We start from the raw sequence: 56,076 nt of genomic DNA on the forward strand, positions 1-56,076 counted from the left end.
GGTCGCTGAGGACAAGAGCGCCGCCGCCACCGCGAGGTCGGCTGCGGGTTCCCCGATCCGCAGGCCGCCGGCGACGTTCAGGTAGACGTCGTGGCTGCCGAGGCCGACGCCGCAACGCGCGTCGAGCACCGCGAGGATCATGGCGAGCCGCCCGCCGTCCCAGCCCACCACGGTGCGCCGCGGCGTGCCGAGCGGCGAGGCTGCGACCAGCGCCTGGATTTCCACCAGCACGGGCCGCGTACCCTCGATGCCCGCGAAGACGGCTGCGCCAGAGGCGCGCGCCTCCCGGTCGCCGACGAACAGGGCAGAGGGGTTCAGCACCTCCGTCAGCCCCGCGCCCGTCATCTCGAACACGCCGATCTCGTCGGCCGGGCCAAAGCGGTTCTTCACCGCGCGCAGCACCCGGAACTGGTGGCCGCGCTCGCCCTCGAAATAGAGCACCGTATCGACCATGTGCTCCATGACGCGGGGGCCCGCAAGCTGGCCATCCTTGGTGACGTGGCCGACGATCAGGACCGCGGTGCCGCGCGACTTGGCCATGCGCACAAGCTCCTGCGCGCAGGCGCGCACCTGCGTCACCGTTCCGGGCGCGCTGTCGAGCGTGTCGGACCACAGCGTCTGCACCGAATCGATCACGACCACGTCGGGCGGCGTTCCGGCCTCAAGCGTGCCGAGGATCGCCGCGAGGTTCGTTTCCGCCGCAAGCTCCACGTTCGCATTCGCAAGACCCAGCCGCCGCGCGCGCATCTTGATCTGGCCGATGGCCTCCTCGCCGGAGACATAGACCGCGCGCCCGCCGCCATTGGCGACCGCCGCCATGGCCTGCAGCAGCAGCGTTGACTTGCCGATGCCCGGATCGCCACCGATCAGGATGGCCGAGGCCGGCACCAGCCCGCCGCCCAGCACGCGGTCGAGTTCTCCGATGCCGGTCTTGCGGCGCGGGGCGTCCGGCGCATCGCCCTTGAGGTCGACAAGCTCCATCCGCGCCTTGCCCTTCGAGCGCGGCAGCGGGCGGGCGGAGGCGGGCGGGGGCGCCTTCTCCTCGACGATGGAATTCCATTCCCCGCAGGCGTCGCACTTGCCCTGCCAGCGCGGATGGACCGCGCCGCACGCCTGGCAGACGAAGGTTTCGCGGGTGCGGGCCACCGGCTCTATTTCCGGCCCATGTCGACGCGGATCGGGCCTTCGGAGCGTCCGTGAATGAATTGCTCGACGTAAGGATTGCCGGAGTTTTCCAACTCCGCCACGGGACCTTCCCACAGGATCTTGCCGCCGTGGATCATCGCCACGCGGTCGGCGATCTTGCGCACCGAGCCCATGTCGTGGGTGATCGACAGAGCCGTCGCGCCAAGCTCCTTCACGCGCTCCACGATCAGGTGATTGATGACGTCTGCCATGATCGGGTCGAGGCCCGTCGTCGGCTCGTCGAAGAAGATGATCTCGGGATCGGTCGCGATGGCGCGGGCCAGCCCCACGCGCTTCTGCATCCCTCCCGAAAGCTCCGCCGGGTAGAGGTTGCCGACATCCGGCGACAGGCCGACCTTGGTCAGCTTGTCGATGGCGATCTCGTGCGCGTCCGCGCGCTTCGTGCCCCGGCCCTGGATCAGGCCGAACGCCACGTTCTCCCAGACCCGCAGGCTGTCGAAGAGCGCCGCACCCTGAAAGAGCATCCCGAACTTCGCCCGGATCTCGTCGAGCGCGCGGCCCCGCGTTCCCACGACTTCCGCCCCGTCGACCGTGATGGAGCCGCTGTCGGCGCGCAGCAGGCCCAGGATGCATTTCAGCATGACCGACTTGCCGGTGCCCGACCCGCCGATCACGACGAGCGACTGGCCGCGCGGCACACTCAGGTCCACGCCGTTCAGCACCTTCTTCGGGCCGAACGCCTTGTTGACGCCGGTCAGCTTCAGCATCGGGCTCTCGTCGGTGGCGCTCATGTGGAGAAGAACAGTTCGGTCAGGATGTAGTTGGCCGCGAGGATCAGGACCGAGGCCGACACCACCGCGCTCGTCGTGGCCGCACCCACGCCTTGCGCGCCGCCGCGGCTGTTGTAGCCCTGGTAGCAGCCCATCAGCGCGATGATGAAACCGAAGACGGCGGCCTTCACGAGGCCGGAAATCACGTCGTCGGCCTCGAGGAAATCCCAGGTGTTCTTGATGTAGACGCCGGCGTTGAAGCCCAGCCGCTCCGTCCCTACCAGGAAGCCGCCCATGACGCCGATGATGTCGGCGACCAACACCAGCAGCGGCATGGTCAGCGTCGCCGCCACGATCCGCGGCACGACGAGGTACTTGATCGGGTTGGTGGCGAGGGTTGCGAGCGCGTCGATCTGCTCGGTCACGCGCATGGTGCCGATTTCCGCCGCAATGGCCGCCGAGACGCGCCCCGCCACCATCAGGCCGCCCAGCACCGGTCCCAGTTCGCGCGTGATGCCCAGCACCACGATGGAGGCGACGATGTTCTCCGCGTTGAAACGCGACCCGCCGATGTAGATCTGCAGCGCCAGCACCGCGCCGGTGAAGAGCGCCGTCAGCCCGACCACCGGCAGCGAGAAATAGCCGATCCGCATCATCTGCTGCATCACGATGCCCAGGAAGAACGGCGGGCGCACGCAATGGCCGAGCGCGCTGCCCGTGAACATGGCGAGCCGCCCGGTCTCCCGGCAGAGGCCGAGGACGGTCGCCCCGATGGCGGCCAGCGGGTTGAAACTCATGGCCGCGCGTCTCCCGTGCCGCCGTGCCCGCCGGAATAGATCCGCTCGAACCGGTCACCGAGGCGCGTCAGGAATTCGTAGGCAATCGTTCCGGCCGCGTCCGCCGCGCGGTCGATGCGCACGCCGGGGCCGAACATCTCGATCAGCGCGCCGGGATGGGCTGTCTGTGCCGGCACGTCCGTCACGTCGAAGGTGATGAGATCCATGGAGACCCGTCCGACCATTGGCACGTCAACCCCGGCAAGACGCCCGTGCGCCCGATTGCCGGCGGCCCGTATATACCCGTCCGCGTAGCCGCAGGCCACCGTTGCGATCCGCGAGGGGCGCGCGGCGGTCCAGGTGGCGCCATAGCCGACGGTTTCGCCCGCGTCGATCTCCCGCACCTGCAGGATGCGCGCGCCCAGCGTGACGACGGGTTCGGCCGCGACGAACGGTTCGCCGCCATAGAGCCCGATCCCCGGGCGCATCAGATCCTGCTGGTAGGCGGGACCCAGCAGCACGCCGCCCGTGTTGGCGAGGCTGCCCGCCACGCCCGGGAGGACGGCGCGCACCGCCTCGAACCGGGCAAGCTGTGCCGCGTTCATCGGGTCGCCGGCGTCCTCCGCGCGGGCGAGGTGGCTCATCACCGTCGTGACGTGCGCCGCCCGCGCGATGTCCGGCGCGTCGATCAGGCGTGCAGCCTCCCGGCGGTCGAGGCCGAGGCGGCTCATGCCGGTGTCCACGTGCAGGGTCGCGGGCAGCACTTCCTCGCGCGTTCGTGCGAGCGCCGCCCAGGCGTCGAGATCCTCCAGAGTGTTGAGGACCGGGCGCAGCCGGTGCAGCACGAACTCCGTATCCGTTCCCGACCGGCGCCCGTTGAAGACGTGGATGGTCGCTTCCGGCAGGATTGCCCGCAGCGCGATCCCCTCGTCGAGATGCGCGACGAAGAAGGTGCGGCACCCCACCGCCCACAGCGCAGGCGCCACGCGCGCGATGCCGAGGCCATAGGCGTCCGCCTTGACGGTCGCCCCACACTCTGCCTTCGGTGTCTTTGCCGCGAGCGCCCGCCAGTTGGCCGTCAGCGCGTCGAGGTCGATGGTCAGGACACTGTCGGCCACGGCGCTGCCGGCCCCCGCGGTCAATAGGTCCGTTCCGGCAGGCGGCCTGCGTCCACCAGATTGCCGAAGCGCGTGAACTCGCCCTGGAACTGCAACGCGACCGTGCCGATGGGGCCGTGGCGCTGTTTTCCGATGATGACCTCCGCCTTGCCGTAGACTTCCGACATCTTCTCCTGCCAGTCCGCGTGTTCGGGCGTGCCCTCGCGCGGCTCGGCACGGCCGAGATAGTATTCCTCCCGGAACACGAAGGTCACGACGTCGGCGTCCTGCTCGATCGAGCCCGATTCCCGCAGGTCCGAAAGCTGCGGCCGCTTGTCCTCGCGCGATTCGACGGCGCGCGACAGCTGCGACAGTGCGATCACCGGCACCGACAGCTCCTTCGCCATGGCCTTGAGGCCCTGCGTGATCTCCGAAAGCTCCTGCACGCGGTTGTCGGCACGCGATGCGCCGCCGGGGCGCAGAAGCTGCAGATAGTCAACCACCACGAGGTCGAGCCCGTGCTGCCGCTTCAGCCGCCGCGCGCGGGCGAGCAGCGTGGAAATAGGAAGCGCCGGGGTATCGTCGATGAAGAGCGGCGCGGCCTCGACCCGTTGTGCCGCGATGGCGAGGCGCTGGAACTCCTCCTCGGTCACCTGGCCGCGGCGGATCTTCTCAGACGAGATCTCCGACTCCTGCGACAACAGGCGCGATGCGAGCTGTTCGGCCGACATTTCCAGCGAGAAGAAGCCCACACGCCCGCCGCTCGCCGCCTTCACCGTGCCGTCGGTGTCGACCTCGGGAACGAAGTCCTTGGCGATGTTGAAGGCGATCTGGGTCGCAAGCGCGGTCTTCCCCATCGACGGGCGGCCCGCGAGAATGATCAGGTCGGACGGGTGCAGGCCGCCCAGCTTTTGGTCGAGGTCCGTCAGCCCCGTCGAGAGGCCCGAAAGCCCGCCGTCGCGCTCATAGGCCGCTGCCGCGACCTCGATCGCCTCGGCGAGCGCGGTGGAGAAGGCCTTGAACCCGCCCTCGTAGCGGCCGCGCTCGGCCAGGCTGAAGAGGTGCGATTCCGCCTGCACGATCTGCTGCGCAGGCGTCAGGTCGATCGGGCTGTCGAAGGCCGTTTCCATGACCTCCTCGCCGATGCGGATCAGCTCCCGCCGGACCGCGAGGTCGTGGATCGTGTGCGCGAAGTCGACCGCGTTCGTCGTGTTGACGGCCGCCGCCGCAAGCCGCGCGAGATAGCGTGCGCCGTCAAGCTCGGCCAGCGCCGGGTCGTTGTCGAAGAAGGTCTTGAGCGTGACGGGCGTTGCCGACTGCCCGCCGGTGATTCGCCGCCCGGCGATCTCGTAGATGCGGGCGTGCACGCCCTCGTAGAAATGATGCGGCTCGAGGAAGCTCGAAACCCGGTCCCAGACCTCGTTGTTGACCAGCAACGCGCCGATCAGCGCCTGTTCCGCCTCGATGTTGTGCGGCACGAGGCGGTATGCAGGTTCCTCCTCCCGCTGGGCGGCGAAGGGGGTAGCGGTGTTTGCGTGGATGGCCATGCCTCATGTCTACGACGGGTGGCGGGCATGGAAAAGGGGCTAGGAGGGGGAGGTGGGAGATGCGGCGGGCGGAGCAGGGGATTCCGCCGCACAGCCCCTTGATCCCAAAGGGGCCATGCGCCGCCGCGCCGCACAGTTCCCGGGTGTGGATCATTGTGGAAAACGGGGACAGCCGGCCCGGCCTGCCTCACGCCACGGTCCGCGCCTTCACCGGTTCCGTCCGGGCGCCGATCGCGCGCTCGGTATCCGTGATGTAGTCGCGCGTCAGCGGCACCGCGTCCTGTCGGCGTGCAAGCTGCACCTGGAACACCATCATGCCGCCGTGCCGGAAGCTCATTTCCGAGCCCGCGAGGTAGAATTCCCACATGCGGCAGAACCGCTCGTCATAGATGCGCGCCGCCTCCTCGCGCCGCGCCATGAAGCGGTCGTACCAGGCCTTCAGCGTCTCGGCATAGTGCAGCCGCAGGATCTCGACATCCGTGACCCAGAGGCCCGAGCGCTCGATATAGGGCAACACCTCGCTCAAGGCCGGGATATAGCCGCCGGGGAAGATGTATTTGGCGATCCACGGGTTGGTGACGCCCGGCCCGTCCGACCGCCCGATGGAGTGGACGAGCGCGACCCCGTCGTCCGTCAGCAACTCGGCGATGCGGTCGAAATACTCCCGGTAGTGGTTCACGCCGACGTGCTCGAACATGCCGACCGACACGATCCGGTCGAAGCGGCCCTGCAGATGGCGGTAGTCGATCAGGTCGAAGCGCACCCGGCTGGCAAGGCCTGCAGCCTCGGCCCGCGCGTTCGACAGCTTGTGCTGCTCCTCCGACAGGGTGACGCCCTGCACGTGCACGTCCTCGAGCCCCGCGACATGCAGTCCAAGCCCGCCCCAGCCCGACCCGATGTCGAGCACGCGCTGGCCCGGCTGCAGCAGCAGCTTGGCCGCGATGTGATCCTTCTTCTGGTGCTGGGCTGCCTCGATCGTGTCGTCGGGCGCCAGGTAATAGGCGCAGGAATACTGCCGGTCGGCGTCGAGGAAGAGGTCGTAGAGCGCGCCCGACAGGTCGTAGTGGTGGGCCACGTTGCGCCGCGCGCGGTGGGCGGGGTTGTATTGCATGATTCGGCGCTTCAGCATCCGCAGCTGGTGCAGAAGGAACGCCAGGCCATGGCCGTAGCCGCGCCCGATGTTTTCCCCGACCAGGTCGAGGAAGCCCGGCAGCGTCGTGCCATCCTCGCAGGTGAGCGTGCCCTCCATGTACGCTTCGCCGAGCGCCATGTGCGGGTTGAGCAGGAGCCGGCGCTCCGTCGCGGTGTCATGGATCCGGATCGTTGCCGCGCCCGGATTGCCAGAGCCGTCGCCGAACACCATCCGGCTGCCGTCCGGAGAAATGACGGTCAGACTTCCCCGGGTAATGACCCTTCTGAACAAAGGCGCTGCCAGCATGGCACCCCCTTCCAGAGTTTCTGCGAACCCTTTTGGAAGGATGCTAGCGTGATGGCGCGCGAACGGCAAACATGCGGAATTCCGAAACAGAAAAGCCGGGCGCGCGAGGCACCCGGCTTTCCCGATATTCGATGCTGCAGACGAAAAGGGCTCAGTATTCGCCCTCTTCCTCCTGCGCTGCGGCCTGCTCTTCGAGGATCTCGGCGGTTGCCGCGTCCTCCTCGGCCCGCTCCAGCGCGCGGTCGCGGGCAATCACGTCCTCGCCCATCGCCTGAAGCTCGGCCTCGTCCCGCGTCCGGGCGACGTTCACCTGCACGGTGACGGTCACTTCCGGATGCAGGCGCACGCGCACGTCGTGCATGCCGATCGCCTTGATCGGGCGGTCGAGAATGATCTGGCCGCGGTCCACGGAGAACCCGCCTTCGGTCGCCGCCTCGGAGACGTCGCGTGCCGAAACGGAGCCGTAGAGCTGGCCCGAGTCGCCCGCCTGGCGGATCACGATGAAGGCCTGGCCGTCGAGCTTCCCGGCGACCGCTTCGGCTTCCTTGCGCAGTTCGAGGTTGCGCGCCTCGAGTTGGGCCCGCTCCCGCTCGAAGCGGGCCGTGTTGTCCTTCGTGGCGCGCAGCGCCTTGCCCTGGGGCAGAAGGAAGTTGCGCGCGAAGCCCGGCTTCACGGTGACCACGTCACCCATCTGGCCGAGTTTCTCGACACGTTCGAGAAGGATTACCTGCATGTCACCCTCCTCACTTGATCACGTAGGGAATGAGCCCGAGGAAACGCGCGCGCTTGATGGCGCGGGCGAGCTCGCGCTGCTTCTTCGCCGACACCGCGGTGATGCGGCTCGGCACGATCTTGCCGCGCTCGGAGATGAAGCGCTGCAGCAGCTTGACGTCCTTGTAGTCGATCTTCGGCGCGTTGGCGCCGGAGAACGGGCAGGACTTGCGGCGCCGGAAAAACGGGCGGCGCTGGGGCATGGCCATGGGTCTGTCCTCCCGGGTCAGGCGTTGGAGTGGCTGGGACGGTCGTCGTCGCGGCGACGGCGGCCGCGATCGCCGCGGTCACCACGGTCACCACGGTCGCCACGGTCACCGCGATCGCCCCGGTCTCCGCGCTCGCGGTCGCCGCCACGGTTCTGCAGAACCGCCGACGGGCCTTCCTCGTGCTCGGCGACGCGGACCGTCAGGTGACGGATCACGTCGTCGTGGAGGCGCATCTGGCGCTCCATCTCCGCCACCGCTTCCGGTGCGCTGTCGATGTTGAAGAAGACGTAGTGGCCCTTCCGGTTCTTCTTGATCCGGTAGGCGAGGTTCCTGAGACCCCAGTACTCCGTCTTCGCGATCTTGCCGCCGCCGGCTTCGATGATCCCGGCGAACTGCTGGGTCAGGCCGTCGACCTGGCTCGCGCTCACGTCCTGACGCGCGATGAAAATATGCTCGTAAAGTGGCATGGTCCTCTCACTCGGTTCACGCCTGGCTGTGTGAGAGACAGGCGACCCGCACCGACCGTCGGCACGAGTTTGGTTGACCGGAAGCGCGCACTTATAGCCATGATGCAGGTGATTGCAAGGGCGCGGGGCGCGATTCTGCGCGGCTTTTCGCGCTTTCTTGACAGAAGCGGGCGCGGCGACCATCACTCCCGCCCGCTGGCTGGCCGCAGATGCCCGCCGCAGATACGGGACCGACGGCGACAAGGCAGGGGAACTGGACGGCATGACACGGGCGATCACCTTTCCGGGGCAGGGCAGCCAGGCGGTCGGCATGGGCCGCGCGCTGGCGGACGCGAGCGCGATCGCGCGCGAGGTGTTCGAGGAGGTCGACGAGGTCCTCGGCCAGAAGCTGACCCGCCTGATGTGGGAGGGACCGGAGGAGGAACTGACCCTGACCGAGAACGCCCAGCCCGCCCTGATGGCGGTGAGCGTTGCGGCGGTCCGCGTGCTGGAGAAGGAGGGCGGGATCAAGCTCGCCGACAAATTCGCCTTCGCGGCCGGCCATTCGCTGGGCGAGTATTCGGCGCTTTGTGCCGTCGGCACGCTGAGCCTCGCCGACACGGCGCGCCTGCTCAAGACCCGCGGCCAGGCGATGCAAAAGGCGGTTCCTGCGGGCGTCGGCGCGATGGCGGCGCTGCTCGGGCTCGAACTCGATGCCGCCGTCGAGATCGCGCGGGAAGCGACGACGGGCCCCGACAGCCTGTGCGCGGCCGCGAACGATAACGCGCCCGGCCAGATCGTGATCAGCGGTCACAAGGACGCGGTGGAGCGCGCGTGCGAACTGGCCAAGACGCGCGGCGCCAAGCGGGCCATGCTGCTTCCCGTGAGCGCGCCCTTCCATTGCCCGCTGATGCAGCCCGCCGCCGACGTGATGGGGGACGCGCTGGGCAAGACCGATTTCGCGGTGCCCGCGATCCAGGTCGTGACCAATGTCGTGGCCTCGGCGGTCGAGGAGCCTGCGCAGCTTCGCGAGATGTTGGTCGCCCAGGTCACCGGCATGGTCCGCTGGCGCGAAAGCGTGGGCTGGATGGCGGGGGAGGGCGTCGACACCTTCGTCGAGCTGGGCTCCGGCAAGGTGCTGACGGGCCTTGCCAAGCGCATCGCGCGGGACGCCACCGCGGTGTCGGCGGGCACACCGGACGAGATCGAGGCGCTGCTGAAGCTGCTCTGAAGCAGCCGGCGCGCCGGCAATAAGGACTGAACCGGGGGAGATGACGATGTTCGATCTGACGGGCAAATGCGCACTGGTGACCGGCGCGACCGGGGGGCTCGGCGCCTCCATCGCTCGGGCGCTCCATGCGCGCGGCGCGACGGTGGGCCTCTCCGGCACGCGCGAGGGGGTGCTGGCGGAGCTTGCGGGCGACCTGGGCGAGCGCGCGCACGTGCTGCCCTGCCGTCTCGACGACCGCGACGCGGTGGAGGCGCTGCCGGGCCAGGCGGAGGCCGCGATGGGTCAGGTGGACATCCTCGTCAACAATGCCGGGATCACGCGCGATGGCCTCGCCATGCGCATGAAGAACGCCGACTGGGACGACGTGATCGCGGTCAATCTGACGGCGGCCTTCACGCTGGCGCGCGGGTGCCTCAAGGGCATGATGAAGCGCCGCCATGGGCGCATCGTCTCGATCACCTCCATCGTTGGGGTGACCGGCAACCCGGGGCAGGCGAACTACGCCGCCGCCAAGGCGGGGCTGATCGGCATGACGAAGTCCCTGGCGCAGGAGGTCGCGAGCCGGGGAATCACCGTCAACTGCCTCGCGCCCGGCTTCATCGCCACGCCTATGACGGACGCACTGAACGAGGATCAGAAGACGCGCCTGCTGGGTGGAATTCCGGCCGGCCGGCTCGGGCAGCCGGACGACATTTCCGCCGGCGTCGTCTATCTCGCGAGCGACGAGGCAAGCTATGTCACGGGCCAGACCCTGCACGTCAACGGCGGCATGGCGATGATCTGATCGGGCATGCCGCGCCGGGGCGCGGGGGCGGTTTTCGGATTGCCAGCCGGGGCGGCTTGCCTGTAAAGGGGCTTTCGAACGGGGGGCGCGCCACGTATCGTCTGGGTGACGCCCGCCGGGCCGAAGGGCCTCGGGAACAACATAACCGGCCGACGCGCGGGTGCGTGCGTCACAACGAAGAAAGGAAGGACTCGCATGAGCGATGTGGCTGAGCGGGTGAAGAAGATTGTGGTCGAGCATCTCGGCGTCGACGCGGACAAGGTGACGGAGCAGGCGAGCTTCATCGACGACCTGGGCGCGGACAGCCTCGACACCGTCGAGCTGGTGATGGCGTTCGAGGAAGAGTTCGGCGTCGAGATTCCGGACGATGCCGCCGAATCCATCGTCACCGTCGGTGACGCGGTGAAGTTCCTTTCGGAAAACACCTGATCGGCCTGCCGGCCGCGAGACCCACTTTCTGGACCGGGTGATCGCTTCCGATGAGACGTGTTGTCATAACCGGACTTGGCCTTGTCACGCCGCTGGCGTGCGGGGTGGAGGAAACCTGGTCCCGGCTGCTGGCCGGCAAATCGGGCGCCGGGCAGATCTCGGGCTTCGACGCCTCGGACCTGCCCGCGCGCGTCGCGTGCGAGGTGCCCCGCGGCGACGGGGCCGAGGGCACCTTCAATCCCGATCAATGGGTGGAGCCGCGCGAGCAGCGCAGGCTCGACCCGTTCATCGTCTTCGCGCTGGCCGCTGCCCAGCAGGCCGTGACCGACTCCGGCTGGGTTGCCGACACGGACGAGAAGGCGTGGCGCACCGGCGTGATGATCGGTTCGGGCATCGGCGGTCTGACGACCATCGCGGACGCCTCGATCACGCTGCACGAGAAGGGGCCGCGCCGTGTCAGCCCGTTCTTCATCCCCAGCGCGCTGATCAACCTCGCCTCCGGGCAGGTGTCGATCCGTTACGGCTTCAAGGGTCCGAATCATTCTGTCGTGACAGCGTGCTCGACCGGCGCACACGCCATCGGCGACGCCGCGCGTCTCGTGGCGCTGGGCGACGCCGACGTGATGGTTGCGGGTGGAGCGGAGGCGGCGATCTGCCGTCTCGGCATTGCAGGCTTCGCGGCCTGCAAGGCGCTCTCGACCGGCTTCAACGACACGCCCGAAAAGGCATCGCGTCCCTATGACAAGGACCGCGACGGCTTCGTGATGGGCGAAGGCGCCGGTGTCGTCGTGCTCGAGGAATACGAGCAGGCGAAGAAACGCGGCGCGAAGATCTATGCTGAGGTGACGGGGTACGGCCTCTCGGGCGACGCGTATCACGTCACGGCGCCCTCGCCGGACGGCGACGGCGGCTATCGGTCGATGAAGATGGCGCTGGCGCACGCGGGCCTCGACCCGTCAGAGATCGACTATGTGAACGCGCACGGCACGTCGACGCCGCTCGGCGACGAGATCGAACTGAAGGCGGTCGAGCGTCTGTTCGGGGCCGCTGCGAAGGGGCTCACCATGACGTCGACCAAGTCGGCCGTGGGGCACCTCCTGGGTGCGGCCGGCGCGGTGGAGGCGATCTTCTGCACGCTCGCGATCCGCGACGGGGTGGCGCCTGCGACGCTCAACCTCGACAATCCCTCCGTGGACACGCCCATCGATCTCTCGCCGCATCGGCCGCGCGAGAAGAAGATCCGCGCCGCGCTGTCGAACTCCTTCGGCTTCGGCGGCACGAACGCGAGCCTTGTGCTGCGCGCGGTGGAGGACTGAGGCGGCTGAGCGTCATCCGTCTCGCGCCGGAGCGGAGGTGATCCCTTGCGGGTTCTGAGCACGCTGCTGAGTGGCCTGCTGCTGATCGTCCTGATTGCCGGGGGCGTGGCGCTTTACGGCGCGCATCTCTTTCAGGCGCCCGGCACGACGGACGAACCCGTTGTCGTGCAGATCCCGCGCGGGACGGGGCTCGGCGGTACGGCGGCCATTCTCGACGAGGCGGGCGTGATCTCCGACCGCACGGTCTTCGTGACGGCGACCCGCGTGCGCCGCCAGGCGGGCGCGATCAAGGCGGGCGAGTACGAGATTCCGGCCGGCGCCTCCATGGCCTCCATCCTCGATCTTCTGATCGCGGGCAAGACCGTGCAGCATCGCCTCACGATCCCCGAGGGCCTCACCGTGGCGGAGGCGCTCGACCTCGTCCGCGCGCACGTGGTGCTGACGGGCGACCTGACCGTCGCCCCGTCCGAAGGCATGATGAAGCCCGACACCTACCTCTTCGGCCGCGGGGAGACGCGGGATGGCCTTGTCACCCGCATGGTGGAGGCGCAGCGCGAGACGCTGGCCCGCCTGTGGGAGGGGCGGCAGGAGGGGCTGCCCATCGCGACGCCAGAGGAGGCGTTGACGCTCGCCTCCATCGTCGAGAAGGAGACGGGGCTTGCCGAGGAACGCCCCCGCGTCGCGGCCGTGTTCGTCAACCGGCTGCGCAAGGGCATGCTGCTGCAGTCCGACCCCACGGTGATCTATGGCGTGACGATGGGGTCGGGGCCTCTCGGCCGCCCGATCCGCCGCTCGGACCTGCGCAACGACAATCCCTACAACACCTATGTGCGCGCCGGCCTGCCGCCGGGACCCATCGCGCTGCCGGGAGAGGCTGCAATCGCTGCCGTGCTGGATCCGCCGGAGACGACGGACCTCTTCTTCGTGGCCGACGGCACGGGCGGTCATGCCTTTGCCGAGACGCTGGCCGAGCACAACCGCAACGTCGCCCGCTGGCGCAGGATCGAGCGGGAGCGGAACGGCAACAACTGAGCCCGCGCGGGTTCAGGCACCGTCGGGTGCGCGCCGCGCCCTGCCCACCAGCCGGTCGAACAGCGGATAGGGCAGCAGCGCGGAAAGCCGCACGCCCGCGATCATCGGCCCCGGAAAGGCGATGCGCGCCTTGTCGCGGGCAAGCCCCTTCACGATCACGTCGGCCGCCTCGTCCACCTCCATCAGGAAAGGCATGCGGAAGCGGTTGCGGTCTGTCAGGGGCGTGCGGATGAAGCCGGGGCATATGGAGGTCACGCCGACGCCGGTTCCCGCCAGCGTCATGCGCAGCGATTCCGCGTAGGCGCGCACGCACGCCTTCGACGCCGAATAGGCGGGCGCGTGCGGCAGGTTGATGAGCCCCGCAAGCGATGCCATCACCGCGATCTGCCCCCGATCGCGCTCCAGCATCCGCGGCAGCAGCGGCAGCACGGTGTTCAGGACGCCCGTGATGTTCGTCTCGAACACCTCCCGCGTGCGCGCGCCGATCTCGCCGAAGTCCGAGACATGGCGGCTGATCCCGGCGTTGGCGATCAGCAGGTCGATGGGCGCGTCGGAATCGCGCTCCTCGAGCCAGCGGGCGAGCGCTTCCTCCTCCGTCACGTCCAAGGCCGCGACTTCCGTCCGGGCGCCGCGGCTGCGCACCTCCTGCGCCACGGTGTGCAGCCGCTCCATGTCCCGCCCCGTGAGCGACAACGTGCGCCCCGGTGCGGCATAGGCCTGGGCCAGCGCCTTGCCGATGCCGCTCGATGCGCCGGTGATGACAATGTGGCGCGGGTCGTCGAAGCGTCGTCTCATGGGGGGCCTCCCAGCCTTTTCACGCGCAGGAAGATCGCACAGGTGGCCCTTGCCGAAGGGCTTGGGCTAATGTGCCACGGCTGGCGAGGTGCCGCGACCGATTCACCGTCGGGAACGGTAGAAGGGTGTGCGGTGCCAGCCGGAGCGGAGCAGGGAGAGAGGCGCGTGGCAGAAGGTGGCGCGGGTGTGCGCAGCATGACCGGTTTCGGCCATGCAGATGGCGAAACCGGGGGCGTTTCCTGGCGGTGGGAGCTGAAGTCGGTCAATGGCCGGGGGCTCGACATCCGCTGCCGTCTCGGATCCCGCTTCGACCGGCTGGAGCCGGACGCCAAGGCTTGTATTGCAGCCCGTCTGCGCCGCGGGAATGTAAACGTCACGCTGGAGGTTGCGCAGGCCGTGCCCGAGGCGGCGGTTCGGGTCAATGCGGTCGCGCTCCAGACGATCCTCGGCGCGATTGCCGACATCCAGGTGCGCATCGAGACCGCGCCGCCGCGGCCCGAGGCGATCTTGGCGCTGCGCGGCGTGCTCGAGGCGGGGGAGGACCCTTCCGCGGCAGAGCCGGACGAGGCACTGACAGCCGCAGTGCTGGCCGGTCTCGACACGGCCGTGGCGGATCTCGACGCCGCCCGCGCGCGCGAGGGGGCCGCGCTCGACGCGGTGATTGCCGGGCTCATCGACGAGATCGAGGGTTTGGCCAGCGCCGCGGCCACCGCTGCCGCCGCGCAGGCGGATGCGCAGCGCACGCGCTTCCTCGCGCAGGTGCGCGACCTGCTTGCTCAGGCTCCCGACTTGTCAGAGGAGCGGCTTCACCAGGAGGTGACGCTTCTGCTCGTAAAGGCCGATGTGCGCGAGGAAATCGATCGTCTCTTGAGCCACGTTGCCGAGGCGCGTGCCCTGATGAGGCAGGCTGGCGCGATCGGGCGCAAGCTCGATTTCCTTACCCAGGAGTTCAATCGGGAGGCCAACACGCTCTGCTCCAAGGCGGCAAGCACGGACCTCACCCGCATCGGCCTCGACCTGAAGGCCGCCATCGACCGCCTGCGCGAGCAGGCGCAGAACGTGGAGTAAGCGCCGATGCACTTCACCACGATTGCCCGGCGCGGCCTGATGCTGGTGCTCTCATCGCCGTCGGGCGCGGGCAAGACGACCTTGTCGCGCCGCCTGCTGGCGGAGGACGAGGGGCTTGTCATGTCCGTCTCGGCCACAACGCGCAAGCCGCGGCCGGGCGAGATCGACGGGCGCGACTATCTCTTCGTCGACGAACCGCGCTTCGTCCAGATGATCGGGGAGGGGGCCTTCCTCGAGCATGCCAAGGTCTTCGGCAATTACTATGGCACGCCACGGTCGTTCGTGGAGAGCGAACTGTCCATCGGGCGGGACGTGCTCTTCGACATCGACTGGCAGGGCACCCAGCAGCTTGCCCAGGCGATGGGTGAGGACCTGGTGCGCGTGTTCATCCTGCCGCCGTCGATGCAGGAGCTGGCAGAGCGTCTGAGGAAACGCGCGCAAGACTCTGCCGCCGTTGTGCAAATGCGCATGTCGAAGGCCGCCGACGAGCTAAGCCACTGGGCCGAGTACGACTATGTCTTCGTCAATGACGACGTGGAGGTGTCGCTCGCGCGGCTGAAGGCGATCCTCCTGGCGGAGCGGCTGAAGCGCTTCCGCCAGCACGGCCTCACCCAGTTCGTGCGCCATCTCCTCGAAGGGCACTGAACGCGCGCGCCAGCCGCAGGTAGCCGTCGAGGTCGAGCGCATCGGCGCGCAGCGTGTCGGGCACCCCCGCCTCCAGAAGGAGCGCAGGCACATCCACGGGAAGCCCCTTCAGGCTCTGCCGCAGCATCTTGCGCCGCCCGGCGAACGCGCGTGCCGTGATCGTTTCGAGATCGCCGAGCGCGACACCCTCGGGCGCCGCGGTCGGCACGATCTGCACGACCGCTGAGGTGACCTTCGGGGCGGGCACGAAGGCCTGGGGCGGCACCTCGAACAGGATGTGCGGCTTGCTGCGCCATTGGGCGAGCACGCTCAGCCGCCCCCAGTCGGGTGTGGAGGGGCGGGCTGCGATCCGTTCCGCCACCTCCTTCTGGAACATGAGGGTCAGACTCTCCCAGAAAGGCGGCCACTCCATGGTGCTGAGCCAGCCCGTGAGCAGCCGCGTTCCCACATTGTAGGGCAGGTTCGCGACGATCCGTGCAGGCTCGTGGCCCACAAGCGCGCGGTAATCGACGTCGAGCGCGTCGGCCTCCACGATGTCGAGGCGGCCCGGATAGGCGGCCGCGATCTCCTGCAGTGCGGGCAGGCAGCGCGAGTCCCGCTCAATCGCGATGACGCGGCCTGCGCCCTCCATCAGAAGCCCGCGCGTCAACCCGCCGGGCCCCGGGCCTACCTCGACCACGGTGGCCCCCTCCAGCGGTCCAGAGGCACGGGCGATCTTGCGCGTCAGGTTCAGATCCAGCAGGAAGTTCTGGCCGAGGCTCTTGCGCGCGCCGAGGTCGTGGCGGCGGATCACCTCCCGCAAGGGCGGCAGGGGGTCGGTGCTCATTGCGCGCCCTCCCGCCGGGATGCGAGCAGGTCGGCAAGCAGGATCGCCGCGATCAGGCTGTCGGGGCGCGCAACGCCCTTGCCCGCGATGTCGAATGCCGTGCCATGATCGGGCGACGTGCGAATGATCGGCAGTCCGACCGTCGCGTTCACGCCATTGTCGAAGTCGAGCGCCTTGGACGCGACCAGCGCCTGGTCGTGGTACATGCAGAGCGCCGCATCGTATCCGGTCCTTGCCGCGTCGTGGAACATGGTGTCGGCGGGCAGCGGGCCGCGGGCGGATATCCCCTCAGCCTCGGCCGCGGCAATGGCGGGCGCGATGGTGTCGATCTCCTCCGTGCCGATGTCGCCCGCCTCGCCCGCGTGGGGATTGAGACCCGACACGGCGATGTGCGGCTGCGGGATGCCGAAGTCCTCGCGCAGAACGCGGTCCATGATGCGCAAGGCGCCGAGGATCCCCTCCCGCGTCACCGCGTCGGGCACGTCGCGCAAGGGGACATGGATGGTGAGCGGAACCACCCGGAGCTTCGGGGAAACCAGCATCATCAGGCCGCGCGCGCCGGCGCGGTCCTCGAAAAACTCTGTCTGCCCGGGAAAGGGGAAACCCGCAGCATGCAGCGTATGCTTTGAAACGGGGTTGGTCACGACCGCCGCCGCCCGTCCGGCCAGTGCATCGGCGGCGCACGCCTCCAGGCTGGCGATCACGGCGGCTGCGTGGGCCGCATCGGGCACCCCGGCGCGGGCCGGTGCCCCAATCGGGCGGTGCCGCACGAAGAGGACATCTTCCGAGGCCTGCATCGAGGGGGTGGCGCCGAGGTCCTCGATTCGGGAGATGGACACGGCAATCCGGTGCCGCGCCGCCGTCTCCGCCAGCAGATTCGCGTCGGCATCCGCAATCAGCGTCCGGTGCAGACCGCCACGCACCGCCGCCCAGGCCTTGAGCGTCAGTTCCGGTGCGACCCCGGCCGGGTCGCCCATCGTCAGCACGAGCGGCCGGGAGAAAGCCACTAGCGCACGACGATGGTGGAGTCGCGGCGCAGGTCACGCAGGTAGCGCCGCGCCAGCACGGTAAGCTGCTGGTCCCTGAGTTGCCCCTCGATCCGCTCCATGAGCTGGGGGTCGGGAGTATTTTCCTCCCGGTCACAGAGCATCAGGACATGGAAGCCGTTCTCGGTGCGGATCGGTGCCGTCGTCTCGCCGGGCGCGACCGCTGCCACCGCCGAGCGGAACGCGGGTGGCAGATCGGCGGGCGTGAGCGCACCCAGCGCGCCTGAGAGCGGCGAATAATCCGCCCGGATGCTTTCCACCGCCTCGCAGCTTTCCATGCGCCTGCGGGCCTCGCTCGCGCGGGCCTGGGCGGCCGCCACCTCGTCCGCCGGCGCCTGCGGTGTCACGGGGACCACGATTTGCGACAGGGTGAGGCGGGTTTGACCGCCGACGGGTTGGGCGGCCCGCTTGTCGGCGAGCCCGAGGATGTACACACCGGCCTCCGTCTCCAGCGGCCCGGCGATCATGCCCGTCTGGAGCCCGGCAAGCGCCCGGTCGAGGACAGGATCGAGCTGGCCGCGCGTCACCCAGCCGATGTCGCCGCCATTGGCCGCGCTCGTCGACTCGCTGAACTGGCTGGCGATGGAGGCGAAGGAAGCGCCGGAGCGCAATTGCTCGATCAGGCGCTCCGCGTTCTGGCGTACCTCCGCCGCGCGGCCCGGCTGGTCGATGGCAAGGAATATCTCCGACACGCGGTACTGCTCGGAGCCGGACTGCGCGGCGATGCGGCGGTAGACGGCCTGCACCTCGTCCTGGCTCACGGTGACGCGCGAGGCGAACCGACCGCGCACCAGCGCGTTCCACGCGATCTCGGCACGGATCTGGTCGCGGAACGTCTCCGGCGACACGTCGAACGCCCGGAACCGGGCATAAAGCTGCTCGACGCTTATATTGTTGCGCTGCGCGATCTGGGCGATGCCGCGATCGACCTCGTCCGCACCGACCTCGATACCCCGGCGGCGGGCCTCCTGAAGCTGCAGGCGCTCGTCGATCAGGCTCCGCAGCACCTGCGGCTGCAGCCGCGCAAGCAGATCCTGCGTCGGCTCCCGGTTGCTGGCGGAGATCACGAGCCGAAGCCGCTGGTCGAGGTCGTAGGTGGACACGATCTCGTCGTTCACGACGGCGGCGATCCGCTGCACGGTCTGGGCGTCGGCGTGGGAACCCATGCCTGTCAGAAGCACGAGCGAAAACAGGAAGCTGGCAGCGTATCTTGCGGTGCGGAACATGCGTGACTCGGGTCCGTTCTGGAGGCGTCCTGACGTGGCGCGAGGATACAGCAACGCACCGGGCGCGCAATGCGCGTGGTCCTAGCCCAGCGTCAGCAGGTTGATCCGCAGGTTGAGGGAGGTCGACGGCTCGATGTCGCGGTCGCGTGTGAACCGGCGGCGCACGCTCAATTCCACTTCCAGGCACTCGTCGGCATAGAACAGTCCGGCACCCGCCTCGACGCTGCGGCTGGCGTCCAGGTCGCGGCGCCAACCGCCGCGCACCGCCCAGTTGTTGTCGATCTGCAGGTCGGTTCCGAGGTTGAACTCCTCCCGCGCCGTCAGGCCCGCCACCGCCGGATCCCCGGTCAGCTTCACATAGGTCGCGCTGCTCCGCCACCAGTCCGGGCCGCCGCGGATTCCGACCTCTGCGCGCTCGTAGCTCAGGTCGTCCCGATTGAGCCGGAACCGGTGCACGAGGCTGAAATTGTCCTGCCAGTTGAGCGCGATGCGGCCCACATAGTCGGAACTCTGGTCGCGCAGGCCCGACGCCGCGGTAAAGACCATCGCGTCCTTCAGCCGGAAACTCTGTCCGAATGTCACCTCGGCGCTTCCGATGTTGCCGGCGAATGCCGTATAGCGCACGCCCACGTTGATCCGCGGGCCGGGCTCCACGCTGTCGATCCCCGGAAAGCGGTCCTTGGCGAAGAGGTTCGTCTCGTCGAATTCGAAGCTCGCGCTGTCTTCGTTGGGGATGCCGGGATCGTCTGTCCCGTAGGGGCTGACGACAAGCTGGACGATGGGCTCCAGCACCTGGTCCACGCGCCCGCCCGGCCGGAACAGCGGCCAGCTCACCTCGGCGCCGACCGTGGGAACGACGCGGAAGGTCGTGTCGGTCGCAAGGTCCGTGGCCGGGTTGAGCGGGTCGGCTCCCTCCATGACCTGGTAGAGGTCCGTGCGCAGCGATCCGAATCCCGTGAAGACCAGGCCGTTGTCTATCAGGAACCGGCGTTCCCAGCCGACCGTTCCGGACAACCGGTAGGTGTCGGAGCCGTCGGTGCGGGTCAGGGCCAGCGCGCTCGCCTCTACCGTGATCTCGCCGCCGAGCACCCGCCCGTCGAGCGCGTTGGCATATTCGAGGAACGGCAGGACGATCGGTGTCAGGCCGGGCTTGTCCGTCTGGCGGAGCCCCTGGAAGTACAGCGCGCTCGCACTCCAGAACTCCCGGTCGCCGAAGCGCTCGGCAAAGAGGCGGGAGGCCAGCCGGTCGTCGCTGCTGATCCGGTAGCGGCGCAGGAAGGTGTCGTCTGTGGTCAGTTCCAGGTCGAAGCCCCAGGTTGCGGTGTCGCCCAGCGCAAACCGGCCGTCGCCGAACAGCGCGCCGCGAAACGCGTCGCTGCTCGTCGTGTTGCCGAGGCCGTCCTCGATGTCGGCGATGGTTCCGGTTCCTTCCAGCCGGAACTGGCCGGTCTGCGTCCGCTCGCGGTACTCCACGCCCAGCACGGGCCACTCGTCGGACAGGAACTGCGGCGTCAGCGTCACGTCGCGGTTCGGCGCCAGCACGAGATGATAGGGAACGGATGCGCCGTAGCCCAGCGACGACGAACTGAAGAAGCTCGGCAGCAGGAAACCGCTCTGCCGCTTCACGCTCGGGTCCGGATGCTCGAAATAGGGCAGCCATGCGACCGGGGTGCCCATGATCTCCAGTTGCGGATCCTCGTAGGCGATGACCTTGCGTTCGAGGTCGTGCGTGACCGTGCGCGCCTTGATCTGCCAGAACGGCGTCGGGTTCTCCTCGCACACGTTGCACGGGCTGTAGACTGCCCGTTCGATCACGGTCAGGCGGCCTTCCGTCCGCTTCATGCGGGCCCCGGCAACCTTCGCCTGCGGCCCGATGCGCGCGGCCACCCCCTCGGCAATTCCGTCGCGCAGGTCGCCGTCGATGCTGAGACCGGTGGCGTAGACCGCATTTCCGGCCTCGTCGACGAGCGTAACGTTCCCGTGCGCGTCGACCGCGCCTGTTGCCTCATTGTAGGTCAGGCGTTCGGCATAAAGACGCCGACCGCGGTAGAAGATCTCCACCCCGCCCGAGGCGGTCACCGTCCGTGCCTCGCGGTCGTAGATCAGTTCGTCCGCGATCAGCAGCCCTTCGCCGCCGCCTTCGATGAGGTCGCCATATTGCGGCAGCGGACCCGCCGGCGGGTCCTGGGCGAGCGTCACGGACGGCGGCACGGCAGCCATGACCGCTGCGGCCAGGACGAACGCCGCAACGCCTGGCCGCGGCCGGCCGTGGCGCCTGATTTCCCGGCCCTGCCACACGCTCATCAACCGTCCTCGATATGGAAGAGTGCTGCGGCGCCGAGCATGGCGGCGATCGCCGCCGGTGTCCATGCCGCCATGGCGGGCGGGATGGCGCCGGACAACCCAAGCGCGAGTGCGACGTCGGAGACGAAATAGAGACCGAAGCCCGCGGCCACCCCGCCGCCCAGCAGCTTTGTAATTCCACCAAGTCTTTGCAAACGAAGAGAAAATGCCGCCGCCACAAGGACCATCGCCGCAAGGAGCATCGGTTGCGAGATAAGCGCGTGCCAGTGGAGACGGTGCCGCGCAGCCGGGAAGCCGGAGCTTTCGAGGACCCGGATGAAGGCAGGCAATTCCCAGAACGACATCGTCTCCGGAGGGGCGAAACTCTCCTGGATCTGGTCGAGTGTGAGCGTAGTCGGCACGTTCAGCCGCTCCAGCTGATTCGGTGCGGCCCCCGGCTTGCTCTCGGTCACGCCATCGAGTTGCCAGGCGCCGGGGATGAGCGTGGCTGTCACGGCATCGAGGCGCCGGTCGAAGTCATCCATCACGTCGTACTGGAAGACCGTGACGTCCTCCAGCACCCGCCCGCCGTCCTGCGACCGCAGCGCATGGACGATCGAGACGCGCCCTTCACTCGTTTGCCGCAGCCACAGCCCGCCTGCCGAGACCGTCAGAAGATTGGTGCGGCCCGTCAGATACCGCCCCTCGAGCACCTGGTAACGCTGCGTGAAGGCAGCCGCGACCGGGCTGTAGACGGTGGGGATGGCGAACCCGGCGACCACCGCGACCGCAACGGGCGGGGCCAGGAACTGCCACACCGAAACGCCTGCGGCCCGCGCCACCACGAGCTCGTTGTTGCGGCCGAGCCGGATGAAGGCGGCCATCGCGCCCAGCAGGACGGCGAACGGAAACGCCTTTTGCGCGATCATCGGCGTGTGCAGCGCGGCCATCGTGGCAACGGTTGCAAAGGACACGTCGGGGCTGCGTGTCGCCCGGCGCAGAAGTTCTACCATGTCCGCCAGGAACACGAGGCCGATGCACAGGGCGAACACAGCCAGGATCGCGACCAGGAACTCGCGTGCGAGGTAGCGGGACAGGGTGAAACCGGCGATCTGCATCGGCTCAGGCCGCCTTGCGCCGGCGCGGCTTGGCCCAGGCGGGAAGGCCGTGGGCAAGAAGCAGCATCGGCACCACGGTTGCGGCCAGCGGCCAGGCATAGGTCAGCACGATGATCGGCGGGATACGGACCGCGAGATTCTGCAGGGCGAGGCCGCTGAGGCGGATCACCACGGCGACCGCCACGATGACCAGGATACGCGTCCCCATGCCGCGGCGCATGCTGCCGAGACCAAGCAGACCGCAGATCCCGACGGACGCCAGCATCAGGGCATAGAGCGGCGTACTCAGTTGCTCATGGCCCTCGGCCGCAAGGCGCCAGCGCTGCGTGGCGTCGAGGTCGCCCTCGGGAAAGAACAGCTCTCCGATGAACTGCTCGCTGGGCTTCAGCGCGCGCTCGTTGGTGGCCTGTGCGAACTGGGCGAGATCGTAGGAGTAGCGTTCGAAATCGAGGAAATCGAGCCGGCCATCGGTGGAGACGCGCTGGATCGTGCCGTTGAGCATCACGAGGCGCGGCCCCTCGCCGGTGCTCAGCAGTGCGCCGCTGCCGGCCATGTAGGTGACCGGCGCCTCCGGCGTGCGGTTGTCGTGCACCATGATGCCCAGCATCTCTCCGGACCGCCGCATCTCGCGGATATAGACGGTCAGGCCCGCGACCGGCGTCGAGAACACCCCTTCCTCCAGCACGGCGGCGGCAAGGTCGGTCTGGATCTCGAAGAGCTTGTCGCGCGACGCGCGCGCCGATGCCGGCACGAGATAGAGCGTGAAGGCATAGAGCACCAGCGTGACCAGCACCCCCAACATGAGCACAGGCGCCGCGATGCCGAGGGAGGACCGCCCAGCCGCCCAGATGACGACAAGCTCGCTCTCCGTCGCCAGCCGGTGCAGCGCATAGAGCACGGCGCAAAAGAGAGAGATCGGAAGCACCACCACCAGCGCCTTCGGCATCAGCAGCGCGGCGATCTCCAGGAAGGTGATCGCGGATTGGCCCTTGTTCAGGATCACGTCGAGGATGCGCAGCGACTGGGTCAGCCAGATCACCACCGACAGCACCAGCGTGAAGAACACGAAGGGCAGCAGCACCTGCCGGAAGAGATATCGGAAGAGTGCGCCCATGCGCTGCCGCGTCCCGGTTCCGTTGCCCTCGCGCCCGCCCGGTCGTGCCGGGCCTTGGCACTTGACGATGTCCGGCCGGTGGCACAGCTTCTCTCACGACCGCGAGGCTCCGCCAAGCGATAGCGCAGCGTGACCTGCCTGCGCAACCATGGCGGCGCACTGCCGGAAGGGTGTCCGCACCGTCACTGACCGAAGGATGGATCCGCATGAAGATCAAGTTTACCGGGCTCGACGCGACCGAAGCCGCCAAGGCCAAGGGCGCGGTGGTGGTCGGCGTCCTGAAGGACGAGGGGCTGAGCCCCGTCGCCGCGATGCTGGACGAGGCATCGGGCGGAACGATCTCGCGTGCCTTCAAGGTCGGAAAGTTTACTGGCAAGGCGGGTGAGACGCTCGGCATCGTCGCGCCGCAGGGGCTTGCCTGCGACCGGGTGGTGCTGGTGGGCCTCGGCGCGCGCGGCGACCTCGGGGATCGGGCCGCGGAGGCCGCGGGCGGGCACGCCGCCGCGGCGCTGGGCGAGGCGGAGGAGATGACTGCGGTTCTCGACGCGCTCAGCGCCTCCGACGACGCGGCTGCCCTTGCGGCACGCTTTGCGTTCGGCGCGCGGCTGCGCACTTACCGCTTCGACAAGTACCGCACGAAATCGGACGAGAGGAAGGCCGCGCGCCTGTCGGCCATCGTCGTCCAGTGCGAGGCGGCCGACAAGGCGAAGAAGGCTTACGACCCGCTCGATGCGGTGGCCGATGGTGTGTTTCTGGCGCGCGATCTGGTGAACGAGCCCGCGAACGTCCTGCATCCGGAGGAGTTCGCGAAGCGGGCCGAAAAGCTCTCCAAGCTCGGGGTCGAGGTCGAGGTGCTGGGCGAGAAGGAGATGAAGAAGCTCGGCATGAACACGCTGCTCGCAGTCGGCATGGGCAGCGAGCGCGAAAGCCAGCTCGTCGTCATGCGCTGGCAGGGGGCGAAGGACAAGGACGCGGCACCGCTCGTCCTCGTCGGCAAGGGCGTGTGCTTCGACACGGGCGGCATCTCGCTGAAGCCCGCCGCGAAGATGGAAGAGATGACGATGGACATGGGCGGCGCGGCCGCCGTGACCGGCACCATGCATGCGCTCGCCAGCCGCAAGGCGAAGGCGAACGTCGTCGGCATCATCGGCCTTGTTGAGAACATGCCCGACGGGCGCGCGCAGCGTCCGGGCGACGTGGTGACCTCCATGTCCGGCCAGACGGTCGAGGTCATCAACACCGACGCAGAGGGCCGGCTCGTCCTGTGCGACGCGCTCTGGTATGCGCAGGACCGTTTCAAGCCGAAGGCCATGGTCGACCTCGCGACGCTGACGGGGGCGATCATCATCTCGCTGGGGCACGAGTATGCGGGCCTCTTCTCCAACGACGACGCGCTGGCGGGCGCGCTCTCGGCAGCGGGCGATGCTTCGGGCGAGGGCGTCTGGCGCTTCCCCATGTCGGACGCATACGACAAGAAGCTGAAGTCGCGCGTCGCGGACATGGCGAACGTGTCGGGCGGGCGCGACGCGGGCTCGATCACGGCGGCGCAGTTCCTCAAGCGGTTCGTCAACGACGTGCCCTGGGCCCATCTCGACATCGCCGGAACGGCCTATGTGTCGGAGGACAAGCCTACGGTGCCGAAGTACGGCACGGGCTTCGGCGTGCGCCTTCTCGACCGGCTCGTCGCCGACGTCTACGAGGATTGATACGCGCATGACGGGCCGCTGACGGGCATGGAGGTCTCCTTCTACCATCTGCAGCGTCAGCCGCTCGACGCCGCCTTGCCGGTCCTGCTCGAGAAGGCGCTCGAGCGGGGCTGGCGCGCCATCGTGCGTGGCCCGGTCCGCGAGCGTCTGGAGGCGCTCGACACCCATCTCTGGACCTATGACGACGCGTCCTTCCTGCCGCACGGGCTGGCGGGCGCCGGGCCCGATCCGGCGGAGCAGCCGGTGCTTCTGACCGACGGGACAGACAATCCGAACGGCGCGGCATGCCTCTTCCTGCTGTCGGGCGCGCCGGTCGACGGCTACGAGGGCTACACGCGCACGGTGCTGATGTTCGACGGCAACGACGAGGACGAACTGGCCGCCGCACGCGCCTTCTGGAAGGACGTGAAGGCCGCGGGGCACGACGCGACCTATTGGCAGCAGACCGACCGGGGCGGCTGGACGCGGAAGGCTTAAGAGCCCGCTTCCGCCTGCGCGCTCTCCAGCGCCTCGCTGGCTGCGAGCCACGCCTCCTCGGCGGCGGCGAGCGCCGTCATCGCGTCGGCGCGGGCCTTGGCGATGCGGGCGGCCTCCTGCGGGCGCTGGGCGTGCAGCGCAGTGTCGGCAAGGTCCGCCTCGTACCCGGCAATCGTGCTGGCGAGCCGCTCCATCTCCTTTTCCGCCGCCTGAACCTTCTGTCGCAAGGGTTTGAGTTGCTCGCGTAATTGAGCTGCGGCTTTGCGGTCGTCCTTCTTCGTGGCGCGGGCTGCGTCGGCAGGCTTCGGGGCCTGGCCGCCATCGCTGCCGGCCTCCCGCAGGACCAGTGCGCGATAGTCGTCGAGGTCGCCGTCGAAGCGCTGGACGCGACCCTTGTCCACGAGCAACAGCCGGTCGGCCACGCTTTCCACGAGGTCGGGATCGTGGCTGACCAGGATCACCGCGCCCTCGAAATCGTTGAGCGCGGTAACAAGCGCGCCGCGCGTCTCCATGTCGAGGTGGTTGGTCGGCTCGTCGAGAATCAGCAGGTTCGGCTTTTCCGCCGCGAGCAGGGCAAGCAGCAGCCGCGCCTTCTCGCCACCCGACAGTTTCGCGACAGCGGTTTCCGCGCGCTCCCCCGGGAAGCCCCAGCGGCCGAGGACCGCGCGCACGGCCTTGGGCTCGGCACCCGGCATTTTGCGGGCGAGGTGGTCGATGGGGCTCGCGCCCATGTCCAGTTCGTCGGCCTGGTGCTGCGCGAAATAGCCCACGCGCATCTTCGCCGCCGCAGTCCGGCGCCCGCCGAAAAGGTCGAGGCGGCCCGCGATCAGCTTGGCGAGCGTCGATTTGCCGTTGCCGTTGCGCCCGAGAAGCGCGATCCGGTCGTCGGGGTCGAGCCTGAGCGTGATGCCGGAAAGAACAGCTTTGCCAGCGACATATCCGGCGGAAGCGTCTTCCAGCATGAGGAGCGGCGGGGCCGGAACCTCCTTCGCGTCGAAGCGGATGTCGGGCACGGCGTCGGCCGATGGGGGCGGCGGCACGTCGGCGAGTTTCGCAAGGGCCTTCAGCCGGCTCTGCGCCTGCCGCGCCTTCGTCGCCTTCGCGCGGAAGCGGTCGACGAAGGCCTGCATGTGGGCGCGCTGGGCGTCGATCCGCTTGGCCTCCGCCGCCTCGTGGCGCAGCCGTTCGGCACGGGTGCGCGCGAAGCGGTCATAGCCGCCGGCATAAAGCGTCAGGTCCCCGCCGGCGACATGGAGAATATGGTCCACGGCCTTGTTCATCAGGCCGCGCTCGTGGCTGATCAGCAGGAAGGTGCGCGGGTAGCGGGCGAGGAACTGCTCCAGCCACATCGTGCCTTCGATGTCGAGATAGTTGGTCGGCTCGTCGAGCAGCAGCAGGTCCGGTTCGGAGAAGAGCGCGGCGGCGAGCGCGATGCGCATGCGCCAGCCGCCGGAAAAGCTCGAACACGGTGCCTGCTGCGCCGTCTCGTCGAATCCGAGGCCGGAAAGGATGCGGGCCGCGCGCGCCTCCGCCCCGTGCGCGCCGATCTCTTCCAGCCGCGCATGGATCTCGCCCACGCGCATCGGGTCGGCGTCCCCGTCGAGCTCGGCCAGAAGCCCCGCGCGCTCGGTATCGGCGGCGAGCACGACGTCGCGCACACGCTCGGGTCCCCCCGGCGCCTCCTGCGCGACCGCCGTCACGCGCATGCCCTGGGCCACCGAAACCTCGCCCGCGGTGGGCGCGAGATCGCCGAGGATCAGGCGGAAGAGCGTCGTCTTGCCCGCGCCATTTCGGCCGATCACGCCGACGCGGTGGCCGGCGGGGATCGTCAGGCTCGCGTCCTCGAAGAGCACGCGGTCGCCGAGGCGCAGGTGAAGGTGATCGAAGGTCAGCATGATGCGTGCGCTCTTAGCCGCTTCGGGCGCTCCGCGAAAGGGGCAGGGCGTTGGCAAAGCGCTTGCGCCCGTCTATAAGGCCCGCGACCAACGTCACCCCATCGGATTCACTTATCGGAACATCGAGGTTTTCATGGCCATCGAACGCACCCTGTCGATCATCAAGCCGGACGCCACGCGCCGCAACATCACGGGCAAGATCGTCGACCGCCTGGAAAGCGCCGGCCTTCGTGTCGTCGCCCAGAAGCGGCTGCAACTGACGCAGGCGCAGGCGGAAGGCTTCTACGCCGTCCACCGCGAGCGTCCGTTCTTCAACGACCTCGTGTCCTTCATGATCTCCGGCCCCGTCGTCGTGCAGGTGCTGGAAGGCGAGAACGCGGTGGCGAAGAACCGCGAAGTTATGGGCGCGACAAACCCGGCCAACGCCGACGCGGGCACGATCCGCAAGGACTTCGCGGAATCGATCGAGGCGAACTCGGTCCACGGTTCCGACAGCGCCGAGAACGCGGCGATCGAGATCGCCTATTTCTTCGCGCAGACGGAGATCGTGGGCTGACCTTCAGCCGCGTACCGGCGGATTGATGAGCGCGGGCGGCACGGACGTGTCGCCCGCGATCTTGACGCGCTGGCCCACGACCTTGGCCTTGCCGGAGGCGAAGAGGCCGACCGCCAGCGGATAGATCGCGTGCTCGACCTCGAGGATGCGGGCCGCCAGCGTCTCTGGCGTGTCGTCCGGCATGATCGGCACCGCGCCTTGCGCCACGATAGGCCCGTCGTCCATCTCCGGCCGCACCACATGCACCGTGCAGCCTGTGATGCGCACGCCTGCGGCAATCGCGCGCTCATGCACGTGCAGGCCCTTGAAGGCCGGCAGCAGCGACGGGTGGATATTCAGGATCCGGTCGGCCCAGGCGTTCACGAAGCCTGCCGTCAGCAGCCGCATGAAGCCAGCGAGGCAGACAAGCTCGACCTCCGCGTCGCGAAGGGCGGTGTCCAGCGCCGCTTCGAAGGCTGCGCGCCCGTCGAAGGCGCGATGGTCGATGACCGCGGTCGGGATGCCTTCCGCCGCCGCCGTCTCCAGACCCTTCGCGTCGGCATTGTTGGAGATGACGAGGGCGATTTCCGCCGGGTAGGCAGGGTCGCGCGCCGCCTCGATCAGCGCGGCCATGTTGGAGCCGCGCCCCGAGATCAGCACGCCGAGGCGCATCCGCTTGCGCTTCGCGTTCATCCCCAGGACACCTCGCCCGTGTAGCGCACGACCGCGGGGCCGTCCTCCCTTGCCACGATGCGGCCGCAGACGACCGGTGCCTCGCCCTCGCCGCGCAGGGCGTTGCGTACCGCGTCCGCGGTCTCCGGCGCGACGACCAGCATCATGCCGAGTCCCATGTTGAAGGTGCGCAGCATCTCGCCCGCCTCCATGCGGCCCGTCTCCCTCGCCCAGCCGAAGCAGGCGGGCGGCGTCCAGGCGCCCAGGTCGATCTCGGCCACCGTTCCCTCGGGCAGGACGCGCGGCAGGTTCTCCGTGATGCCGCCGCCGGTGATGTGGGCCAGCGCCTTCACCCCGCCGGTGCGGATCGCGGCAAGCGCGGCCCTCACATAGATGCGGGTGGGGGAGAGCAGCGCCTCCGCCACGGTCTGCCCGTCTGCAAACGGAGCCGGATCGTTCCAGGCGAGGCCCGCTTCGGCGACGAGGCGCCGCACCAGCGAATAGCCGTTCGAATGGAAGCCGGACGCGGGCAGCCCGAGGATCAGGTCGCCCTCGGCCACGTCGGCGCGCGGCAGGACAGCGTCCCGCTCCACCGCGCCCACGGAAAAGCCCGCAAGGTCGAAGTGGCCCGCGGCGTACATGCCCGGCATCTCCGCCGTCTCGCCGCCGACCAGCGCGCAGCCGGCCTGGCTGCAGCCCTCGGCAATGCCCTTCACGACGTCGCGCGCGGCCTCGACCGAGAGCTTGCCGGTCGCGAAATAGTCAAGGAAGAACAGGGGCTCCGCCCCTTGCACCACGAGGTCGTTCACGCACATGGCGACGAGATCGATGCCGACCGTGTCGTGCCGCCCCGTCTCGATGGCGATCAGCAGTTTCGTGCCCACGCCGTCCGTCGATGAGACGAGGACCGGGTCGCGGAAGCCCGCGGCCTTCAGGTCGAACAGGGCGCCGAAGCCACCGAGGCTCGCGTCCGCGCCGCTGCGCCGCGTCGCCTTCGCAAGCGGCTTGATGGCGTCGACGAGCGCATTGCCCGCGGCGATGTCGACGCCGGCATCGGCATAGGTGAGGCCAGATTTCCCGGAACCGGTCATGGGGCGGTCAGCGTCCTTCGCGCAGTATGGAACGGCCCGTCTGTTAGCAGGCGCACGCGCGCGACGCCAGTGGCCAGCGTCCGGCCGATCCATTCGCCCGGACATGCAAGGACTTCAAGTCCCGTCTCCAAGGGGTTAAATGACCGCACACGGTAATTGCGGAGCTTGCCCTTGACGCTGCCCAACCTCATCACGCTTGCCCGCCTGTTCGCCGTGCCGGGAATCCTTTATGCGATCGCCATCGGGCAGTACCAGCTGTCCTTCATCATCTTCGTCGCGGCGGGGGTGAGCGACGCGCTCGACGGCTTCATCGCCAAGCGATTCGACCTCGCGACGACGCTGGGGGCGTGGCTCGATCCGATCGCGGACAAGGCGCTGCTGGTCAGCGTGTTCGTGGCGCTTGGCTTCCAGGGGCACATTCCGCCGTGGCTCGTGATCGTGGTGGTCAGCCGCGACCTTCTCATCGTGGGGGCGATCCTGCTTGCCCGCCTGATGGATGTCGAGATCCCGGTCAGGCCGATATTCGTGAGCAAGATCAATACGTCGCTGCAAATCGTTCTGATGGCCGTGGTGCTGTGGACGCTGGGCTACGGGGCCAGCTATCCGATGCTTGTGCTTCTGCTCTCGGTCGGCGTTGTGATAACGACGGTCGTATCGGGCGTGCAGTACCTCGTCCGCTGGCTCGAGGCGGTCGGTACGGGCGAGTAGCGTTCGGGCACCGGGCGTAAGATTTCGGTTGGAGAGAGGTTGAGCGTCATGTCCATGCGGTCGCACGCGCTGTTCTGGCTGGCGGTTCTCGCCGGTACGCTCATTTTCCTCGGTGCGCTCGGCGGGATCCTGCTGCCGTTCGTGGTGGCGCTCGGCCTCGCCTATCTTCTCGATCCCGTCGTCGACCGCATGGAGACCTGGGGCCTCGGCCGGATGACGGCGACCATCATCGTGATCGTGCTCGTGTGTCTGCTGGGCGTTGCGGCCTTTCTGCTGATGATCCCGCTGTTGCTCGACCAGGCGGTCGGCTTCGCGCAGCGCCTGCCCGATCTCGCCGCGCGGCTGCGGGAGATGGCGCTCAATCTCTCCGCCGGGCCGATCGGACAGTATCTCGAGAACTCCGGAACCGACGTGACGGGCACGATCAAGGATGTGTCGGCAACCCTGCTCGGCATCCTCGGCGACGTGGCCAAGCGCGTCTGGGCGAGCGGGCTTGCACTCTTCAACCTCGTCTCCCTGATCCTCATCACGCCGTTCGTCGCGTTCTACGTGCTGCTCGACTGGGACCGCATGGTCGCCAAGATCGACGGCTGGCTGCCGCGCCGCCACGCCGACACGATCCGCAGGATCGCGCACGACATCGACGATGTGCTGGCAGGCTTCATCCGGGGGCAGGGGACGGTGTGCCTGATCCTCGGCGTCTTCTACATGCTGGGGCTGAGCATCGTCGGCCTCGATTACGGGCTGATCATCGGCTTCGTGGCGGGGCTGCTGACCTTCATTCCCTTCGTGGGCGCGGCGGTCGGCCTGCTCATGTCGGTCGGGGTCGCGCTCGTCCAGTTCTGGCCGGACTATTTGATGATCGGGGCGGTCGCGGCGATCTTCTTCGCAGGCCAGGCGCTGGAGGGGAACTTCCTTTCGCCGAAACTCGTCGGCGACCACGTGCAGCTTCATCCGGTGTGGATCATCTTTGCCCTGCTTGCGTTCGGCTATCTCTTCGGTCTGGTGGGGACGCTGATCGCCGTGCCCGCGGCGGCGGTGATCGGCGTTCTGGCGCGCTTCGGCGTCGCGACCTACCTGCAGAGCGACCTCTACGAGGGTCGTCAGGGACGCGACGGAGAGACATGAGCGCGCAGCTTGCCTTCCGCTGGGATGCCCGGATCAGCCACGGGCGGACCGATTTCGTGGTGTCGGCCGGGAACGCCGCGCCCGTCGGCCTGATCGAGGCATGGCCCAATTGGCCGGGGCGCACCCTCGCGCTCTGCGGGCCCGCGGGCTGCGGCAAGAGCCATCTGGCGAACGTCTGGGCCGACGAGATCGGCGAGGTGCTGCGGCTGCAGCTGGCCGACCTGACGGAGGCCCGCGTCTCCCGCCTGACCGGGGGCGAGAACATCCTGATCGACGACGCCGGTGTGCCGGTGGATGAGGCCGCGCTCTTCCATCTGCTGAATCTGTTGAAATCCGGAGGCGGCAGCCTGCTGATGGCGGCGCGCACCGCGCCTGCGCGCTGGAAGACGCGGCTGCCGGACCTCGCCTCGCGGCTGAGGGCCGTGACGGTGGCGCAATTCGACCTGCCCGACGACGACCTGCTCGCCGCCTTGCTGCACAAGCACTTCCGCGACCGCCAGCTCGACGTTGGCGACGCCGTCATCCGTTATCTCGTGCCGCGCATGATCCGCTCGGGCGCGGATGCGGCGCGGCTTGCCGAGGCGCTCGACCGGGCGGCGCTGGCCCGCGGGCAGGCCGTTACCGTGCGGCTTGCCGGCGAGGTTCTCGCGTCGGGTCAGAGCGGGCCGTAACCGCACTGTCACGGCCACCCGCTACGCCATGCTTTTGCTTTCTCCCGGGGACAAGGCGAGGCAAGATTGAATACCATGACCATTACAGCGGGCACCGACAGCATGACCGTTCAGGAGGCCGGCGCCGACGTGTCCGCCGGCAGGGCAGGCGACCTGATGGACTCGCCCACACGGTTCTTCAATCGCGAGTTGAGCTGGCTGCAATTCAACAGGCGCGTGCTCGAGGAATCGCAGAACCGCAATCATCCGCTGCTCGAACGGTTGCGGTTCCTGTCGATCTCCGCCACCAATCTCGACGAGTTCTACACGGTGCGCGTGGCGGGCCTGCGCGGCATGATGCGGGCGGGTGTCGAGACGTTGAGCCAGGACGGGTTGACGCCCGCGCAGCAGCTTGAGCGCGTGAACGCGCAAGCCAACCGCCTGATCGCGGATCAGCAGGCGATCTGGCGCGGCATCGTGGAGGAGTTGGGCGCCCAGCGCATCGAGGTGCTGGAGCCGAAGGAGCTGACCGCGGCGGAGCGGCAGTGGATCGAGAAGCGTTTCCTCGACGAGATCTTTCCGGTCCTAACCCCGCTCGCCATCGATCCGGCGCACCCCTTCCCGTTCATTCCGAACCAGGGCTTCGCGATCGCGTTGCAACTGCGCCGCCGGTCGGACGGCGAGACGCTGGAGGCGCTGTTGCCAGTGCCGAACCAGCTGCGCCGTTTCATCCGGCTGCCGGATCTCGCCAGGGGCCGGGCCAAGCCGCGCATCCGGTTCATCTCGCTCGAAAACGTGCTGAGCCTGCACTTCGACAGCCTCTTTCCCGGCTATCAGGAGGTTGGGCGCGGTGCCTTCCGCGTGCTGCGCGACAGCGACATCGAGATCGAGGAAGAGGCGGAAGACCTTGTCCGCGAGTTCGAATCCGCCCTGAAGCGGCGGCGCCGGGGAAGCGTCATCCGGCTCAAGGTCGACAATATGATGCCGCCGGACCTCGTGGCGATGGTCGCGGGCGAGCTGGACGTCGATCCGGGGGAGGTCGTGGTGATCGACGGCGTCCTGGGCCTCGCCGACGTGAACCAGCTCATCGTCGACGACCGGCCCGACCTGAAGTTCACGCCCTACAACGCCCGCTTTCCGGAGCGGATCCGCGAGCATGGGGGCGACTGCTTCGCCGCGATCCGGGCCAAGGACATCATCGTCCATCACCCTTACGAGTCCTTCGACGTGGTCGTGCAGTTCCTGCGGCAGGCCGCCCAGGACCCGAACGTCGTGGCGATCAAGCAGACCCTCTATCGAACGAGCCATGACAGCCCGGTCGTCAAGGCGCTGATCGAGGCGGCGGAGGCGGGCAAGTCGGTCACCGCGCTCGTCGAGCTCAAGGCCCGCTTCGACGAGGCCGCAAACATCAAGTGGGCGCGCGACCTTGAACGCGCGGGCGTGCAGGTGGTCTTCGGCTTCATCGACCTGAAGACACACGCCAAGGTATCCATGGTCGTGCGGCGCGAGGGCGGGGGGCTTCGCACCTATGCCCATTTCGGCACCGGCAATTATCACCCGATCACGGCGCGCATCTACACCGACCTGTCGCTGTTCAGCGCGGACGAGGCGCTGGGCAGGGATGCCGCGCGGCTCTTCAACTTCATCACCGGCTATGCCGAGCCCGTGGGGCTGGAGAAGATCGCCATCTCGCCTGTCTCGCTGCGCGACACGCTGCTGCGCCACATTGACGAGGAGATCGCCCACGCCCGCGCAGGGCGCCCCGCCGAGATCTGGGCGAAGATGAACGCGCTCGTGGAGCCGGGGCTCATCGACGCGTTCTACAAGGCATCGCAGGCCGGCGTGCGCGTGCGCCTCGTCATCCGCGGCATCTGCTGCCTCAGGCCGGGAATTCCGGGGCTGAGCGAGAACATCGAGGTGCGATCCATCGTCGGCAGGTTCCTCGAACACTCCCGCATCGTCTGTTTCGGCAACGGCGCCCCCTTGCCCTCGCGCAAGGCGAAGGTCTACATCACGTCGGCCGACCTGATGCCGCGGAACCTGTTCCGCCGGGTCGAGGCGATGGTTCCGATCGAGAACGAGACGGTGCACGAGCAGGTGCTGGACCAGATCATGTGCGCAAACCTGATCGACACGGAGCAGAGCTGGGTGCTCGAACCCGATGGAAGCTACCGGCGGCTGTCTGCGGACAAGGCCGGCAAGGCATTCAACGCACACCATTATTTCATGACGAACCCGAGCCTGTCGGGGCGGGGCTCGACGCTGAGGACAGAGCAGCCGCGGCCGCTCATGGAACGTACCTGAGGCCAATTGGACGGATCCGTGTCAGATCATCGGGACGCCTTGAACCCACGCATGGGCACGCGCAGGCTGCTGGGCGTGATCGACGTTGGATCGAACTCGGTCCGCCTCGTTGTCTACGATCTCTCCGACAACATCGTCGTGCCGCTCTACAACGAGAAGGCACTGTGCGGGCTCGGCCGGCTCGACCCTGAGACGGGCCGTCTGGCGCAGGCGGCTGCCGACAGCGCGCGGCAAACGCTCAGGCGGTTTCGCCGGCTGGTCGACGCCATGGACCTGACGGAGATTATCGCGGTGGCGACCGCGGGGATCCGCGATGCGGCCGACGGCGCCGATTTCGTGACCGAGGTGCGCGAGGAGCTGGGCCTGCCGCTTCGGGTGCTGAGCGGTGACGAGGAGGCGAGCTACGCGGCCCTTGGCGTGCTGTCGGCCATCCCCGACGCCTGCGGTGTCGCGGGTGACCTGGGCGGCGGAAGCCTGGAGCTGGTGGAAGTGGCGCACGCGCAGGCATCGCCTGCACATCGTGTCTCCCTGCCCATCGGGCCGCTGCGCCTGCCGCAGGGGGCGAGCCCCGCAGAGCACCGGCGGGCGGAGGAGATCATCGATACGGCCCTCGACGGCGTACCCTGGCTGAGCGAGGCGGCGGGCGACACGCTCTACCTCGTGGGGGGAAGCTGGCGTGCCTTCGCCAAGGCGCACATGGCGCAGACAAACTACCCGATCCACGTGCTGGGCGGCTACGCGATGCCGCGGGGACAGGCGCTGACCTTTGCGAGCCTGCTGGCCCGGCAGTCTGCGCGCTCTCTCGGCAAGCTCGAGAGCATCTCGCGGCGGCGGCAGGAGATCCTGCCGCTCGGTGCGCTGATACTGGAGCGGCTGATCGCGCGGACCCGCGTGCGCAACGTGGTCGTCTCCGCAAACGGCCTGCGCGAAGGGCTCGCGCACGAGCGCCTGAGCATCGATCCCGACGCCGATCCCCTGCTGATGGCGACGGCGGCGGTGGAAGGACGGCGCTGCCGCTGGCCGGGGCTTGGCCGCGCGCTCGATCATTGGCTGGCGCCGCTCTTTGCCGAAGACGGTCCGGCCCGGCTGCGCCTGCGGCTCGCGGCGGCAAAGGCGAGCGACCTCGGCTGGCGCAAGCATCCCGATTACCGCGCACTGCAGGCGAGCGAGGAAGTGCTCTACGCGACCTGGCCCGGCCTTACCCATGCGGAACGGGTGCTGATCGCGCTGGCCGTCGGGCGGCGCTACGACCCGAAGGCGCAGGTGCCGGCGGATGCCGCCGCCGCAATGCTGCTGTCGCCGGAGGAGGTTGCCTGGGCCGAGCGGCTGGGTCTTGCGCTGCGTCTCGGCCATCTCCTGGCCGGCGGCACCGTCGACATCCTGGAGCGTGCGCGGCTCGAACTGACGGACAAGACCGTTGCGCTGGTGCTCGGCGTGGGCGAGGGAAGCCTGACGAGCGAGCAGGTCGAAAAGCGTCTCGCCCAGCTCGCCCGGGCCTTCGACCGCAAGCCCGAGATCAGGACCTGCGACCGGTAATCCTCATTCGAGGTCGCGCAGCGCCTTGACGTCGATCGCCTCGGCATAGGCCAGGCGATCATCCGCCGTTCCGCCGTCCACCGTCACCATGATGCGGTTGTCGACCAGCATCTGGATCTGATCCTCACCGATGACGGCGGTCTGCCGGTTGATCCGGGTGACCTTGCCCTGGCTGCCCATGATCGCCGGGTTGGAGAACAGCCCGGCCATCTGCGCGATCATCGGCGAATCCGCGATAAAGGTGACGGTGACGGTTTCGCCGTCGCGGGTATAGCTGCGCGCGGCCGTGTTGCCGCCGAACAGACCCATGCCGCCGCTGGAGGACTCGGGCTCCTGCCCCTCCCAGCCTTGGGGCGGCTCTGGCAGAAGCGCCGCCATCTGTTCGCCCTTCATCTGCTGCATCAGCTGGAGGGCATAGGTCGTGCTTTCCTTCGCGCCCGCGATGTCGCCGTCACGATAGAGTTCCAGCGCCTCGGTCAGCACGTCCTCCACCTCGTCGGCATGGGCCGGGATCGTCAGTGCGAGCGGAAGCGCGACGAGGCCGAACCGCACGAGGCGTGCGAGCGTCGATGTCATGTGCAGATCTCCCTCCGGTTGAGTGCGGGCAGACTAGAGGCGTGCGCGGAGGCCCGCAATCCGGGTCAGTCCCGCTCCAGCACCACGGAGCCGTCCTTCAGGCGCAGGCCGATGCGGCCAGCCATCAGGTCGAGGGCCGCATTGCCGAAGATCTCCCGCCGCCAGCCGTGCATGACCGCGTGTTCGCCGTCAGGCTCGGCGGCAAGGCGCTCCAGGTCGGCGGCCGATGCAACCAGCCGACCGGCGACGCCCATGTCGTCGGCGCACGCCTTCAGCAGCACCTTGAGCAGGTCGAGCACGGCCGCCGGCACTTGCGGCCGGTCGCCGCGCGAGGGCAGGCGGGGCAGGGCGTTGTCCGGAACCGCGAGCGCGTCCTCGATCACCTTGAGCACCGCGCGTCCGTTCCCGCTGCGTCCGAACCCACGGGACACCGCGCGAAGCCGGTCCATTTCGTCCGCGCTGACAGGCTTCTGGTGGGCGAGTTCGAGCAGGCCGTCGTCCTTCAGGATCCGGTTGCGGGGCACGTTCTGCGCCTGCGCCGTCTCCTCCCGCCAGGCCGCAAGCCGCTGGAGCAGCAGGAGCGCGCGCCGGTTCGAGACGCGGCCCTTGATGCGCTCCCACGCATCTTCGGGCTGCGTCTCGTAGGTCGCTGGATTGGCGAGCACCGCCATCTCCTCAGCGACCCAGTCGGCGCGGCCCGTCCGGTCGAGCTCGGCCCGAATCGCCTCGTAGACCGTGACGAGGTGCGTCACGTCGGCCAGCGCATACTCCACCTGCTTGTCGTTCAGAGGGCGGCGCGCCCAGTCAGTGAAGCGCGAGCTCTTGTCGATCTGCACCCCGCAGATGCGCCGCACCAGCGTGTCATAGGCCACCTGGTCGCCATAGCCGCACACCATGGCCGCGATCTGCGTGTCGAAGAGCGGCGTCGGGATTACCTTGCCGAAGACATGGAAGATCTCGATATCCTGGCGCGCGGCATGAAAGACCTTTAGCACCGCCTCGTCGGCCAGCAGGGCGTAGAGCGGGGCGAGGTCGATCCCCTCGGCCAGCGGGTCGACGGTCACCGCGTCGTCCGCCGAAATCGCGATCTGCACGAGGCAGAGCTTCGGCCAATAGGTCGTCTCTCGGTGAAACTCCGTGTCGACGGTGACGAACGGGTGCTTGCGCGCCCGGTCGCAGAAGTCGGCGAGCGCCGATGTGGTGCGGATCATGGTCATCTTGGGCCCACGTCATAACGCAGACGGGCGGCCCTTGTCTTTCCCGTCTTTCGAAACCGCCGCAAAAGCCCCTGGATCGCCCTCCAATAGCCCCCCAATCGCTTGACAAGGCGCGCAAGTGCGTGCGTTCTCCGGGCCGCATCTGCGAGGAGAGACCGTCATGCACGCTTACCGTTCCCACACCTGCGCGGCGCTGCGCGAGAGCGACGCGGGCACGGCCGTCCGCCTGTCGGGCTGGGTGCACCGGGTGCGCGATCACGGCGGGCTGCTCTTCATCGACCTGCGCGACCATTACGGCATCACGCAGATCGTGGCCGACCCGGACTCGCCCGCCTTCGCCACGGCGGAGCGGCTGCGGTCGGAATGGGTCGTGCGCGTCGACGGCGAGGTGCGCCACCGCCCGGCGGAGACCGTGAACGCCAACCTGCCCACCGGGGCGATCGAGGTGTTCGCAGCCTCCATCGACGTGCTGTCGGAGGCGCAGGAGCTGCCCCTGCCGGTGTTCGGCGAGCTTGAATACCCGGAGGAGACGCGGCTCAAGTACCGCTTCCTGGACCTGCGGCGCGACCGGCTGCACCGCAACATCGTGCTGCGCTCGCAGATCATCGCGTCGATCCGCCGCCGCATGACCGACGCGGGCTTCATGGAGTTCCAGACGCCGATCCTGACGGCGTCGAGCCCGGAGGGGGCCCGCGACTTCCTCGTCCCCTCGCGTCTTCATCCCGGCAAGTTCTACGCCCTGCCGCAGGCGCCGCAGCAGTTCAAGCAGCTGATCATGGTCGCGGGCTTCGACCGCTATTTCCAGATCGCGCCCTGCTTCCGCGACGAGGACGCGCGCGCCGACCGCTCTCCGGGCGAGTTCTACCAGCTCGACATCGAGATGAGCTTCGTGGAGCAGGAGGACGTCTTCCAGGCGGTCGAGCCGATCATGCGCGGCCTGTTCGAGGAGTTCGGCGCGGGCCGCCATGTGCCCGACGCCACCTTCCCGCGCATCCCCTACGCCGAGGCGATGCTGAAGTACGGCTCCGACAAGCCCGACCTGCGCATCCCGCTCGAAATCGTCGACCTGACGGAGGAGTTCACGGACGAGAGCGTGACCTTCAACGCCTTCAAGAACGTGATCGCCAAGGGCGGCGTGGTGCGCGGCATCCCGGCGCCGGGGGCGGCATCGCAGCCGCGCTCCTTCTTCGACAAGCTGAACGACTGGGCGCGCAAGGACATGGGCGCGGCGGGCCTCGGTTATGTCGTGCTGGAGGACGAGGAAGGCGCGCTGGCCGGCAAGGGGCCGATCGCGAAGTTCATCCCCGCGCCCGTGCTCGCCCGCATGGCGCACAAGGCCGGCCTGAAGGGGGGCGATGCGCTGTTCTTCTCCTGCGACCAGGCGGACCGGGCGGCAGCGCTGGCGGGCCAGGCGCGCGTGCGCATCGGGCGGGAGCTTGGCTTGCAGGAGGAAGGCACCTTCCGCTTCTGCTGGGTCGTCGACTTCCCGATGTTCGAGTGGGACGAGGACAACAAGAAGGTCGAGTTCTCGCACAATCCCTTCTCCATGCCGCAAGGGGGCATGGAGGCGCTGCTGACCCAGGACCCGCTGACCATCAAGGCCTATCAGTACGACATCGTCTGCAACGGCATCGAACTATCGTCGGGCGCGATCCGGAACCACCTGCCGGAGATCATGTACAAGGCATTCGAGATCGCGGGCTATGGGCCGGAGGTCGTGGAAGGCAAGTTCGGCGGCATGCTCAATGCCTTCAAGTATGGCGCGCCGCCGCACGGTGGCATCGCGCCTGGCGTCGACCGCATCGTCATGCTGCTGGCAGGTGAGGAGAACATCCGCGAGGTGACGCTCTTCCCCATGAACCAGCGCGCGCAGGACCTGATGATGGACGCGCCCGCCGAAGTGGGCGCGAAACAGTTGCGCGACGTGCATATCCGCGTGGTGAAGCCCGAAGGCAACTGATCGGCACCCGAGGGGGGCTGAAAGGCAAGGCCGCCGGGCAGGGGGTGTCCGGCGGCCTTTCCGTGCCCGCATCCCCGGGGGGGAGGGGACGCGCGCAACCTCAATCGAGGTTGATGTCGTCCTTGTCGGTCAGCGCGCCGGTCGCGGCACCTGCCGCGCCGCCGATGACCGCGCCGCCAAGAACGCTGCCGCCCGTGAGCGCCGCGCCCGCCGCGCCGACGCCCGCGCCGATGCCGCCGCCGGAAAGCGCGCGCTCGCCTTGCGTGTTGCCGCAGGCCGTCAGCGCCAGCGCGCCGGTAACCAGGGTGATCGCTGCAATCGTCCGCATCGGAATGTCCTCCGCTCCTGTTGCGCTGTTGCCATCACAACGGGCTGGGGCGGGGGAAGGTTCCTGCAAGGGTCCGGAAAAGCGAACGGGCCGCCCCTCGGGGGAGGGAGCGGCCCGGCCGTCTGACGCAACGCGGAACGTGCGGTGCGTTTCAGTGAGAGGTCACGAACACCCGCTTGTGCTGCCGCAGGTGTCGCACTTCATGCAGGTGCCGTTGCGCACCAGCGTGAAGTTGCCGCATTCGCCGCAGGGGTCGCCCTCGTAGCCCTTCATGCGGGCCTCGACGATGCGGTCGGTCTGGAGAGAGCCGGAGACGGCCATCGCCAGCGCGCCGTCGGTGGCGCCATAGGCCGCCGCCGCCGCCTCGCCGCCGCCCGCATAGGCGACCGCCTGGGCCGGGGTCTGCGCACCGCCCGAGATCACCGTCAGGTGGCTGCCGCCCTGCGCCGCGCGCAGGAAGCCCGCGCTCGCCACCTTGAAGACCGGAACGGAGGTTACGCCGCCCTCGTCCTCCGGCGCCTTGCCTTCGCCTTCGCCGCCGCCGAGCGCGTCGAAGCGCACCTCCGACGGGTCGACATGGGCGAGGTCGTTGCGCCCGAGGTAGGACACGGCCAGTTCGCGGAACACATAGTCGAGGATCGACGTCGCGTTCTTGATCGTGTCGTTGCCCTGGACGAGGCCCGCCGGTTCGAACCGCGTGAAGGTGAAGGCGTCGACATACTCCTCCAGCGGCACGCCGTACTGCAGGCCGAGCGAGACGGCGATCGCGAAATTGTTCATCAGCGACCGGAAGGCCGCGCCCTCCTTGTGCATGTCGACGAAGATCTCGCCGAGCTTGCCGTCCTCGTACTCGCCGGTGCGCAGGTAGACCTTGTGGCCGCCCACGATGGCCTTCTGCGTATAGCCCTTGCGCCGGTGCGGAAGCTTCTGCCGGTCGGAGCGGATGATGCGCTCCACGATCCGCTCGGCAACGGCCTGCGCGCGCTCCTGCATCGGGGCTTCCGCCGCGACCAGGTCCTCCAGGTCGTCCGCCACGTCGTCGTCGTCGAGAAGCTGGGCCGACAGGGGTTGCGAGAGCTTGGAGCCGTCGCGGTAGAGCGCGTTCGCCTTCAGGCCGAGGCGCCAGGACAGCATGTAGGCGTCCTTGCAATCCTCCACCGTCGCCTTGTTCGGCATGTTGATCGTCTTGGAGATCGCACCCGAGATGAAGGGCTGCGAGGCCGCCATCATGTGGATGTGGCTTTCGACCGAGAGATAGCGCTTGCCGATCCGGCCGCAGGGGTTGGCGCAGTCGAAGACGGGCAGGTGCTCGTCCTTCAGGTGCGGCGCACCCTCGAGCGTCATGGTGCCGCAGACGTGCAAATTGGCCTTCTCGATCTCCGCCTTGGTGAAGCCGATGGCCGCCAGCAGGTCGAAGTTGTAGTCGTCGAGCGCCGCCTTCTGGATGCCCAGTACGCGGGTGCAGAACTCCTCGCCCAGCGTCCACTTGTTGAAGACGAAGCGGATGTCGTAGCAGCTCGCCAGCTGCGCCTCGACCGCGTCGATCTGCGCCTGCGCGAAGCCCTTGGCCTTGAGCGTCTCGTGGTTGATCCCCGGTGCGTCGGCCAGCGATCCGTAGCCGACCGCATACTTCTCGATCGCGCGGATCTGGTCGGGGCCGTAGCCCAGCGTCTCCAGCGCCTGCGGCACCGCGCGGTTGATGATCTTGAAGTAGCCGCCGCCCGCGAGCTTCTTGAACTTCACCAGCGCGAAGTCCGGCTCGATGCCCGTCGTGTCGCAGTCCATCACGAGGCCGATGGTGCCCGTTGGCGCAATTACCGAGGCCTGCGCGTTGCGGTAGCCGTTGACCTCCCCAAGCTCCAGCGCGCGGTCCCAGGCGCGGCGCGCGGCGCTCACCAGATCCCTGTCGGGGCAGTTGGCCGCGTCGAGCGGCACGGGCGTCGTGTTCAGGCCCTCGTAGCCTTCCATCGCACCGTGCGCGGCACGGCGGTGGTTGCGGATGACGCGCAGCATGTGCGCGGCATTGCGCTCATAGCCCGGGAAGGCGCCCAGCTCGCCCGCCATCTCCGCGCTCGTCGCGTAGGAGACGCCGGTCATCACCGCGGTGATCGCCCCGCACAGCGCGCGCCCCTCGGCGCTGTCGTAGGACAGGCCCGAGGACATCAGCAGGCCGCCGATGTTGGCGAAGCCCAGGCCCAGCGTGCGGAACTCGTAGGACAGTTGTGCGATCTTCTTCGACGGGAACTGCGCCATCAGCACCGAGATCTCGAGCGTGACGGTCCACAGGCGTACCGCGTGCTCGAACCCCTCGATGTCGAAGCGGCCGTCTTCCTGGCGGAACTGCATGAGGTTCAGCGAGGCGAGATTGCACGCCGTGTCGTCGAGGAACATGTACTCCGAGCACGGGTTCGACGCGCGGATGTCGCCATCGGCCGGGCAGGTGTGCCAGTCGTTGATCGTCGTGTGGTACTGGATGCCGGGGTCGGCGGACGCCCAGGCGGCGTGGCCGATCTGCTCCCACAGCTCGCGGGCGCGGACGCGGGCGGCGATCTTGCCGTCGGTGCGGCGGGTCAGCTCCCACATGCCGTCTTCCTCGACCGCGCGCAGGAAGGCGTCGGTCACGCGGACGGAGTTGTTGGAGTTCTGGCCGGCGACCGTGACATAGGCCTCCGAATCCCAGTCGGTGTCATAGACGTCGAAGTCGATCTCCGAATAACCCTGGCGGGCGAAGTCGATGACGCGCTTGACATAATTCTCCGGGATCATAGCGGCGCGGGCGGCCTTGATCTCCCGCTTCAGGGCGGGGTTCTTGCGCGGATCGTAGCAATCCTCGGCGTCTGCCTCGCAATTGATGCAGGCGCGCATGATCGCGTTCAGGTGCTTGTTGCAGAGCTTGGAGCCCGCGACGAGCGCGGCGACCTTCTGCTCCTCCTTAACCTTCCAGCCGATGTACTTCTCGATATCCGGATGGTCGACGTCGACCACGACCATCTTGGCCGCGCGGCGCGTCGTGCCGCCCGACTTGATCGCGCCCGCCGCCCGGTCGCCGATCTTGAGGAAGGACATGAGACCCGACGACTTGCCGCCGCCCGACAGGGGCTCGTTCTCCGAGCGCAGGCGGGAGAAGTTCGTGCCCGTGCCCGAGCCGTACTTGAAGAGCCGCGCCTCGCGCACCCACAGGTCCATGATGCCGCCGTCGCCGACGAGATCGTCGTCGATGCCCTGAATGAAGCAGGCGTGCGGCTGCGGATGCTCATAGGCCGACTTCGACTTGGTCAGCTTGCCGCTCTGGAAGTCGACGTAATAGTGACCTTGGCCCGGACCGTCGATGCCATAGGCCCAATGCAGGCCCGTGTTGAACCACTGCGGGCTGTTCGGTGCGGCCTTCTGCGTGGCCAGCATGTACCGCATCTCGTCGTAGTAGGCCTGGGCGTCAGCTTCGGAATCGAAATAGCCGCCCTTCCAGCCCCAATAGGTCCAGGCACCGGCCAGCCGGTCGAACACCTGGCGGGAATCGGTCTCTCCGCCGAAACGCTCTTCCTCGGGAAGTTTCGCCAGCGCCGCATCGTCAGGAACCTTGCGCCACAGCCAGGAGGGGACGTCGTTCTCCTCCACCGCCTTCAGCGCCGCGGGTACGCCCGCCTTGCGGAAGTATTTCTGCGCGATGATGTCGCCTGCCACCTGGCTCCACGCCTGCGGCACCTCGATCCCGTCGAGCTTGAACACCACGGAGCCGTCCGGATTGCGGATCTCGCTCGACGTGGTGCGGAACGCGATCGCCGCGTAGGGCGATTGACCTTCAGACGTGTAACGGCGTTCGATGCGCATGCTGTCCCCCGAAACTTGGCGTCTGGACGCACGTCCCCCGTGCTTCGGAAATCCCACTTTTTCCGATGCGGCAGACAGCTACGCCCGATTGTTTGAACGCGTGCCGGGACCGAAGCCGCCGGCGACCCCCAGAGAATGCGCAAGCCCGGCGGCAGGCGCAATAGATTTTGTGGGCTTGACACCCCTAAACACCACATGTCGGCGCAAAGGGTGAATCATGTGGATAAGATTCGGAACGCCGCGCCGCTTCTGGGAGAGGGGCTGGGGGTAGTGCGGGAAGGCTTGCTTAACCCTTTCGATCTAGCGTCGTTTTCCGGCGTTCGAAGAGGGAGCCGGGCGAACCGGAACCGATGAAATGTCGCAGGCCCCGCTTGCAGGAAGAAACCTGAGCGTCCTGGTTGTCGAAGATCAGGAGATGATGCGGCGTCTCCTTTCGGACATGCTGCTTCTGCTGGGGGTGGAGGACGTGCACGAGGCGGCAGACGGGCGCGAGGCGCTCGACATTGTCGCCGCACGCCCGTTCGACGCGATCGTGACGGATCTGACGATGGCCCCGGTCGACGGGCTGGCCTTCCTGCGAACCCTGCGCCACGCCCGTTTCGGGGAGCGTGCCGTCTGTCCCGTCGTGATGGTCACGGGACACGCAAGTCCCAGGTCGGTGATGGCGGCGCGCGCTCTCGGCTGCGCGCAGTTCCTCGCCAAGCCGGTCACGCGGGAGGATCTTGGCAAGCGCCTGCGCCGCGCCATCGACGCGCCCGTCCGCTTCGTCCTGGAAGGCGAGATGTACCGCCCCGTGCTTCCCGCCGAGCAGACCGACGACGGCGGCGTGTGGATGGTGGGCTGATCGGCGCGGTGCCGCGGCGGGTTGTGTTTGCCGGCTCGCGCACTGGCTGCTACATAGACCGCGGGCGGCCGCCTGGGGCCGAAGCATCCGACGCGGGCATGACATGAAGCTTCTGAAGCAGATCTTCACCTGGTGGAACGGTCAGACCATCGGCACGGCGCTCTATACGTGGCGGAAGGGCGTGCGCGTGGGCGAGGATGGCGCGGGCAACGTCTATTACCGCAGCCGGGAGGGTGACCGGCGCTGGGTCATCTACAATGGCGAGGCGGAAGCCTCGCGCGTGCCGCCGGACTGGCACGCCTGGCTGCACCACACGGTGAAGGAGCCGCCGACCGTGGCGCCGCTTCCCGCAAAGGCCTGGGAGAAGCCGCACGTGCCGAACCCGACGGGCACGGAGGGTGCCTACTTCCCGCCCGGTTCGCTGGCGCGTGGCGGCAATCTCGCCCGGCCTGCACCCGATTACGAAGCCTGGCAGCCCGAGTAAGCGGCGGAGATCGGCCGAAGCCCCGGAGGTAAAGACGCGGCATGCGCGAGAAACTGCTCGAGACGCTGATCGGCGCGCTTGTTCTCGTCGTGGCGGGCGGCTTCTTCATTTATGCCTATTCACGGGCCGATACCGAGGTTTCCGGCGGCTATGCGCTGGTGGCGAACTTCGACCGGGCCGACGGGCTGACGCGCGGCACTGACGTGCGCCTGTCGGGAATCAAGATCGGCCAGGTGATCGATCAGGCTCTCGACCGTCAGACCTATTTTGCGAAGGTGACAGTGTCGATCGACCCGACGGTCGAAATCCCGGCCGATTCCTCGATCCGCGTGGCGAGCGAGGGGCTGCTGGGCGGTGCCTATCTGTCGATCGAGCCGGGTGCATCCGACGACATGATGAAGGCGGGCGACGAATTCCTGCACACGCAGGGCGCGGTGGACCTCGTCGGCCTTCTCGGGCAGGCGGTGTTCAGCGCCGGTGGCGGCAAGCAGGAGGACGGACAATGAGCGGTGCAATGGCGTGGTCGGCAGAGGATTATGCGGCGAACGCCCGCTTCGTTTCCGATCTCGCGGCACCGCTGGTGGACCTGCTCGACCCGAAGGCGGAGGAGCGTATCCTCGACATCGGGTGCGGCGATGGCGTTCTGACCCAGAAGATCGTGGCGCGCGGGGCCGAGGTGCTGGGCCTCGACGCAAGCCCCGACATGGTCTCGGCCACCCGTGCGCTGGGCATCCCTGCCGAGATCGGCAACGCGATGAAGCTGACCTTCGAGGGAGAGTTCGACGCGGTCTTCAGCAATGCCGCGCTGCACTGGATGCCGGATGCGCGCGCCGTGGTGCGGGGCGTGCACCGCGCGCTGAAGCCCGGCGGGCGCTTCGTGGGGGAGTTCGGCGGGAAGGGCAATGTCGCGGCGATCGAGACGGCGATCCGCGCGATCCTGAAGGTGCGCGGCCTGGACAAGGGCATCCCGAATCCCTGGTATTTTCCCACGCCGGAGGAGTATGGCGAGCTTCTTGCCGAGGAAGGTTTCACCGTGCGGGAGATCGCGCTGGTCCCGCGGCCGACACCGGTGGTGGCAGGCATGGCGCGCTGGCTCGACACCCTGGCGGCGCCGCTGTTGAGCGGGCTCGACGCGGAACAAAGGGCAGCGGTGCGCGACGAGGCGGTGGAGCTTCTGGCCCCGGCCTTGCGGGACAGCAAGGGTCAGTGGCGTGCGGACTATGTGCGGCTGAGGTTCCATGCGGCACGCGGGTAAGCGGCGCCGGTTCGGTCTGCTGGCGGCCGGCGTGCTGATGCTCGCCGCGGGCGGGGCAGGGGCGGCGGAGGCGACGTCGGCCACGCTGCGGGCCCTCGACAAGGTCACGACGCGCATTACCGACATCGACCTGAAGGTGGGCGAGACCGCCACCTTCGGCGCGCTGACGATCCGGCTGGAGCGGTGCGTCGTCGCGGAGGGCGAGGGCGCCAAGGCACGCCTCGCCATCGACTACCGGACCGCACAGGGCGAGACGAAGCGGGTTTTCGACGGCTGGATGTTCAGCGAGATGCCGGCCCTCAACCCGCTCGAGCACCCGACCTACGACGTCTGGGTCGCAAGCTGCAGCACGTCCTGAGGGGACGTGTCCGCGGGCAGCGCGCGGAAGTCGGCATCGACTGCATCGATCGCTTCGGCCAGAAGCTCCCGGTAGCGCAGGCGCGGGATTTCGACGACGCCGAACTGGGCGAGATGGCGCGTCTGGAACTGGGTATCGAGCAGCCGGTAGCCGCCGTAACGCAGGCGCGCAACAAGATAGACCAGGGCGATCTTGCTGGCATCGCGGGCGCGGCTGACCATGCTCTCGCCGAAGAAGGCGCCGCCCAGCGACACGCCGTAGAGGCCGCCGACAAGGTGGCCACGGTCCCAGCACTCCACGCTATGGGCGACCCCCATCACGAACAGTTCGCGGTAGAGCGCGTCTATGCGCGGATTGATCCAGGTCTCGGGCCGGTCCGGTGCGCTTTCGGCGCAGAGTTCCAGGATGCCCCCGAAGTCGCGGTCGACCGTCACGGTGTAGGGGGCCTGGCGAATCGTCCTCGCAAGCCGCCTCGGCACGTGCACGCCATCCAGAGGCAAGATCCCGCGTTCCTCCGGGTCGACCCAGTAAAGCGTGGGATCGTTCCGCGACTGTCCCATGGGAAAGATGCCGAGCGCGTAGGCCCGCAGCAGAAGCTCAGGCGTGAGGGTGCGGTCGCTCACCCCTTGGTGTCCGTCTCCGGCGCTTTCGGCTCGTCGGAAAGATGGCGCTCCAGCCACTTGATGTCGTAGTCGCCGTTCATGAAGTCCGGGTTCTCGATCAGGTCCTGAAACAGGGGAATGGTGGTGCTGACACCGCCGATCACGAACTCCCCCAGCGCCCGCCGCAGCCGCATCAGGCACTCGTTGCGGGTGTTGCCGTGCACGATCAGCTTGCCGATCAGGCTGTCGTAATAAGGCGGGATGCGATAGCCGGAGTAGATGGCCGAGTCGAGCCGCACGCCCAGTCCGCCCGGTGCGTGGAAGTCGGTAATGGTGCCGGGCGAGGGCCGGAAGGTCCGCGGGTCCTCCGCGTTGATCCGACATTCGATCGCATGTCCGGAGAAGCTCACGTCCTCCTGCCTGAACGAGAGCGGCAGCCCGGCGGCAATGCGGATCTGCTCGCGCACGAGGTCGATGCGGGTGATCGCCTCGGTCACCGGGTGCTCGACCTGGAGGCGGGTGTTCATCTCGATGAAGTAGAATTCCCCATCCTCGTACAGGAACTCTACGGTGCCGACGCCGAGATAGCCGAGCTTGCGGATCGCGTCCGCGACGATGCCGCCGATGCGCGCGCGGTCCGTTTCGTTCAGCGCGGGCGAGGGCGCTTCCTCCAGCACCTTCTGGTGGCGGCGCTGCAGGGAGCAGTCGCGCTCCCCCAGGTGGACGGAGTTTCCGAAGCCATCGGCGATCACCTGGATCTCGATGTGGCGCGGATTGGCGAGATATTTCTCGATATAGACGGCGTCGTCGCCGAACGCGGCCTTCGCCTCGGCACGCGCGGTGCGGATGACGGACTTCAGTTCCGCCTCGTCGCGGGCGACCTTCATGCCGCGCCCGCCGCCGCCGGCAGCAGCCTTGACGATCACGGGATAACCGATGACGCGGGACGCCTCGACCGCCTGCTCTTCCGTCGTCACCGGCCCGTCGGAGCCCGGGACGACGGGGATGCCGAGGTCGCGGGCTGCCTGTTTCGCGGCGATCTTGTCGCCCATGAGGCGGATGTGCTCCGCCCGCGGCCCGATGAAGGTGAGCCCGTGCGCGGTCACGATGTCGGCGAAGCGCGCGTTCTCCGACAGGAAGCCGTAGCCGGGATGAATGGCTTCCGCGCCCGTCACGTCGCATGCCGCGAGGATGCTCGGGATGTTCAGATAGCTCTCGGCGGCCGAGGGCGGCCCGATACATACGCTCTCGTCGGCGAGGCGGACGTGCATGGCGTCCGCGTCGGCCGTGGAATGCACGGCGACCGTGCGGATACCCATCTCCTTGCAGGCGCGATGGATCCGCAGGGCGATCTCGCCACGATTTGCGATCAGAACCTTCTCGAACATGCCGTGTCCGCGCGCCCCCGCCTATTCGAGGACGAGCAGAGGCTCGCCGTACTCGACGGGTTCACCGTCGGCGACGAGGATCTGCTTCACGCGACCGCCGCGCGGTGCGGCGATCGGGTTCATGACCTTCATCGCCTCGACGATGAAGAGGGTCTGGCCTTCCTGCACCTGGTCGCCGACCTGGACGAAGGCCGCTGCACCGGGCTCCGGCGCGACATAGACAGTGCCCACCATCGGAGAGATCACCGTCTTTGCGGGATCGTGCACCGCCGCGGGGGCCACCGCCTCCGCCGCCGGGGCGGGCGCAGCAAGCGGGGCCGGCGCCGCCATCGCGACCGTACCGCCGGCGCGGGAGACGCGCACGCGGGTTCCGTCCTGCTCCACCTCGATCTCGGTCAGCTTCGTCTCGTCGAGGAGGGCGGCAAGCTGCCGGATGAGATCCTGGTCGATGGTGCCCTTCGCCATGTCGGTCCTTCTGATTCTGCTCAGGATGAGCCGCGGTCGAGATGAGCGGCCAGCGCCTGCAGCGCAAGCCGGTAGCCAAGCGGGCCGAGGCCCATGATGACGCCCAGCGCGACCGGGCTGACATGCGATACGTGCCGGAAGCTCTCCCGCGCGGCGGTGTTGGACAGATGCACCTCTATCACGGGCTTGCCGCAGGCGCGGATCGCGTCGTGGATCGCAATCGAGGTATGCGTGTAGGCGCCGGCATTGAGGACGATCCCGTCGAAGGCGTCCAGCGCCTCCTGGATCCAGCCGACGATCTCCCCCTCGGCGTTGGATTGCCGGCAGGTCACCTCGATGTCCAGCGTACGCGCCGCCGCCGCCAGGTCCGTGTCGATCCCGGCGAGCGTCTGCGACCCGTAGATGCCCGGCTCACGCCTACCGAGCATGTTCAGGTTCGGACCGTGGATGACGAGGATGCGGTGGGTCATGAAGACTCAGGTGCAAGATGCCAATGCGCCCCTATATATCGGTTCACCGGCTGCGCGCCAAACCACAATCGGCCTGCAGCCCTTGACATGCGGCCCGGATCGTCGTCTGCACGGCAAAAGCCTGCGCCGGACGCGGCACCGGGGATCGGAGACGGAAGAATGCAAGTCACGCTGAACGGCGAATCAAAGACCCTCGACACTCCCGTGACGGTTTCCGAACTGTTGCGGCAGTTCGCGCTGGACCCGGCCAAGGTCGCGGTGGAGCGGAATCTGGAGATCGTGCCGCGCTCGACCTATGACACGGTGCGCCTGGCTGACGGCGACCGGCTGGAGATCGTGCACTTCATCGGCGGAGGCGACCATGCGGAGACGGGCGCCGAGGACACCTGGACCGTCGCGGGACGCACCTTCCGCTCCCGCCTGATCATCGGGACGGGCAAGTACAAGGATTACGCGACGAATGCCCGCGCGCTGGAGGCGTCGGGGGCGGAAATCGTCACCGTGGCCGTGCGCCGGGTGAACCTTTCCGACCCGTCCCAGCCTATGCTCGCGGACTTCATCGATCCGAAGAAGGTGACGTACCTGCCCAACACGGCGGGTTGCTTCACGGGCGAGGACGCGGTGCGCACGCTGCGGCTCGCACGCGAGGCCGGGGGCTGGAACCTGGTGAAGCTCGAGGTGCTGTCCGACCCCAAGCATCTCTACCCGGACATGGAAGAGACCCTGCGGGCGGCGAAGCTGCTTCTGAAGGAGGGGTTCGAGGTGATGGTCTACTGCTCCGACGACCCGGTCTATGCGAAGAAGCTGGAGGATGCGGGCTGCTGCGCGATCATGCCGCTTGGTGCGCCCATCGGCTCGGGCCTCGGTATCCAGAACAAGGTCAACATCCGCCTCATCATCGAGCAGGCGCAGGTGCCGGTGCTGGTCGACGCGGGCGTCGGCACGGCTTCGGATGCCGCCGTGGCGATGGAGCTTGGCTGCGACGCGGTTCTGATGAACACGGCCATCGCCGAGGCGAAGGACCCGATCCGCATGGCGCGTGCCATGAAGCACGCGGTGATCGCGGGGCGGGAGGCCTATCTCGCAGGCCGCATGCCGAAGAAACGCTACGCAGACCCGTCCTCGCCGCTTGCCGGCCTCATTTGAGGCCGGCTTACAGGGCAGGTTTCGGGCCTCGTCCGAGGCCGGGTGTCAGCACGTGGTGCAGCCGGTACGGGCGGTTTCCACGGCCTTCCTGAGCGTGTCGAGGCCAAGCGCGCCAGGCATCAGCGCATCGCCGATGATGAACGTGGGCGTGCCGTCTATCGCCAGCCGCTGGGCCAGCGCCATGTTCGCCGCGATCGTTTCCCGCACGACGGGCGCACCCATGTCCTCGCGCAGTTTCGACATGTCCATCCCGAGGCCGCGGGCGATCTCGTAGACGGCATCCTCGGTCAAATCGCCTTCGTGTTCCAGGAGGGCGTCGTGGAACTCGGCATAGAGGCCCTGCTCGCGCGAGGCGATCGCCGCCTGGGTCGCGATCACCGAATTGGGCCCCAGGATCGGGAATTCCTTCAGCACGACGCGCACGTTCGGGTCGCTTTCGATCAGCGCCTTCACGGTCGGATGCGCCTGCTTGCAATAGCCGCAGCGGTAGTCGAAGAACTCCACCACCGTCACGTCGCCGTCCGGGTTGCCGAGCACGAGCGAGCGGCCGTCGTCGACCAGTTCATCCCGGCTGCTGGCCAGCATGTCCCGCGTCCGGGCTTCGCGCTGCGCCTGCTGGCGTGCTTCGAGGTTCTGGAACACGCGGACCATGAGCTCGGGGTTTTCGAGAAGGTAACGCTCGATGATCGTCTCGACTGCCTGCGTCTCGGCGGCCGAGAGAGGGGCGACGGCTTCTCCCGCCTGCACAGGGCGCACTGCAAGCGTCGCGGCGAACAGTGCCAGCGCGCACAGGGCGATGCGAAGGATGGGGGCGAGGCGGAAACTCTGGGACATTGGACGCATTCCTCGGTTCAACGGTTTCGGCCGGCCGGATCCTCCGGCGCGACCATGGACTCGATATCGGCTGCGCGCAGCCATGCGGGCGAACCGTTGGGCAGCCCGCGCATGGCGCGCGCCGCCTGCATTTTCGCTTCGGCGATCTTGTTCTCGCGCACCAGCCGCTCCGCGGTGGCAAGCTGGGCGCGCGCGGTGTCGCCGATCCGGTCGTAGCCATTGGCGAGCGTGCGCCAGGCGGGCGTGTAATCGGGGTTGACGCGCAAGGCGGCTTCCAGCACTTGCAACCCCTCCTGGACCTGCGGGCGATCCTCGGTGCGGATCAGGGCCTGGCCGAGGGCGATGCGGATCAGCTGGGCGTCCGGCGCGCGTTCGGCTGCGGCGCGGTAAGCCTCGACGGCGTCCTGTACCTTGCCCCGCTCCAGCAGCATCTGGCCCTTCAGTTCGTGGAAATAGGGATCGGCGGGCGCCTGCGCGATCAGGCTGCCGATCTCGCGGTCCGCGGCGTCATAGTCAGCCGTGCGGTGATAGGCGACGGCGCGGGCATAGCGGGCCGGGATCGAATTGTCGCCCTGCGGATAGCGGTTCAACGCCACCTGGGGCGATTCGAGGAAACCGGTGATCTTTGCCCGCATCCTGTCATGGCGCAGTTGCAGGGCGGCCGCCGCGGAGGGCAAGGCGGGGGTGGCGCGCGTGCGCATCTCTTCGGCGCGGCGTTCGAGCAGCGCGATCCGCTCCCGCGAGAGAGGGTGGGTGAGCGCGTAGGAGTTCTCCAGCGTGCGGCCCAGCACGTTCTGGTCGGCCAGCGTCTGCAGCAGCGCGATCAGCCCGTCGAGCGGCACGTTCGCCGCCTCGAGGTAATTCGCTGCAGCCTGGTCGGCGGATGCCTCCTGCGTGCGGGAATATCGCAGGAACTGGCCGACGCCGAACTGCTGGCCGGCGCTCATGATGCCGGCAGCGGCCGGTCCCGCACCTGCGGCAGCCGCAGCCGCGCCAAGGATCGCCGTCAGGATCATCGGCACCGTCGCCTGTGCCGCGGCACTGCGGATGCGCGAGACATGGCCCGCGGTGATGTGCCCGGTCTCATGTGCGATCACGCCGATGACCTGGTCAGGCGTGTCCGCGGCGCGCAGCAAACCTGTGTGGATGTAGACGGTCTGTCCGCCCATCACGAAGGCGTTGATGCTGTTGTCGCCCAGAAGCACGACCTCTGCACCCGTGCCGGAGAGTCCGGCTGCCGCAAAGATCGGATCGGCATAGTCGGCGACGAGCGCCTCGATCTCGGCGTCGCGGATAACCGTCTGCGCCTGCGCGGGCAGGGCGGCGACGATGCCTGCGAACATTGCCGCGACGCCAAGCACGCGGAAGGCCGGGCGAGAGAGGAGGTGCGTCAGTGCCATGGTCCAGAAGTCCATCGCGAGAACGGCAGAAATATGGACTTTCCGGGAAACGGCAAGGGCAGGGCGCCCGCAAGGGCGGCGCCAGGGTCCGGCAGACCCCGGCGCCATGTCTGCTGAGGCGGGGCCCTCAGGTGTCCTGCCGCAGGAAGCGCGTCCGCCACCAGCCGCGCCGGGCGGGCTTCGGTGCCTCCTGCTGCTCGGTGCCTTCGGACGCACCGGCCATGGCCGAAACGTCCTCCGGCTCGACCTCGGGCTCGTGCTCGGTCGCGATGCCGGCCTGTCCGTCCGGTCCGGCCGCCGTCTCCGCAGCCACGGCTGGTTCGCTCGCGGTTGCGGTCACGGTGTCCGCTTCGGCTGCGGGGGCCCCCGACGGCTCGGCCGTCTTGCGTTTGCGGGTGCGCGGCCTGGCCGGTTTGGCTGGCGCCTCGGCATCGCTGGCGGTGGCTGCTTCTGCGGCTGCAGGTGCAGCCTCCTCGCCTTCCGCAGCAGCCTTGCGCGGCTTGCGGGTACGGCGCGCCTTCGGCTTCGGTGTCTCCTCCGCCGTTTCGGCAGGGGGTCGCGTGGCCACCGGGGTTTCCGCAGATGCCTCAGCCGCAGGCTCAGCCTCTGCCTGCGGGGCAGCTTCCAGGTCGGATCCGAGGCCGACGTCGACAGCCTCGCCCAGCGTCTCGCGGCTTTCCACGATTACTTCGGGTGCGGCGGCCGCCTTCGCGGGCGCGCTCTCTCCGGCCGGGACCTCGGTGGCGGCCTCGTCGGCCCCGCCCTCGGTCTTCCGGCGGCGGCGTCCGCCCCGGCGCCCGCGGCGGCGCTTGCGCGGCTTCTCCTCGCCGGATGCAGCCTCCTCGTCCGCTCGCTCCTCGCCGTCGTCGTCGTCCTCCGCACTCTCGTCGGCGCCATCCTCGGCACCCACTCCGGACTCGCCATCGGTGGCAGCGGTGTCTGCAGCAGCCTCGCCGCCCTTCGGCTTGCGGCGGCGGCGGCGGCGGCGCTTCTTGCGGCCCTCGTCGTCCCCGCCGTCGGCGCGCACGGCGTCCTCCTCCTGCTCCTCGTCCTCGTCGGGGATGCCGGCTTCCTCGGACGAGGTCTCAAGCATTTCCGGCACCGCAAGGTCGATCGCCTTGCCGTCGGCCTTGAGGCGCGTGCGCTCAAGCTCGTAATGGGGAACGGTCAGCTCCTCCACGCCCTCGACCAGTAGCGCCAGTTCGTAGCGCTGCTCGATCTCGTTCACCCATTCGCGCTTGCGGTTGAGGATGAAGTTCGCCACCTCGACCGGCGCGCGGAGCAGAAGTTCCGCGGCCTGGCCCTGGACGCCTTCTTCCTCGGCGCGCCGCAGGATGTGCAGCGCGATGGAGTCGACGGAGCGGATATGTCCCGTTCCGTGGCAATGCGGGCAGGGCGAGGAACTCGTCTCGATCACGCTCGGCCGCAGGCGCTGCCGCGACATCTCCAGCAGGCCGAAGCTGGAGATCCGGCCGACCTGGATGCGCGCGCGGTCGTTCTTCAGGCATTCCTTCAGCTTGCGCTCGACCGCGCGGTTGTTCTTCGACTCCTCCATGTCGATGAAGTCGATCACGATGAGGCCCGCAAGGTCGCGCAGGCGCAGCTGCCGCGCCACTTCCTCGGCCGCCTCGAGATTGGTCTTGAGCGCGGTATCCTCGATCGAATGTTCGCGCGTCGACTTGCCGGAGTTGACGTCGATGGCGACCAGCGCCTCGGTCGCGTTGATCACGAGGTAGCCGCCGGAGCGGAGCTGGACCTGCGGGACCATCAGGCTGTCGAGCTGACTCTCGACCCGGTAGCGGGTGAGCAGCGGCACGCGGTCCTTGTACTGCTTGACGTTCTTCGCGTGGCTGGGTGTCAGCATCTTCATGAAGTCCTTGGCCTCGCGATAGCCGTCATCGCCCTGGACCAGAACCTCGCCGATGTCCTTGGAGTAGAGGTCGCGGATCGCCCGCTTGATCAGGCTGCCTTCCTCGTGCACCAGCGCGGGCGCGGTGGATTGCAGCGTGTCGGTGCGGATCGTGTCCCACAGCCGCAGAAGATATTCGTAGTCGCGCTTGATCTCCGCCTTGGTGCGGTTCGCACCCGCCGTGCGGATGATGAGGCCCATGCCCTCGGGGATCTCCAGTTCCTCCGCGATCGCCTTCAGGCGCTTGCGGTCGGGCGCATTGGTGATCTTGCGGCTGATGCCGCCGCCCTTGCCGGTGTTCGGCATCAGCACGCAATAGCGCCCGGCGAGCGAGATGTAGGTGGTGAGAGCGGCACCCTTGTTGCCACGCTCCTCCTTCACGACCTGGACAAGCAGGATCTGCCGGCGGCGGATCACTTCCTGGATCTTGTAGGGGCGCTGGCGCGGACGCTTGCGCGTCGTCTCCTCGAACGCATCCTCGGCGCCCACGGTCTCGACGCCCTCATCGTCCTCGTCGCCGCCGCCATGGCCGTTGCCGTTGCCTTGACGGCGGCTGGCAGCCTCCTCCTCCTCGGCATCCTCGCGCCGTTCGGCATCGATGAGCGCGCGGCGGTCCGCCACGGGGATCTGGTAATAATCCGGATGGATCTCGTTGAAGGCGAGGAAGCCGTGCCGGTTCCCGCCATACTCGATGAACGCCGCCTGAAGCGACGGTTCAACCCGCGTTACCTTCGCGAGATAGATGTTTCCGGAGATCTGCTTCTTGAATGCGGTTTCGAAATCGAATTCTTCAACCCGGTTGCCATCCACCACGACCACCCGGGTCTCTTCCCGGTGGCTGGCGTCGATCAGCATGCGTCGTGCCATTGTTGTTGTCTTTCCATGAGTGGCGCCCGGTCCGCGCGCAAAGGCTTGCGCGAGCGACAACGGGCGAGCGGTCCGTCACGCACGCGACGGTCCGGCCGGCGCCCGGCCGGTCCCACGTCGTAGCAGTCATGACAGACCCGTGTTTCATACCTTGTCTCGGTTGCCGCATCGCCCGGATACCGGGATCTTGCGGCGGTCATTCGTTCCAGTCGCCGTGAACCGGCGGCCCTGGCGGCATCCCGGGGCGCGAGCCAGTGACAGAAACCGGCGCTGCAGACGACGCAACGCTCGGAACGCATGAGCACCTGACCCGGCCGTGACCGTCAAAGG

The 56,076-nt window shown here is 68.2% G+C and carries 52 protein-coding genes (1 of these 52 cut by a window edge); 22 read left to right on the top strand and 30 right to left on the bottom strand.

Features of this window, described 5'->3' with window-relative positions; translation table 11 throughout:
• The 9 genes from radA to rpsF all read right to left on the bottom strand — a co-directional run.
• A protein-coding gene (gene radA / locus NJQ99_RS04360) for a DNA repair protein RadA (RefSeq protein WP_269331569.1) crosses the window boundary here: on the bottom strand, positions 1-1,146 show its 5' portion. It extends 246 nt beyond the left edge of the window; 1,146 of the gene's 1,392 nt are visible here — the first part of the coding sequence; its start codon is at positions 1,144-1,146; its stop codon lies beyond the left edge, outside the window.
• 5 nt (positions 1,147-1,151) lie between these two features.
• Positions 1,152-1,937 carry an ABC transporter ATP-binding protein gene (locus NJQ99_RS04365; RefSeq protein ID WP_269331570.1) on the bottom strand — a complete coding sequence of 262 codons (786 nt, stop codon included), beginning with the start codon at positions 1,935-1,937 and terminating at the stop codon, positions 1,152-1,154.
• Positions 1,934-2,713: an MlaE family ABC transporter permease gene (locus NJQ99_RS04370; protein ID WP_269331571.1), complete on the bottom strand. Its 780-nt coding sequence runs from the start codon at positions 2,711-2,713 to the stop codon at positions 1,934-1,936. Before NJQ99_RS04370 ends, NJQ99_RS04365 begins: the two co-directional genes overlap by 4 nt.
• Complete coding sequence (alr, locus tag NJQ99_RS04375) at positions 2,710-3,810, bottom strand: alanine racemase (RefSeq protein ID WP_269331572.1); 1,101 nt, start codon at positions 3,808-3,810, stop codon at positions 2,710-2,712. The genes NJQ99_RS04370 and alr overlap by 4 nt, the downstream gene beginning before the upstream one ends.
• 20 nt (positions 3,811-3,830) lie before the next feature.
• Entirely contained in the window at positions 3,831-5,336 is a 1,506-nt protein-coding gene (locus NJQ99_RS04380) for a replicative DNA helicase (protein WP_269331573.1), read from the bottom strand.
• Between the two features lie 187 nt (positions 5,337-5,523).
• On the bottom strand, positions 5,524-6,774 hold the full coding sequence (locus NJQ99_RS04385; RefSeq protein WP_407933347.1) for a class I SAM-dependent methyltransferase: 1,251 nt from the start codon (positions 6,772-6,774) through the stop codon (positions 5,524-5,526).
• 151 nt (positions 6,775-6,925) lie between these two features.
• On the bottom strand, positions 6,926-7,507 hold the full coding sequence (gene rplI / locus NJQ99_RS04390) for a 50S ribosomal protein L9 (protein WP_269331575.1): 582 nt from the start codon (positions 7,505-7,507) through the stop codon (positions 6,926-6,928).
• Between the two features lie 10 nt (positions 7,508-7,517).
• Positions 7,518-7,754, bottom strand: coding sequence for a 30S ribosomal protein S18 (rpsR, locus tag NJQ99_RS04395; protein WP_269331576.1), 237 nt, complete (start codon positions 7,752-7,754; stop codon positions 7,518-7,520).
• Positions 7,755-7,771: 17 nt separating this feature from the next.
• Positions 7,772-8,221: a 30S ribosomal protein S6 gene (rpsF, locus tag NJQ99_RS04400; RefSeq protein ID WP_269331577.1), complete on the bottom strand. Its 450-nt coding sequence runs from the start codon at positions 8,219-8,221 to the stop codon at positions 7,772-7,774.
• Between the two features lie 262 nt (positions 8,222-8,483).
• Between rpsF and fabD the strand changes: the two genes are divergently transcribed.
• The 5 genes from fabD to mltG all read left to right on the top strand — a co-directional run bounded on the left by fabD (position 8,484) and on the right by mltG (position 12,992).
• A complete protein-coding gene (gene fabD, locus NJQ99_RS04405) occupies positions 8,484-9,431 on the top strand; it encodes an ACP S-malonyltransferase (RefSeq protein WP_269331578.1) in 948 nt (315 codons plus the stop codon).
• Positions 9,432-9,477: 46 nt separating this feature from the next.
• Positions 9,478-10,215: a 3-oxoacyl-[acyl-carrier-protein] reductase gene (gene fabG / locus NJQ99_RS04410; protein ID WP_269331579.1), complete on the top strand. Its 738-nt coding sequence runs from the start codon at positions 9,478-9,480 to the stop codon at positions 10,213-10,215.
• 195 nt (positions 10,216-10,410) lie between these two features.
• The gene (locus NJQ99_RS04415; RefSeq protein ID WP_269331580.1) at positions 10,411-10,644 is read left to right on the top strand and encodes an acyl carrier protein; all 234 of its coding nucleotides are present in this window, start codon (positions 10,411-10,413) and stop codon (positions 10,642-10,644) included.
• 50 nt (positions 10,645-10,694) lie between these two features.
• The gene (gene fabF / locus NJQ99_RS04420; protein ID WP_269331581.1) at positions 10,695-11,960 is read left to right on the top strand and encodes a beta-ketoacyl-ACP synthase II; all 1,266 of its coding nucleotides are present in this window, start codon (positions 10,695-10,697) and stop codon (positions 11,958-11,960) included.
• A gap of 45 nt (positions 11,961-12,005) precedes the next feature.
• Positions 12,006-12,992: an endolytic transglycosylase MltG gene (gene mltG / locus NJQ99_RS04425; protein WP_269331582.1), complete on the top strand. Its 987-nt coding sequence runs from the start codon at positions 12,006-12,008 to the stop codon at positions 12,990-12,992.
• A 12-nt stretch (positions 12,993-13,004) separates the two neighbouring features.
• Here mltG and NJQ99_RS04430 read toward each other — a convergent pair whose 3' ends face one another.
• Positions 13,005-13,787, bottom strand: coding sequence for an SDR family NAD(P)-dependent oxidoreductase (locus NJQ99_RS04430; protein ID WP_269331583.1), 783 nt, complete (start codon positions 13,785-13,787; stop codon positions 13,005-13,007).
• Positions 13,788-13,952: 165 nt separating this feature from the next.
• On the opposite strand from NJQ99_RS04430, the gene NJQ99_RS04435 reads away from it, so the two are divergent.
• Together NJQ99_RS04435 and gmk are read left to right on the top strand one after the other, a co-directional pair.
• The gene (locus tag NJQ99_RS04435; protein WP_269331584.1) at positions 13,953-14,855 is read left to right on the top strand and encodes a YicC/YloC family endoribonuclease; all 903 of its coding nucleotides are present in this window, start codon (positions 13,953-13,955) and stop codon (positions 14,853-14,855) included.
• Positions 14,856-14,861: 6 nt separating this feature from the next.
• The gene (gmk, locus tag NJQ99_RS04440; RefSeq protein WP_269331585.1) at positions 14,862-15,500 is read left to right on the top strand and encodes a guanylate kinase; all 639 of its coding nucleotides are present in this window, start codon (positions 14,862-14,864) and stop codon (positions 15,498-15,500) included.
• Here gmk and rsmA read toward each other — a convergent pair.
• The 6 genes from rsmA to lptF form a co-directional block, all read right to left on the bottom strand.
• Positions 15,463-16,326, bottom strand: coding sequence for a 16S rRNA (adenine(1518)-N(6)/adenine(1519)-N(6))-dimethyltransferase RsmA (gene rsmA / locus NJQ99_RS04445; RefSeq protein ID WP_269331586.1), 864 nt, complete (start codon positions 16,324-16,326; stop codon positions 15,463-15,465). The genes gmk and rsmA overlap by 38 nt on opposite strands.
• On the bottom strand, positions 16,323-17,303 hold the full coding sequence (gene pdxA / locus NJQ99_RS04450) for a 4-hydroxythreonine-4-phosphate dehydrogenase PdxA (protein WP_269332074.1): 981 nt from the start codon (positions 17,301-17,303) through the stop codon (positions 16,323-16,325). The genes rsmA and pdxA overlap by 4 nt, the downstream gene beginning before the upstream one ends.
• Before the next feature lie 29 nt (positions 17,304-17,332).
• Complete coding sequence (locus NJQ99_RS04455; RefSeq protein ID WP_269331587.1) at positions 17,333-18,598, bottom strand: peptidylprolyl isomerase; 1,266 nt, start codon at positions 18,596-18,598, stop codon at positions 17,333-17,335.
• 81 nt (positions 18,599-18,679) lie between these two features.
• Entirely contained in the window at positions 18,680-20,902 is a 2,223-nt protein-coding gene (locus tag NJQ99_RS04460) for an LPS-assembly protein LptD (protein ID WP_269331588.1), read from the bottom strand.
• On the bottom strand, positions 20,902-21,999 hold the full coding sequence (gene lptG / locus NJQ99_RS04465; protein WP_269331589.1) for an LPS export ABC transporter permease LptG: 1,098 nt from the start codon (positions 21,997-21,999) through the stop codon (positions 20,902-20,904). The genes NJQ99_RS04460 and lptG overlap by 1 nt, the downstream gene beginning before the upstream one ends.
• Positions 22,000-22,003: 4 nt before the next feature.
• Positions 22,004-23,113 (bottom strand): LPS export ABC transporter permease LptF, encoded by a 1,110-nt coding sequence (lptF, locus tag NJQ99_RS04470; protein WP_269331590.1) that lies wholly within the window; start codon positions 23,111-23,113, stop codon positions 22,004-22,006.
• A 206-nt stretch (positions 23,114-23,319) separates the two neighbouring features.
• Here lptF and NJQ99_RS04475 point away from each other — a divergent pair, with 206 nt between their 5' ends.
• Both NJQ99_RS04475 and NJQ99_RS04480 read left to right on the top strand, forming a co-directional pair.
• Positions 23,320-24,819: a leucyl aminopeptidase gene (locus NJQ99_RS04475; protein WP_269331591.1), complete on the top strand. Its 1,500-nt coding sequence runs from the start codon at positions 23,320-23,322 to the stop codon at positions 24,817-24,819.
• A gap of 27 nt (positions 24,820-24,846) precedes the next feature.
• Complete coding sequence (locus tag NJQ99_RS04480; RefSeq protein ID WP_269331592.1) at positions 24,847-25,296, top strand: DNA polymerase III subunit chi; 450 nt, start codon at positions 24,847-24,849, stop codon at positions 25,294-25,296.
• Here the strand turns inward: NJQ99_RS04480 and NJQ99_RS04485 are convergent.
• Entirely contained in the window at positions 25,293-27,191 is a 1,899-nt protein-coding gene (locus NJQ99_RS04485; RefSeq protein WP_269331593.1) for an ABC-F family ATP-binding cassette domain-containing protein, read from the bottom strand. The genes NJQ99_RS04480 and NJQ99_RS04485 overlap by 4 nt on opposite strands.
• A gap of 133 nt (positions 27,192-27,324) precedes the next feature.
• Here NJQ99_RS04485 and ndk point away from each other — a divergent pair, with 133 nt between their 5' ends.
• Complete coding sequence (gene ndk / locus NJQ99_RS04490; RefSeq protein WP_269331594.1) at positions 27,325-27,747, top strand: nucleoside-diphosphate kinase; 423 nt, start codon at positions 27,325-27,327, stop codon at positions 27,745-27,747.
• A gap of 3 nt (positions 27,748-27,750) precedes the next feature.
• Here the strand turns inward: ndk and purN are convergent, their stop codons facing one another.
• Entirely contained in the window at positions 27,751-28,419 is a 669-nt protein-coding gene (gene purN, locus NJQ99_RS04495; protein WP_269331595.1) for a phosphoribosylglycinamide formyltransferase, read from the bottom strand.
• Positions 28,416-29,489 carry a phosphoribosylformylglycinamidine cyclo-ligase gene (gene purM, locus NJQ99_RS04500; protein WP_269331596.1) on the bottom strand — a complete coding sequence of 358 codons (1,074 nt, stop codon included), beginning with the start codon at positions 29,487-29,489 and terminating at the stop codon, positions 28,416-28,418. Before purM ends, purN begins: the two co-directional genes overlap by 4 nt.
• Before the next feature lie 171 nt (positions 29,490-29,660).
• Here purM and NJQ99_RS04505 point away from each other — a divergent pair, with 171 nt between their 5' ends.
• From NJQ99_RS04505 to NJQ99_RS04525, 5 genes are all read left to right on the top strand, one after another.
• The gene (locus tag NJQ99_RS04505) at positions 29,661-30,197 is read left to right on the top strand and encodes a CDP-alcohol phosphatidyltransferase family protein (protein WP_269331597.1); all 537 of its coding nucleotides are present in this window, start codon (positions 29,661-29,663) and stop codon (positions 30,195-30,197) included.
• 48 nt (positions 30,198-30,245) lie between these two features.
• Positions 30,246-31,325, top strand: a complete 1,080-nt coding sequence (locus NJQ99_RS04510; protein WP_269331598.1) for an AI-2E family transporter — start codon at positions 30,246-30,248, stop codon at positions 31,323-31,325.
• Complete coding sequence (locus NJQ99_RS04515; RefSeq protein WP_269331599.1) at positions 31,322-31,996, top strand: P-loop NTPase family protein; 675 nt, start codon at positions 31,322-31,324, stop codon at positions 31,994-31,996. Before NJQ99_RS04510 ends, NJQ99_RS04515 begins: the two co-directional genes overlap by 4 nt.
• Before the next feature lie 102 nt (positions 31,997-32,098).
• Complete coding sequence (locus NJQ99_RS04520) at positions 32,099-34,279, top strand: RNA degradosome polyphosphate kinase (protein WP_269332075.1); 2,181 nt, start codon at positions 32,099-32,101, stop codon at positions 34,277-34,279.
• A 51-nt stretch (positions 34,280-34,330) separates the two neighbouring features.
• The gene (locus NJQ99_RS04525; RefSeq protein ID WP_269331600.1) at positions 34,331-35,815 is read left to right on the top strand and encodes a Ppx/GppA family phosphatase; all 1,485 of its coding nucleotides are present in this window, start codon (positions 34,331-34,333) and stop codon (positions 35,813-35,815) included.
• A gap of 3 nt (positions 35,816-35,818) precedes the next feature.
• Here the strand turns inward: NJQ99_RS04525 and NJQ99_RS04530 are convergent, their stop codons facing one another.
• Entirely contained in the window at positions 35,819-36,391 is a 573-nt protein-coding gene (locus NJQ99_RS04530) for a hypothetical protein (RefSeq protein WP_269331601.1), read from the bottom strand.
• Positions 36,392-36,456: 65 nt separating this feature from the next.
• Positions 36,457-37,602, bottom strand: a complete 1,146-nt coding sequence (rnd, locus tag NJQ99_RS04535) for a ribonuclease D (RefSeq protein ID WP_269331602.1) — start codon at positions 37,600-37,602, stop codon at positions 36,457-36,459.
• Between the two features lie 166 nt (positions 37,603-37,768).
• Between rnd and aspS the strand changes: the two genes are divergently transcribed.
• Complete coding sequence (gene aspS, locus NJQ99_RS04540) at positions 37,769-39,568, top strand: aspartate--tRNA ligase (RefSeq protein ID WP_269331603.1); 1,800 nt, start codon at positions 37,769-37,771, stop codon at positions 39,566-39,568.
• Between the two features lie 100 nt (positions 39,569-39,668).
• Here the strand turns inward: aspS and NJQ99_RS04545 are convergent, their stop codons facing one another.
• On the bottom strand, positions 39,669-39,896 hold the full coding sequence (locus NJQ99_RS04545; protein WP_269331604.1) for a hypothetical protein: 228 nt from the start codon (positions 39,894-39,896) through the stop codon (positions 39,669-39,671).
• 162 nt (positions 39,897-40,058) lie between these two features.
• Entirely contained in the window at positions 40,059-43,724 is a 3,666-nt protein-coding gene (locus NJQ99_RS04550) for a vitamin B12-dependent ribonucleotide reductase (protein WP_269331605.1), read from the bottom strand.
• 355 nt (positions 43,725-44,079) lie between these two features.
• Between NJQ99_RS04550 and NJQ99_RS04555 the strand changes: the two genes are divergently transcribed.
• From NJQ99_RS04555 to NJQ99_RS04575, 5 genes are all read left to right on the top strand, one after another.
• Positions 44,080-44,568 (top strand): response regulator, encoded by a 489-nt coding sequence (locus NJQ99_RS04555; protein WP_269331606.1) that lies wholly within the window; start codon positions 44,080-44,082, stop codon positions 44,566-44,568.
• Positions 44,569-44,671: 103 nt separating this feature from the next.
• On the top strand, positions 44,672-45,052 hold the full coding sequence (locus NJQ99_RS04560) for an NADH:ubiquinone oxidoreductase subunit NDUFA12 (RefSeq protein ID WP_269331607.1): 381 nt from the start codon (positions 44,672-44,674) through the stop codon (positions 45,050-45,052).
• Between the two features lie 41 nt (positions 45,053-45,093).
• A complete protein-coding gene (gene mlaD, locus NJQ99_RS04565) occupies positions 45,094-45,558 on the top strand; it encodes an outer membrane lipid asymmetry maintenance protein MlaD (RefSeq protein WP_269331608.1) in 465 nt (154 codons plus the stop codon).
• Positions 45,555-46,307, top strand: coding sequence for a class I SAM-dependent methyltransferase (locus NJQ99_RS04570; RefSeq protein WP_269331609.1), 753 nt, complete (start codon positions 45,555-45,557; stop codon positions 46,305-46,307). The genes mlaD and NJQ99_RS04570 overlap by 4 nt, the downstream gene beginning before the upstream one ends.
• A complete protein-coding gene (locus NJQ99_RS04575; RefSeq protein WP_269331610.1) occupies positions 46,291-46,665 on the top strand; it encodes a DUF2155 domain-containing protein in 375 nt (124 codons plus the stop codon). The genes NJQ99_RS04570 and NJQ99_RS04575 overlap by 17 nt, the downstream gene beginning before the upstream one ends.
• On the opposite strand, the gene aat is transcribed toward NJQ99_RS04575, so the two are convergent.
• Genes aat through aroQ form a run of 4 tightly spaced genes read right to left on the bottom strand, consistent with a single transcriptional unit; the run spans position 46,629 to position 49,590 of the window.
• Entirely contained in the window at positions 46,629-47,288 is a 660-nt protein-coding gene (gene aat / locus NJQ99_RS04580; RefSeq protein WP_269331611.1) for a leucyl/phenylalanyl-tRNA--protein transferase, read from the bottom strand. The genes NJQ99_RS04575 and aat overlap by 37 nt on opposite strands.
• A complete protein-coding gene (gene accC, locus NJQ99_RS04585; protein WP_269331612.1) occupies positions 47,285-48,655 on the bottom strand; it encodes an acetyl-CoA carboxylase biotin carboxylase subunit in 1,371 nt (456 codons plus the stop codon). The genes aat and accC overlap by 4 nt, the downstream gene beginning before the upstream one ends.
• A 21-nt stretch (positions 48,656-48,676) precedes the next feature.
• Positions 48,677-49,120 carry an acetyl-CoA carboxylase biotin carboxyl carrier protein gene (accB, locus tag NJQ99_RS04590; protein ID WP_269331613.1) on the bottom strand — a complete coding sequence of 148 codons (444 nt, stop codon included), beginning with the start codon at positions 49,118-49,120 and terminating at the stop codon, positions 48,677-48,679.
• Positions 49,121-49,140: 20 nt separating this feature from the next.
• Entirely contained in the window at positions 49,141-49,590 is a 450-nt protein-coding gene (aroQ, locus tag NJQ99_RS04595; RefSeq protein WP_269331614.1) for a type II 3-dehydroquinate dehydratase, read from the bottom strand.
• Between the two features lie 159 nt (positions 49,591-49,749).
• Between aroQ and thiS the strand changes: the two genes are divergently transcribed.
• Positions 49,750-50,736, top strand: a complete 987-nt coding sequence (thiS, locus tag NJQ99_RS04600) for a sulfur carrier protein ThiS (RefSeq protein WP_269331615.1) — start codon at positions 49,750-49,752, stop codon at positions 50,734-50,736.
• 45 nt (positions 50,737-50,781) lie between these two features.
• Here thiS and NJQ99_RS04605 read toward each other — a convergent pair whose 3' ends face one another.
• The 3 genes from NJQ99_RS04605 to NJQ99_RS04615 all read right to left on the bottom strand — a co-directional run bounded on the left by NJQ99_RS04605 (position 50,782) and on the right by NJQ99_RS04615 (position 55,746).
• Positions 50,782-51,570, bottom strand: a complete 789-nt coding sequence (locus tag NJQ99_RS04605; protein WP_269331616.1) for a DsbA family protein — start codon at positions 51,568-51,570, stop codon at positions 50,782-50,784.
• A 17-nt stretch (positions 51,571-51,587) separates the two neighbouring features.
• A complete protein-coding gene (locus NJQ99_RS04610) occupies positions 51,588-52,970 on the bottom strand; it encodes a M48 family metalloprotease (protein ID WP_269331617.1) in 1,383 nt (460 codons plus the stop codon).
• A gap of 127 nt (positions 52,971-53,097) precedes the next feature.
• The gene (locus NJQ99_RS04615; protein WP_269331618.1) at positions 53,098-55,746 is read right to left on the bottom strand and encodes an Rne/Rng family ribonuclease; all 2,649 of its coding nucleotides are present in this window, start codon (positions 55,744-55,746) and stop codon (positions 53,098-53,100) included.
• Positions 55,747-56,076 lie beyond the last annotated feature (330 nt).

It is taken from the genome of Futiania mangrovi (genome assembly GCF_024158125.1).
Taxonomy (GTDB): Bacteria; Pseudomonadota; Alphaproteobacteria; order Futianiales; family Futianiaceae; genus Futiania; species Futiania mangrovi.

Excerpts from the sequence above, each read along its gene's own strand:
- aspS (WP_269331603.1), top strand. The coding sequence starts at position 37,769 with ATGCACGCTTACCGTTCCCACACCTGCGCGGCGCTGCGCGAGAGCGAC.
- purM (WP_269331596.1), bottom strand. The coding sequence starts at position 29,489 with ATGACCGGTTCCGGGAAATCTGGCCTCACCTATGCCGATGCCGGCGTC.
- NJQ99_RS04530 (WP_269331601.1), bottom strand. The coding sequence starts at position 36,391 with ATGACATCGACGCTCGCACGCCTCGTGCGGTTCGGCCTCGTCGCGCTT.
- fabG (WP_269331579.1), top strand. The coding sequence starts at position 9,478 with ATGTTCGATCTGACGGGCAAATGCGCACTGGTGACCGGCGCGACCGGG.
- accC (WP_269331612.1), bottom strand. The coding sequence starts at position 48,655 with ATGTTCGAGAAGGTTCTGATCGCAAATCGTGGCGAGATCGCCCTGCGG.
- NJQ99_RS04365 (WP_269331570.1), bottom strand. The coding sequence starts at position 1,937 with ATGAGCGCCACCGACGAGAGCCCGATGCTGAAGCTGACCGGCGTCAAC.
- NJQ99_RS04380 (WP_269331573.1), bottom strand. The coding sequence starts at position 5,336 with ATGGCCATCCACGCAAACACCGCTACCCCCTTCGCCGCCCAGCGGGAG.
- rsmA (WP_269331586.1), bottom strand. The coding sequence starts at position 16,326 with ATGAGCACCGACCCCCTGCCGCCCTTGCGGGAGGTGATCCGCCGCCAC.
- ndk (WP_269331594.1), top strand. The coding sequence starts at position 27,325 with ATGGCCATCGAACGCACCCTGTCGATCATCAAGCCGGACGCCACGCGC.
- lptF (WP_269331590.1), bottom strand. The coding sequence starts at position 23,113 with ATGGGCGCACTCTTCCGATATCTCTTCCGGCAGGTGCTGCTGCCCTTC.
- NJQ99_RS04485 (WP_269331593.1), bottom strand. The coding sequence starts at position 27,191 with ATGCTGACCTTCGATCACCTTCACCTGCGCCTCGGCGACCGCGTGCTC.
- fabF (WP_269331581.1), top strand. The coding sequence starts at position 10,695 with ATGAGACGTGTTGTCATAACCGGACTTGGCCTTGTCACGCCGCTGGCG.
- NJQ99_RS04525 (WP_269331600.1), top strand. The coding sequence starts at position 34,331 with ATGGGCACGCGCAGGCTGCTGGGCGTGATCGACGTTGGATCGAACTCG.
- rpsR (WP_269331576.1), bottom strand. The coding sequence starts at position 7,754 with ATGGCCATGCCCCAGCGCCGCCCGTTTTTCCGGCGCCGCAAGTCCTGC.
- NJQ99_RS04480 (WP_269331592.1), top strand. The coding sequence starts at position 24,847 with ATGGAGGTCTCCTTCTACCATCTGCAGCGTCAGCCGCTCGACGCCGCC.
- rpsF (WP_269331577.1), bottom strand. The coding sequence starts at position 8,221 with ATGCCACTTTACGAGCATATTTTCATCGCGCGTCAGGACGTGAGCGCG.
- NJQ99_RS04385 (WP_407933347.1), bottom strand. The coding sequence starts at position 6,774 with ATGCTGGCAGCGCCTTTGTTCAGAAGGGTCATTACCCGGGGAAGTCTG.
- NJQ99_RS04510 (WP_269331598.1), top strand. The coding sequence starts at position 30,246 with ATGTCCATGCGGTCGCACGCGCTGTTCTGGCTGGCGGTTCTCGCCGGT.
- NJQ99_RS04415 (WP_269331580.1), top strand. The coding sequence starts at position 10,411 with ATGAGCGATGTGGCTGAGCGGGTGAAGAAGATTGTGGTCGAGCATCTC.
- rplI (WP_269331575.1), bottom strand. The coding sequence starts at position 7,507 with ATGCAGGTAATCCTTCTCGAACGTGTCGAGAAACTCGGCCAGATGGGT.
- purN (WP_269331595.1), bottom strand. The coding sequence starts at position 28,419 with ATGAACGCGAAGCGCAAGCGGATGCGCCTCGGCGTGCTGATCTCGGGG.
- thiS (WP_269331615.1), top strand. The coding sequence starts at position 49,750 with ATGCAAGTCACGCTGAACGGCGAATCAAAGACCCTCGACACTCCCGTG.
- NJQ99_RS04520 (WP_269332075.1), top strand. The coding sequence starts at position 32,099 with ATGACCGTTCAGGAGGCCGGCGCCGACGTGTCCGCCGGCAGGGCAGGC.
- NJQ99_RS04475 (WP_269331591.1), top strand. The coding sequence starts at position 23,320 with ATGAAGATCAAGTTTACCGGGCTCGACGCGACCGAAGCCGCCAAGGCC.
- fabD (WP_269331578.1), top strand. The coding sequence starts at position 8,484 with ATGACACGGGCGATCACCTTTCCGGGGCAGGGCAGCCAGGCGGTCGGC.
- rnd (WP_269331602.1), bottom strand. The coding sequence starts at position 37,602 with ATGATCCGCACCACATCGGCGCTCGCCGACTTCTGCGACCGGGCGCGC.
- NJQ99_RS04455 (WP_269331587.1), bottom strand. The coding sequence starts at position 18,598 with ATGTTCCGCACCGCAAGATACGCTGCCAGCTTCCTGTTTTCGCTCGTG.
- NJQ99_RS04515 (WP_269331599.1), top strand. The coding sequence starts at position 31,322 with ATGAGCGCGCAGCTTGCCTTCCGCTGGGATGCCCGGATCAGCCACGGG.
- NJQ99_RS04430 (WP_269331583.1), bottom strand. The coding sequence starts at position 13,787 with ATGAGACGACGCTTCGACGACCCGCGCCACATTGTCATCACCGGCGCA.
- NJQ99_RS04570 (WP_269331609.1), top strand. The coding sequence starts at position 45,555 with ATGAGCGGTGCAATGGCGTGGTCGGCAGAGGATTATGCGGCGAACGCC.
- accB (WP_269331613.1), bottom strand. The coding sequence starts at position 49,120 with ATGGCGAAGGGCACCATCGACCAGGATCTCATCCGGCAGCTTGCCGCC.
- NJQ99_RS04615 (WP_269331618.1), bottom strand. The coding sequence starts at position 55,746 with ATGGCACGACGCATGCTGATCGACGCCAGCCACCGGGAAGAGACCCGG.
- NJQ99_RS04610 (WP_269331617.1), bottom strand. The coding sequence starts at position 52,970 with ATGGCACTGACGCACCTCCTCTCTCGCCCGGCCTTCCGCGTGCTTGGC.
- NJQ99_RS04545 (WP_269331604.1), bottom strand. The coding sequence starts at position 39,896 with ATGCGGACGATTGCAGCGATCACCCTGGTTACCGGCGCGCTGGCGCTG.
- NJQ99_RS04560 (WP_269331607.1), top strand. The coding sequence starts at position 44,672 with ATGAAGCTTCTGAAGCAGATCTTCACCTGGTGGAACGGTCAGACCATC.
- NJQ99_RS04550 (WP_269331605.1), bottom strand. The coding sequence starts at position 43,724 with ATGCGCATCGAACGCCGTTACACGTCTGAAGGTCAATCGCCCTACGCG.
- NJQ99_RS04555 (WP_269331606.1), top strand. The coding sequence starts at position 44,080 with ATGTCGCAGGCCCCGCTTGCAGGAAGAAACCTGAGCGTCCTGGTTGTC.
- gmk (WP_269331585.1), top strand. The coding sequence starts at position 14,862 with ATGCACTTCACCACGATTGCCCGGCGCGGCCTGATGCTGGTGCTCTCA.
- NJQ99_RS04605 (WP_269331616.1), bottom strand. The coding sequence starts at position 51,570 with ATGTCCCAGAGTTTCCGCCTCGCCCCCATCCTTCGCATCGCCCTGTGC.
- pdxA (WP_269332074.1), bottom strand. The coding sequence starts at position 17,303 with ATGGGCGACCCGGCCGGGGTCGCACCGGAACTGACGCTCAAGGCCTGG.
- NJQ99_RS04575 (WP_269331610.1), top strand. The coding sequence starts at position 46,291 with ATGCGGCACGCGGGTAAGCGGCGCCGGTTCGGTCTGCTGGCGGCCGGC.
- mlaD (WP_269331608.1), top strand. The coding sequence starts at position 45,094 with ATGCGCGAGAAACTGCTCGAGACGCTGATCGGCGCGCTTGTTCTCGTC.
- lptG (WP_269331589.1), bottom strand. The coding sequence starts at position 21,999 with ATGCAGATCGCCGGTTTCACCCTGTCCCGCTACCTCGCACGCGAGTTC.
- aroQ (WP_269331614.1), bottom strand. The coding sequence starts at position 49,590 with ATGACCCACCGCATCCTCGTCATCCACGGTCCGAACCTGAACATGCTC.
- NJQ99_RS04460 (WP_269331588.1), bottom strand. The coding sequence starts at position 20,902 with ATGAGCGTGTGGCAGGGCCGGGAAATCAGGCGCCACGGCCGGCCGCGG.
- NJQ99_RS04370 (WP_269331571.1), bottom strand. The coding sequence starts at position 2,713 with ATGAGTTTCAACCCGCTGGCCGCCATCGGGGCGACCGTCCTCGGCCTC.